The organism is Enterobacter sp. J49 (genome assembly GCF_002148625.1).
Classification (GTDB): Bacteria; Pseudomonadota; Gammaproteobacteria; order Enterobacterales; family Enterobacteriaceae; genus Enterobacter; species Enterobacter ludwigii.
In genome coordinates this window covers 563,219-620,889 of record NZ_MWPY01000033.1, presented here as the reverse complement: position 1 = coordinate 620,889, position 57,671 = coordinate 563,219, and the positions used below count along the sequence as shown (strand labels likewise).

Genomic DNA, 57,671 nt, shown 5'->3' with positions numbered 1-57,671 from the left:
GGCGTGAGGTGGTTGATATGGCACCCCGGGAAACAGACCACATCCGCAATCAGTCTGTGCTCGTTATGCAATGCCAGATAGGTCTCCTGGTCGACCGTCGCATGACGATGCCAGCGGAAGGTTTCTAACGCCTCCTGTACAAACGCCTGCGCCTGCGCATCCGTAAAGTGCCCTTCTGCCTCATGCTGCGCGATAAGCTCCAGACAACGCGGGGTAAAGATATTGCGGTGTGACAGGATCTCCGCGGCACGCTCACGCAGGACGACGTTGTCAATCAATTCGAGGCGCAGCAGCGAGGTAAAGATACGAAACGGATTTCGGCACAGCGCCGCATCATCGACCGGGCGGAACGCCGTGGAGTGGACGGGCACCCCCGCCTGAGAGAGGTCGTAATAGCTGACCGGGTACATCCCCATAATGGCAAACATACGACGCAAGGTCGAAAGCTCTTGCGCGGTGCCCACGCGGATCGCCCCGTGACGCTCCACATTCAGGCGCGCCAGTTCATCCGCGTTCGCCAGTTGTTCATGTAATAGTGGGTTATTTTCCAGAACCGCCAGGTTTACGTCCGCAACCAGGTCGAGCAAGGTGCCGTACTGCGGAACTTCCTGCTGGTACATCGCCGACATAGCCTGCGAAAAGTGTTCCCGAATATCATCAGCCGTGATGGTGTTCGCCATGATGTCATGCCTCCAGTGAATATTACCTGGAGTGTAGAGAAACCCGTTCCCTCTGGGGGGAAGAATTTCCGATTTGTGATCTTAAGACAGGAGTGGTTAAAGCGTGTGCTGGCCTGCCCTGACACCCATATGACCTGGCAGATTCACCTTCTCTAAATGTAGATTCACCTTCTCTAAATAAAGCGTTTTCTGATCAAACTGTATTATTAATAACCTCATCGCTTAACCATTAAGAGGTAATAAATAGCATTATCTTAAGAGGTAATATCTCATTAAAAACAAATATTAGTGGCATATATCTTATTTCGTTAACGCAACAAGCGGATTTTCAATATTTCTCCTTAAGATTAATCTGTAATTTTTAGACTGCCGCACGCGCTTCAGGCATAAACAATGCAAGAAAAACAGTTATCCCCTGCGGCTCGCGGATTAACCCCATGAAGACAGACAGTTAACCGCAAGCCATCCAGGATATATTCATATTAAACGAAGCGTTAACCATCAGAAATATCTCAGCAACGAAGCGATGGTTTACAAAACATATTTGACGAATATGAAACACCGACTAAAGTTATTATTCGAACGACGAGTGATACGGAATATTTTCGTATCTTAACTGACATAACCAATATATGAGGTTTAATATGGCAGAGCATCGTGGTGGTTCCGGTAATTTCGCACAAGACCGTGAAAAAGCATCAGAAGCTGGACGTAAAGGTGGCCAGCACAGCGGCGGTAATTTTAAAAACGATCCGCAACGCGCATCTGAAGCAGGTAAGAAAGGAGGAGAAAACAGCCACGGTGGTGGCCGTAAAAACTCCTGATCTGATGTAAATCTCTTTTATTTAAAACAGAGAGCATGCTGCGGGCCTCCAGGCTCGCAGTACCCCTTCTTTATTTATTTTACCGGAGCGTAATGATGAATATGAAAAGTGTCGAAGATGTGTTTATTCACCTCCTGTCCGATACCTACAGCGCTGAGAAGCAGCTGACCCGCGCGCTCGGCAAACTGGCTCGTGCTGCCTCCAGTGAAAAACTGAGCGCAGCCTTTAGTGCACACCTTGAAGAGACGCAGGGACAGATTGAGCGTATCGACCAGATTATCGAGCAAGAATCTGGCCTTAAGCTCAAGCGTATGAAGTGCGTAGCAATGGAAGGCCTGATTGAAGAGGCCAATGAGGTCATCGAGAGCACCGAGAAAAATGAGGTGCGTGACGCCGCATTAATTGCCGCAGCACAAAAAGTGGAGCATTACGAAATTGCCAGTTACGGTACCCTCGCCACATTAGCAGAACAACTGGGCTATAAAAAAGCCGTTAAACTTCTGGCCGAAACGCTGGAAGAAGAGAAAGAAACCGATCTTAAACTTACCGACCTGGCCGTAGGCAATATTAACCAAAAAGCGCAAAAATGACGCTATAGCAAAGGTTAAATAAAATGAGCATCAGTCCCAGGACTATTAAACGGTGCCATTTAACGGCAGCAATAATATGGTTCATACTCGCTATCCCTTCCGTTTTATGGTGGAAGAGCAGCGTGCTATGGGTCATTATCATCAGTATCTACGCCAATATTGTCGGCCATTTATCTGGCTACAGTGCTGCGCGTGCCGATCAGGCTGCTTAGAGTGAGACCAAATAAGCGACACCATAATGAGGACATTATAATGAATCACGTAGAACACTACCATGACTGGCTACGCGATGCCCATGCGATGGAAAAGCAAGCCGAATCTATGCTGGAATCCATGGCCAGCCGTATCGATAATTATCCCGATGTTCGCGCCAGAATTGAGCAGCATATTAGTGAAACAAAGCGACAAATTACCTTACTGGAAGAGATCCTCGACCGTAATGATATTTCTCGTTCGGTTTTAAAAGATTCGATGAGTAAAATGGCGGCGCTCGGACAATCCATTGGCGGGATGTTCCCCTCTGATGAGATCGTCAAAGGGTCTATCAGCGGCTATGTTTTCGAACAGTTTGAAATAGCCTGCTACACCTCCCTGCTGGCCGCGGCCAAAAAAGCGGGCGACATGGCTTCCGTGCCCGCCATCGAAAGTATCCTGGCGGAAGAGCGCGAGATGGCCGACTGGCTGATTCGCCACATTCCACAGACCACCGAACAGTTCCTGCTGCGTTCAGACGCATCCGGTGTCGAAGCAAAAAAATAACCTCAGGAGAGAAGACATGTTTCGACACGTCAAACAATTACAATATACGGTTCGGGTTGCCGAACCGAATCCCGGCCTTGCCAATTTATTACTGGAACAATTCGGCGGTCCTCAGGGCGGGCGGGCCGCCGCCTGCCGTTACTTTACTCAGGGGTTGAGTGATGACGACCCGGGTCGTAAAGATATGCTGATGGATATCGCGACCGAAGAGTTAAGCCACCTTGAAATTATCGGTACCCTGGTGGGTATGCTTAATAAAGGGGCTAAAGGCGCACTGGCGGAGGGCGTGGAAAATGAAGCCGAGCTGTATCGGTCCATGACCGAAAACGGTAACGACAGCCATATTACCTCCCTGCTTTACGGTGGCGGTACTCCGTTGACCAACTCCGCCGGGGTGCCGTGGACGGCGGCTTATGTCGACACCATTGGCGAGCCGACCGCCGATCTGCGCTCAAATGTGGCTGCCGAGGCCCGAGCGAAGATCATCTATGAACGGCTGATTAACGTCACGGACGATCCGGGCGTGAAGGATGCGCTGGCGTTTCTGATGACGCGTGAGGCGGCGCATCAGCTCTCCTTTGAGAAGGCGCTTCAGTCCATTCGTAATAATTTCCCTCCGGGAAAACTGCCCCCAATCGAGGAATACACCAACAAGTACTACAATATGTCTGAAGGTGGAGAGGTTCGCGGAAGCTGGAACAGCGATAAACATTTCGACTACGTTGAATCCCCCCAACCTGCCGTTGACGGCGGAGACGGGAGTGCAAGCGTAACGCTGACGACCGAACAGGCCACGCTGGTCAAAGCGATGTCGGCCCGCACGAAGTCCGATCCACATTCCGACCCGCTGACCGGCGCCGAACTGGGTGCCGGGAAGAAAAAACCGTAACCGATTTTGCCAGGCAGCCCCGGACTGCCTGGCAATCCTCGTGCGCAACAGTTCCAGAGGTACGGACCATGTTCGAACTCGACGCATTTCACCTCGCCAGAATCCAGTTCGCTTTTACCGTCTCGTTCCATATTCTCTTCCCGGCGATCACCATCGGTCTTGCCAGCTATCTGGTGGTGCTCGAAGGGATGTGGCTTCGCACCAAAAATGAGGTGTGGCGCTCACTGTACCATTTCTGGCTAAAGATATTTGCCGTTAACTTCGGTATGGGGGTCGTTTCCGGTCTGGTCATGGCCTATCAGTTCGGCACAAACTGGAGCGGATTCTCACAGTTTGCCGGCAGTATCACCGGCCCCCTCCTGACCTATGAAGTCTTAACCGCCTTCTTCCTCGAAGCCGGTTTTCTTGGCGTGATGCTGTTCGGCTGGAACAAGGTCGGCCCGGGCCTGCACTTCTTCTCGACCTGTATGGTCGCGCTGGGTACGCTGATGTCCACCTTCTGGATCCTCGCCTCCAACAGCTGGATGCACACGCCCCAGGGGTTCAGTATTCAGAACGGTCAGGTCATTCCGGAGGACTGGGTGGCCATCATTTTTAACCCCTCCTTCCCTTACCGTCTCATTCACATGGCTATCGCCGCGTTCCTGAGCAGCGCGCTGTTTGTGGGGGCGTCGGGCGCATGGCATCTGCTGCGCGGCAACGACACGCCCGCGATACGCACCATGTTTTCCATGGCGATGTGGATGGCCCTGCTGGTCGCGCCCATTCAGGCCATCGTCGGTGATATGCATGGCCTGAATACCCTCGAACATCAGCCGGCCAAAATTGCCGCCATCGAAGGTCACTGGGAGAACCCACCAGGCGAAGCGACACCGCTGCTGCTGTTTGGCCTGCCGGATATGGAGCAGGAGCGCACCCGCTACGCGCTGGAAATTCCTGCCCTTGGCAGTCTGATTCTAACCCACAGCCTGGATAAACAGGTCCCGGCACTGAAAGATTTCCCGAAAGAAGATCGCCCGAACTCACCGATTGTTTTCTGGTCATTCCGCATTATGGTCGGCATGGGTCTGCTGATGATCACGCTGGGTCTGGTCAGCGTCTGGCTACGCTATCGCCATCGACTCTACCAGTCGCGGCCCTTCCACTGGTTCGCGCTCTGCATGGGACCAGCGGGCCTACTGGCGCTGCTGGCCGGCTGGGTCACCACCGAAGTGGGTCGTCAGCCGTGGGTGGTGTATGGCTATCTGCGCACGATCGACGCGGTCTCGCTGCACAGCACGCTGCAGATGAGCATCAGCCTGCTGGCCTTCTTTGTGGTCTATTCGTCGGTGTTTGGCGTGGGCTACGTCTACCTGATTCGGCTTATCAAGAAAGGTCCGCAGCCCGTTGATACCTTGACGTCAAATACCTCGGGCACCCCTGCCCGTCCGCTGTCTGCCGCTGAGTCTGTTCCGGAACAGGAGAGAAACTGATGGGCGTCGATATCTCAGTTATCTGGTTTGCCATCATCGTGTTCGCCACGCTGATGTATATCATCATGGATGGCTTTGATTTGGGCATCGGGCTGCTTTTTAACTTCGTGGGCGATGCCAGAGAGCGTGACGTAATGGTCAACAGCGTGGCGCCGGTGTGGGACGGCAACGAGACCTGGCTGGTGCTCGGCGGTGCGGGGTTGTTCGGCGCGTTTCCGCTGGCCTATGCGGTGATTATCGATGCGCTGACCATCCCTCTTACCGCCATGTTAATTGGCCTTATCTTTCGCGGCGTGGCCTTTGAGTTCCGCTTTAAGGCAACGCCTTCGCACCGCAAATTCTGGGACTACGCCTTCGCCGGCGGCTCTTTGCTTGCCACCTTCAGCCAGGGGGTGGTGGTGGGAGCAGTGATTAACGGCTTTGACGTTGAGGGCCGGCGTTTTGTCGGCTCCGCCCTTGACTGGTTAACGCCCTTCAATCTTTTCTGCGGCATCGGGCTGGTTGTGGCCTACACCCTGCTCGGTACCACGTGGCTTATCATGAAAAGTGAAGGTGCGTTGCAAAACCGCATGCGTGAACTGACCCGGCACGTGCTGCTGGCGCTGGTGGTGGTGATCGCGGTGGTGAGTATCTGGACGCCGCTCGGCTGGCAGTACGTTGCCGACCGCTGGTTTACCTTCCCCAACTTCATCTGGTTCCTGCCGGTTCCCCTGCTGGTAGGCGTGTTTAGCCTGTGGATCTGGCGACTAACACGCAACCCGGCCAGCCACTCGCGTCCCTTCCTGCTGACCCTTGGGCTGATCTTCCTCGGATTTAGCGGTCTGGGAATTAGCCTGTGGCCTAACATTATTCCGCCGCGCATTACCCTGTGGGAGGCTGCGGCACCACCGGCCAGCCAGCTATTTATGCTGGTCGGAACGTTACTGATTATTCCGGTGATTCTGGTGTACACCGCCTGGAGCTACTACGTTTTCCGGGGCAAAGTTTCCGATACGGAAGGTTATCACTGAGGTGAACTATGGCAGACTGGCATACCCGAGCCATTATTTATCAGATTGATACTGCACTCTTTTATGATTTAAACGGCGATGGCTGCGGGGACATCGCCGGGATTGGCGCAAAGTTGCGCTACATTCGCCGCATGGGGGCGACGGTTATCTGGATCACCCCTTTCTACCTCACCCCGTTTCTGGATGAAGGCTACGACGTCAGCGACCATCTGCAGGTTGATCCTCGCTTCGGAAAGCTGGCCGACATTATCGCCTTTATTGAACAGGCCCGGGAACTGGGTATGCAGGTCATTATTGAGCTGTTGATTCAGCACACCTCGGACGCCCATCCCTGGTTTCAGCAGGCTCGCCGCAACCCAACTTCACCTTTTCGTGACTACTATATCTGGTCGGATAATAACGAGGACGATACCTCTCCGATGTTTCCCGGCGTGGAAGAGAGCGTCTGGACATGGGATGACGAGGCCGGGCAATACTACCGACATATGTTCTATCACCACGAGCCCGACCTGAATCTGACCTGCCCCGCGCTGCTCAACGAGATCGAAAATATTATCCTCTTCTGGCTCAAGCTCGGGGTGTCGGGATTTCGCCTCGATGCCGCAACGCACCTGACCGCGCAGGCAGGCGGCGGTGACGAGAAAAAGGGGTTATGGATCCTGGAGCATATGCGCCGCCTTATTGAAGCACGTAATCCGGAAGCGATCCTGCTCGGTGAGGTGGACGTCGACGTGGAGGCGTATAAAGACTATTTCGGCGAAAATAACCGTCTGAATCTGGTGCTGAATTTCTGGCTCAATAAGTATTTCTACGTCAGCCTTGCCAGGAAAAGCGCCCGACCGCTGCGCAATGCCATAAAGAAGATGATTGTCCCGCCTGACTCGTGCTGCTTTGCCAACTGGCTGCGCAACCACGATGAGTTGGATCTGGAAGGGATCGGTAAAAAAGAGAAACAGATTGTGGTCGACACCTTCGCCCCCGACGAAGAGATGAACGTCTACCAGCGCGGGATACGACGCCGTCTGGCACCGATGTTAAAGGGCGATCAAAAACGGCTGGCGTTCTGCCACGCGGTGCTCTTCTCACTCCCGGGCGTGCCGGTCATGCGCTACGGCGATGAGATTGGCATGGGTGATGATCTGACGCTGGAAGAGCGCTATGCCGTGCGTACGCCAATGCAGTGGGCGGGGTCAGAAGGCGGTGGCTTTTCAGCAGCGGATCCTGAGCGGTTTATCGCCCCAATCATCGATCGCGGTCCCTGGCGTTATCAGAAAATCAACGTGGCCGATTCCCTGCTGCACCGCAATTCCCTGCTGCACCGGATCATCGACATGGCCAATACGCGCTCTGAATTTCCGGAGATTGCTGTCGCACCGTTTCGTCTCATCAATATTGATGATGACGCGGTGCTGGGCATTTATTACGAGGCCGAAGCGCGCAGTATCCTAACCTTCGTTAACTTTAGCGACAAGCCGGTCCAGTTTACCGCCCGCGGGATCCGTCACGCCACCTGGACCGCCTGCCTGGCGGATAAACGCTATGACGACGCGCGGATCTGTGGCAAAACCGTCCAGCTTACCCTCAGCGGCTACGGCTATCGCTGGTTCTGGACTAACCGTAGCGCGCTGCGCTGATTACCTTTTACGCCGGGTCATCAGCCGCGTCAGCACAACGCCCGCCACCGCGAGGGAGCCTAACAGGACTTTCCCGGGCACACCTGACGTGATCGCCGTGGCGCGGTTTTTCGCTTCCGGGGTAAAACGCCCATGGATTTTGTGCAGGTCATTGACCGGCTGGTCGAGATAATCCTGGCGATCCCGGTCATTCAGATCGTCAGTCATCTGACCTTCCCAGGCCTTCTTCACCATTAGCCGGTCCAGGAAACCTGGGAAGAGGAATTGTCCGACGATCGACTGAATGGTACTGCTGCCCACCCACAGTTCGCGCACCGGTTTTTGCGCGACCTTAAAAATCGCGCTCGCGGCAACTTCAGGCTCAAACACTGGCGGAACCGGACGCATAGCCCAGGCGAATTTGTTTCTTGCCCAGTCAAACTGCGGTGTATTCAGCCCCGGCATCTGCACCATTGAAAGCTGCACCCGGCTGTTCTCATGCATCAGTTCCGTGCGCACCGCATCGGTGAATCCCCGAATCGCCGCTTTGGCGCCGCAGTAGGCCGATTGCAACGGGATCGAGCGGTAGGCCAGCGCGGACCCGACCTGAATAATCACGCCGCGATCGCGTGGCACCATCAATTCCAGCGCGGCGCGGGTTCCGTTTACGAAGCCAAGATAGGTCACGTCAGTGACGCGGCGAAATTCATCTGGCGTCAGGGTACGAAACGGTGCCAGCACCGCACCCATCGCATTGTTAACCCACACATCAATCGCACCGAGGCGATATTCAATCTCGTTTGCCGCGTCCACCACCGCCTGGCTGTCGGCGACATCCGCCTGTACCGCACAGGCTTTGACGCCAAATCGCGTTAACTCCTCCTGGGTCGAGTGCAGGCTTGTCTCATCGCGGGCAATAATGCCCACATCGTAGCCTGCCTTTGCGAAGTGCAGTGCCGTTGCCTTTCCCACACCCGCCGTACCGCCGGTAATGACAATCACAGCCATAGAACCTCCGCGTAAATTTACTCGTTATCCCAGCCTGATAATCTGGTCACTAATTCAGACAATGAATACTGCACCGCCTTCTCAACCACATCCTGACAGTCGCCGGAAAACAGGACGGTACGGGTTTCCGTGTGTCCGCGAAGGTTCCAGGCGAAGCAAACGGTCCCTGCCGCCGTGCCATCGTCGCCCCCTTCTGGCCCGGCATAACCGCTGATGGCAATACTGACATCCGCCTGGGCAATCTCCAGGATCCGGGCGGCCATTTCGGTCACCGTCTGTTCACTCACGGCCGTATACCGTTCAAGGGTCTCAGGACGCACGCCCAGAATGCGCTCTTTTGCGCCGTCACTGAACACGACCAGGCCGACATCATAAAATTCGGCCGTGTTCTCTTCAGCACAAAGGGCGACGGAGAGTTTTCCGCCGGTGCAGGATTCTGCCGTGGTTAAGCGAAGCCCTAAGTCTGTCAATTTGCTCGCCACTTTTTTGGTCAGTTCGGCGACGGTATAATTGTTATCATGGTGAAGGTTGCTCATTTCGTGGCCTCTTACTTCTCAAAAGGAATGATTGAAATATGGCCATTGCGCTCAAGAATGGCATATTTAATTTCACTCAACTGCGTAACACCATTATTCTGGCGTGCCGATACCAGAATATCATCACAGGAAACGTCGACTTTTTTGAGTTTATCTGCCAACGGCACGCCGTTCTCAACCAATATCACCGGAGTGCCATCAAGAATATTTTCTACCGGTGAGAAATATTTTTTCATTATCCCAAAGATAATATCCACTACCACCAGCGTGGTAATGGTAATCATTGCGCCGGTGACCGAAAAATCTTCCCCGAGCAGCGCCTGTTGCGTCGCCTCACTGATAATTAACAGGAGAATCAGATCAAAGCTGGTCATCTGCAGCAAAGCGCGCCGTCCGGCAACTTTAAATACCACGACGAGGAACAGGTAAATAGCCAGCGCACGAAAGACCATATCCATATCAGCCTCCTACGGGTAAATAAATTGCCAGAAAGGGATTTCCGGCTCGTTGTTTATGCGAACGACATTGTTCCATTTACCTGCGCGTGCAGGGGTCGTGAAAAGTAAGACAGAGAAGTTGTCGGACATTTTCAGGTTGTTATAAACAAAAAAGAGCGTATTCCCGCGACTGAACATGCTGTCCGGTTGCGGCCAAACGCTTCCTGGCTCGTAAACATCGTTGCTCTCGCTGGTCACACTCAGGGTGTATTTCCCTTCTGTTCTGACCGGGAATGAAAGGTGGATCTTCGACTCCGTCTGGCGTCGGCCAAAGCGCTCGTAGTTGATGGTCAGCGACTTTGCCGAGTTTGTTCTTTGCGTATCACTCACCACTCCGCTTGAAAAGAAGCCCGCTATCGCCGCAACGATAATGGCCAGCAGGACAATAAAACCCACCTGACGAAATCCATATTCAAACGTCAGCAATCGGTAATTCTCATCTATCCTAGGTAGCTTATCACTTTGACGCTTCATGGCGGCTATCACCGTTTCGCTTATTAACCGATATTTTTGATTTCAAAAGCGAATGTTTTTAAGACTTATCACATTTGCCACATAAAGGAATAGCAACAATACTTAATAAGTCAAGACACACAAAATGAAGGATATCAGATGAAATTATCGCTTATTTCCGCTTTTTTGATATTTCTGGTACCGGCCGCATGGGCAGATAATAACGGCGGGTTACAAAAAGGTGAAGCACCGCCACCGCCGCACGCACTGGATAGCGGTTATCGTGGTACCGATGACGCACGAATTATGACCATCGATCATGCAAAAGAAATGCATGATGGTGCGACTATTTCATTACGCGGGAACCTTATTGACGGTAGCGGCGATAAGTTTGTATTCCAGGATAAAACCGGAAAAATAGACGTTATTATTCCCCAGGCAGTATTCGACGGCAGAACAGTAAAACCCGATCAGATGATCAGTATCAACGGATCGCTTGATAAGAAATCATCGCCGCCTGTCGTGCGCGTCGATCATTTGCAGAAATAATTCAGCGAAGCGTTAACGCTGCAACTATCCATCAAATCTCACCCCTTGGCTTAAGGAGTCAGCTATGAGTGATACTACACAACGTCAGAACGCTTACCCGCAACCCCCTTTCCCGGAGCAACCGCAAACGCCGCCGGGACTGGCATCAGAAATGCAACCCGTACCCGACCACGGGGAAACGAGCTATAAAGGGCATGGCCGCCTTGCCGGCAAGAAAGCATTGATCACCGGAGGCGACTCCGGTATTGGTCGCGCAGTCGCGATCGCTTACGCCCGTGAAGGGGCTGACGTCGCAATTAACTATCTGCCTGAAGAAGAGAAAGACGCGGTTGACGTCATTGAGCTTATCAAAGCGGAAGGACGCATTGCCGTCACGCTGCCGGGTGACATACGTGATGAGACGTTCTGCCAGAATCTGGTAGAAGAGGCGGTGGCCAAACTGGGGGGACTGGACATTCTGGTGAATAACGCCGGTCGTCAGCAATACCGGGAATCCCTTGAAGAGCTCACCACGGAAGATTTTGACGCAACCTTCAAAACCAATGTCTATGCGCCTTTCTGGATAACAAAAGCGGCGCTGCGCCATCTGAAACCGTCGGCCTCTATCATTAATACTTCCTCGGTCCAGGCGGTTAAGCCCAGCCCTGTGCTGCTGGATTATGCCCAGACAAAAGCCTGTCTGGCGGTGTTCACCAAATCCTTAGCGAAACAGCTTGGTCCAAAAGGAATACGCGTCAACGCGGTTGCCCCGGGTCCTTACTGGACGGTGCTGCAATCCAGTGGCGGCCAGCCGATGGAAAAAGTGAAAGAGTTTGGTGGCGATACCCCGCTGGGGCGTCCGGGTCAACCTGTTGAAATCGCACCGCTCTATGTCACGCTGGCCTCGGATGAATGTTCATTTACCTCCGGTCAGGTATGGTGCTCTGACGGCGGTGATGGCGTGATTTAACCCGGCTATACACTGACGTAACGCTCTCAATGTGCACGAAAAGAACAAGGACGTTCTTCCTCTCCCCCCTGCCAAAAAACATGTTGTAACTCAAACAGATCAAATGTTAAAAATATTTTGCTATCAAGTTATCAAAATTAAACAACTTAGCTTGTCACCCGCATCGCTCTGTTTTTAACATCGCCTATGGAAAAAAATGGTCTGTTCAGTCAGCGCATACGCTTGCGCCATTTGCATACATTTGTGGCCGTCGCTCAACAGGGAACGCTGGGGCGAGCGGCTGAAACTCTCAACCTAAGCCAGCCTGCGCTCTCCAAAACGCTGAACGAGCTGGAACAACTCACCGGAACCCGTCTCTTTGACCGCGGTCGGCTGGGGGCACAACTCACCCTCGTAGGTGAACAATTCCTAACGCACGCCGTCAAGGTTCTCGATGCGCTGAATACTGCCGGACAGTCGCTCAACCGCAAAGAGGAGCACGCCACGGAGATTGTGCGCGTGGGTGCCCTGCCAACGGCGGCACTCGGCATTCTGCCTCCGGTCATTGGGCAGTTCCACAAACATCAGCGGCATACCACTATTCAGGTTGCCACCATGAATAACACCATGCTGCTCGCCGGGCTAAAATCCGGCGAACTGGATCTCGGTATCGGGCGCATGTCCGACCCCGAGCTTATGGGCGGGCTTAACTACGAGCTGTTATTCCTGGAATCCCTGAAGCTGGTCGTGCGTCCCGGTCACCCCCTGCTGCAGGATACGGTGACGTTAAGCCGCGTAATGGAGTGGCCGGTGGTAGTATCCCCAAAAGGCACCGTTCCGCGTCAGAACGCCGAGACACTGCTGCAGATGCAGGGCTGCTCACTGCCTTCAGGTTGCATCGAAACGCTGTCGGCCTCGCTTTCGCGCCAGCTTACGGTGGATTATGACTACGTCTGGTTCGTTCCCTCCGGCGCGGTGAAAGATGATCTCCGCCAGGGCACGCTTACCGCACTGCCGGTGACGTCGCCAGGTGCGGGCGAACCTATCGGTATATTAACCCGCGTGGATACCCCGCTCTCCCCGGGTGCGCAGACGCTGCTCAGCGCCATCCGCAAATCCATGCCTGCCTGAGACGCCTTTACAACCTCAACCACTAACCCGTCCTGTCGACGGGTTTTTTGTTTCTGTGGTCAAAAAATGCGAAATCATCCATTAACAATTGCGTAAAACAATTTAACAGTTTTATCATAGCCGCGAATTCACCAAATGGTTCGCATGCTATTTGTTAAACAGGAATTCAACCGCACATGATGCGGATAAACCGTATAAAACCTCATCCCCCTCCGCGATTATTACCCAATTGGTACATATTCGGCACCGTTCCGCAACGCGGGGGATTTAAAGGAGACAGAAATGGCATTTGGCAGCGCGCCACGTGGGATACCCCGTATCCTGCAGTGGCTCCTTGCCGGACTGATGACGCTCATCGGTCTGGCTGTTGGCGGCTTAGGTTTAAAGCTTGTTACCGTAGGCGGAAGTGGGTACTTCCTGATCATGGGCGTGGCGATGGTGATTGCCGCCGTCCTGATTTTCATCAACCGCGCCAGCGGGATCGTCCTCTATGGCATCGCGTTTATCGCCTCGCTGTTCTGGGCCGTCAGCGATGCCGGATGGGATTTCTGGCCGCTCTTCTCGCGCCTCTTTACGTTTGCCGTGCTGGCCTTCCTCTGTGCCATCGTCTGGCCGTTTATGCGCGCAGCAAACCACAACGCCCCGAACAAAGCACCGGCGTTTGGCGTCGCGGCCGTTCTGGCGGTCGTGATGCTGGTGAGCCTCGGCTGGATGTTCAAGCCGCAAACGCTGGTGGCGGCGAATGAGCCGGTACCGGTAAAACTGGTCGCACCGGGTCAGGAGCAGAAAAACTGGGCGCACTGGGGCAATACCACCCACGGTGACCGCTTCGCCGCCCTCGATCAAATTAACAAACAAAACGTGAACGATCTGAAGGTGGCCTGGGTTGCCCACACGGGGGATATTCCTCAGAGCAACGGCTCCGGTGCGGAAGATCAGAACACACCATTGCAAATTGGCGACACGCTGTATGTCTGTACGCCGTACAGTAAAGTCCTGGCGCTGGACGTCGACTCCGGTAAAGAAAAATGGCGTTACGACGCGAAAGCCTCGGCACCGAACTGGCAGCGTTGCCGCGGTCTGGGCTATTTTGAAGATCACAGCAGCGTGACAACGTCACAGGCAGATGCACAGCCTGCGGCATGCCCTCGTCGTCTGTTCCTGCCGACCACCGATGCGCGACTGATAGCCATCAATGCAGATAACGGCAAGGTCTGTGAAGACTTTGGCGATCGTGGCACCGTTGACCTGAGCATCGGGATGGGGGAAATCAAACCGGGTTACTATCAGCAGACCTCCACGCCACTGGTCGCGGGGAATGTGGTGGTGGTCGGCGGTCGTATCGCGGATAACTTCTCCACTGGCGAACCGCCGGGCGTCGTGCGTGCATATGACGTTCATACCGGTAAGCTGGCATGGGCATGGGATCCGGGTAATCCGCAACTGACCGGCCTTCCACCGGAAGGACAGACCTATACACGCGGCACGCCGAACGTCTGGTCTGCCATGTCTTACGATGCAAAACTGAACCTGATCTATCTGCCAACCGGCAACGCCACGCCAGATTTCTGGGCGGGTGAGCGTACGGCGCTGGATGACAAGTACAGCTCCTCCATCGTGGCGGTGGACGCCGCCACCGGTCAGGTGCGCTGGCATTTCCAGACCACCCACCACGACCTGTGGGACTTTGATCTCCCTTCCCAGCCGCTGCTGTACGATTTACCCGACGGTAAAGGTGGCACCACGCCGGTGCTGGTGCAGACCAGCAAGCAGGGCATGATCTTTATGCTCAACCGCGAAACCGGCAAGCCCGTGGCGAAAGTGGAAGAGCGCCCGGTACCGGCCGGTAACGTTGAAGGTGAACGTTACTCCCCGACCCAACCGTACTCTGTTGGCATGCCGATGATTGGCAACCAGACGCTGACCGAATCGGATATGTGGGGGGCGACACCAGTCGACCTGCTGCTGTGCCGCATTCAGTTTAAAGAGATGCGTCACCAGGGCGTCTTCACCCCACCGGGTCTCGACCGTTCCCTGCAGTTCCCGGGCTCCCTCGGCGGGATGAACTGGGGCAGCGTCTCAATCGACCCGAACAACAGCCTGATGTTCGTTAACGATATGCGCCTGGGACTGGCAAACTACATGGTACCGCGTGCCAACGTGGCGAAAAACGCCAGCGGCATCGAGATGGGTATTGTGCCTATGGACGGTACGCCGTTCGGGGCTATGCGTGAACGCTTCCTGTCGCCGTTGGGCATTCCGTGTCAGAAGCCACCGTTTGGCACCATGTCAGCCGTTGACCTGAAATCAGGCAAGCTGGTGTGGCAGGTTCCGGTCGGTACGGTGGAAGATACTGGCCCGCTTGGCATTCGCATGCATATGCCGATCCCAATCGGTATGCCGACTCTGGGCGCGTCACTCGCTACCCAGTCCGGTTTGCTGTTCTTTGCCGGCACTCAGGATTTCTACCTGCGCGCATTTGATACCGCCACCGGGAAAGAGATCTGGAAAGACCGTCTGCCGGTCGGTAGTCAGTCCGGACCGATGACTTATGTTTCACCGAAAACCGGTAAACAGTACATCATCATCAACGCGGGGGGTGCCCGTCAGTCGCCGGATCGCGGTGATTACGTGATTGCCTACGCGCTGCCGGATAAGCAGTAACGCCATAAAAAAGGGACCTGACGGTCCCTTTTTTTTCACCCGTTTACCCCGGACGACTCAGAACGTTTCCCAGTTATCACCCGACACTGCAGGCGCAGGACGTAAAGGTGCGTTTTTCACCGCTGGCGCAGACGAGACTGAACGGCCAGGCTTTGCGCCACTCAGACGAAATGCCCCGACTGCCTCGGTCAGACGCGCGCCCTGTTCTTCCAGGGAGGCCGCAGCCGCAGAGGCTTCTTCCACCAGCGAGGCGTTCTGCTGCGTCACTTTGTCCATCTCCGAAATCGCCTGGCTGACCTGCTCGATACCGCGGCTCTGTTCGTCGGAGGCGGCGGCAATTTCCAGCATAATATCGGTGACGCGTTTCACCGCATCGACGATGTCGTTCATGGTGTTGCCTGCGGCGACCACTTCACCGGAACCCTGATCGATCAGGGAAACCGACTCGTTGATCAGGCTTTCAATCTCTTTCGCGGCATTTGCACTTCGGCTCGCCAGGGTACGCACTTCGCTCGCCACCACCGCAAAGCCGCGTCCTTGTTCACCCGCACGCGCTGCTTCTACTGCCGCATTGAGCGCCAGGATATTGGTCTGGAACGCAATGCTGTTAATTACGGCAGTAATCTCAGAGATCTTCTTCGAACTGGTGGAGATATTGCTCATCGTTTTCACCACGCCGGAGACCATCTGGCCGCCACGGCTGGCTTTACCGGAGGCATCTTCCGCCAGCTTGCTGGCATGGTGCGCGTTATCGGCATTTTGTTTCACCGTCGCGGTCAGCTGTTCCATACTTGCGGCAGTCTGCTCAATGGCGGCCGCCTGCTGTTCGGTACGGGATGAGAGATCGGTGTTGCCAGCCGAGATTTCACTGGTTCCGCGATAGATCTCTTCCGCCCCCTGGCGTACGGTGCCAACCGTGGTCTCCAGCGAGTGCTGCATGGTTTGCAGGTCGCGCGTCAGCCGGCCAATTTCGCTGCGCCCGGCGACATCATCCGGCATCGTCAGGTCGCCTTTCGCAATGTTCTCGATTCGCGTGGCAGCACGCTGAAGCGGATTGATGACCGTGCGGCGCAGCACGATAAAGGTCAGCGCGGTCAACACCAGCGCCAGGGCAAACGCCCCGACCATAAACATCAGGCCCAGCTGCGTGCGGCTGTGCGCCTGCGCCGTCAGGGCATTGGCCCGGTCGGTACGGATCTTAATCGCCTTCAGCAGGACGGCGTTATAGGCGTCATCCAGCGGGCGCGCGGATTCGTTTTCATGGTTAATGATCGCTTCAAACATGCCGTTTTTGGCAAATTTAACCATCGGCTGAAGGCCCGCGATATAGGCGTCAAAGCGTGTTTTCAGTTCGGCATCCAGCGCTTCATCCTCCGCCGTACGAACGGGGCGGTTCATGTACGCATTAAAGCCATCCTGAGACTGCTTAATACGTTTTTCCGCCTCGCTGATGTTCTGCTTCATTGCATCCATCTCGGCGATACGGCTGGCCGCGCCAGCGTGGATCATATTGATACGCGCGGTGCGAAGATGGTTAGAACTGTTCGACAGCCCCATACGCACCTGAATTTCTGATGTGACATCCTGCTGATCGGCGTCTGCCTGCAGCAGGAAATAGCCCGCCAGACCTGAGCTCAAGGCGAACAGCAAAATAATGCCACCGAGAATGGAGGAAAACAGCGGAACCAGCCTGATATGATGCAAAAAGCTCAGCGTGCGCTGCGCCTGCATCGTTGTTGTGTTGTCCATGACCGTCGACTCTCTTGTAGGTAAGATGCGTAAAAACACGCCTGTAAAATAGTCATCGGCACGGCTGGAGATTAGCTTACGGCTAAAAGCGCAAGGCAGGTCACACTTTAGAGAAGATTATGCAGGAAACGCCAGCGGCAAAAAAACCGCTGGCAGAAGAGTTACTTGTCGCCGAAGTGAATCACGGTACGGATGGACTTACCTTCGTGCATCAAATCGAACGCATCGTTGATTTGCTCCAGCGGCAGGCGATGGGTAATGAACGGGTCGAGCTGAATTTTCCCGACCATTGCATCTTCCACCATGCCCGGAAGCTGGGTGCGCCCTTTCACGCCGCCAAACGCTGAACCACGCCACACACGGCCGGTCACCAGCTGGAATGGACGGGTTTTGATCTCCTGGCCCGCACCGGCAACGCCAATGATGATGCTCTCACCCCAGCCTTTGTGGCAGCATTCAAGCGCGGAACGCATCACGTTAACGTTACCGATACATTCGAAGCTGAAGTCAACGCCGCCATCGGTCATCTCAACGATCACATCCTGAACCGGCTTATCGTAGTCTTTCGGGTTCACGAAATCAGTGGCACCCATTTCGCCTGCCAGTGTGAATTTCTCCGGGTTAGTATCGACAGCGATAATACGACCCGCCTTCGCCTGCACCGCCCCCTGGATAACCGCCAGACCGATACCGCCGAGACCGAACACCGCAACGGTGTCGCCCTCTTTCACTTTTGCGGTGTTATGCACCGCGCCAATCCCGGTGGTTACGCCGCAGCCCAGCAGGCAAACTTTATCCAGCGGCGCCTGTGGGTTCACTTTCGCCAGCGAAATTTCCGCGCACACGGTGTATTCGCTGAAGGTACTGGTGCCCATGTAGTGATAGATCGGCTCACCGTTATAGGAGAAGCGAGTGGTACCGTCTGGCATCAGACCTTTACCCTGAGTAGCGCGAACCGCCTGGCAGAGGTTAGTTTTGCCGGATTTACAGAACTTACACTCACCACATTCTGCCGTGTACAGCGGGATCACATGGTCACCCGGCTTCAGGCTGGTCACACCCTCGCCGACTTCCACCACAATCCCGCCGCCTTCGTGGCCGAGTACCGCCGGGAACACGCCTTCAGGATCGTCACCCGAAAGGGTAAACGCATCGGTATGGCACACGCCGGTATGGGTAATTTTGATCAGGACTTCGCCTTTCTTCGGCGGAGCCACGTCGATTTCAACGATTTTGAGCGGCTGGCCGGGGCCAAATGCGACAGCAGCGCGAGATTTCATAATGTCTCTTCCCTTATTGTGAGGTCTGTGGGTTTATTTTAGATAAGAGCGCAGCAAATGGCCGACTTCTGCCATGCGAACGGCCCGCTGGTCCGGCGTTGTCTCCCCGGTCACCAGCTCATCTTTGAGGTGAATTTCAACCATTTCGCCCATCAGCCCATTCGCAGCACCGCGCACGGCGGCAATTTGCTGCAGGATGGCCAGACAGGGGTCGCCCGATTCCAGTGCACGCTCAAGAGCATCAACCTGCCCTCGAATGCGGCGGACGCGCGTCAGAATACGTTTTTTATCTGCGGGTGAATGCGGCATACGCCCTCCTGATACTATAGGGGGGTATTGTATATTTTAAAACAGGTTTATGTAAACATTAGCTTTTACGTGGTTATCGTGAAGTTAGCTGAGAGGGTCATCAGCCAGAATTGCTGCTCAGGGTTAATTCATCTCCTGCGATTTGCTCATAACCATGACCAAAAATTGTATGGCTAAACTTCCCTTTCTGCCCGTATCTGGGTTCACCAGGTTAATATATCTGTCGCCACGTTTCCTCCGGACGTAAAAAAACCCGCCTAAGCGGGTCATTTTTTTAGCTAAAAATCACGGGTATTTTTTCTTCAGTTCATCAAGCTTGTTACCGTCTTCCTCTGTAAACATTGTTGCATCAAACAACGCCCGCTTATCAGTACCGTCTACTCTCATGACTGTCACAGTGAAAACAGCGTCGCTTGGGGCATAAAGTTGACCCCATTCAGAATTTTTAGGCGGAGCCAGAGCCCATGTAGCTTCTTCATTCGGTTTAAGCCCGTCAGGAATATCGTAAAAGAACTTACTTTCCAACCAGGGATCTGAGTGTCCGCTGCTTGCTATCACTCCATGCAGGTAGGCTCTGGAAATAACGTTTTCACTCTTGTTTTTTACAACCAGTCTAATTACGGGTTGTGGCTCACCGTCTGCCTCAGGCTCCCTGGTAAATCTGGCTGATAAAACCTGGATTTTCTTCAGCTCCTCTTTAGCCATATCTGAGTCAGCTTTTTTCTTTTCTAGCGTTTTAATTTCCTGAATTGCCTGTTCTTTCTGCTTAAGCTCTCGCTCTGCTGTTACTTTCTGAGCATAAGAAATGACTTCCTCAGCAGTCTTTCCCGACAGGGGTTCACGCATCTTTTTGCTGAGGTCTTCTTTGTCATTGTCTGATGAAGCATGCATGAGATCAGCCATGTTGATGTTACTGAATGCCACAACTTGCAGAGCGCTATCAAACTCCTCCCGCTTATTCTCCGGAAGTGACTCTCTGACTTTAGCTATAGACGATTTCATTGCATCATCAGTTGATGAGTCAATTTTAGGTTTATCGCAACCGGCAAGTAAGCAGGAAAGTAATATCACGCCAACAATTTTTTTCATGTCCCTATTCCATCAGTAAAAATTAGGAACAATCTTATCAGGAATTGGTGCATTGATAAAATAAGCATATAGAACATTAACTTGATTCAGTTGCATTCCACACGTCTGGTGATTATCAACGCCAGGCGCAGGGTCGTTTTCACCATGCCTTCTGCGTTTTGGCTGCGGCCATCACATCCCGCTCATTCATCACAATAAAAAAGGCCACCGAATGGCAGCCCTGGTCGTTAGGTATTTATCAATATCGTTTCATGGTGCCGACTGGCGTCCTTTCTGACCAATCAGGCCTCTCGCCAGCCATGATCGCACGCTGTTGGGATGGCGTCACAGACTGGGTTATCTCTGGCATAGCCTTGTATTCAGGTTTTTGAGGTGGGCTGAGAACCAGATCGGAACTACAACCTGTCAGCAAAAAAATCGCAAGAAGAGAGGAATTAAACTTGTGCACTCTATACCCTTCCAATGGGATAAAAAATTAAAGAAAGAATCGTGGTGTCGGGTGCATTCCAGTGACTCTTCCCAGATAAGCAAAGACGCGAGCATACCTGCGGACAGCAGTAGTCCGAAACGCCCTCTCTTGAGAGAGGATTCACCACAGAAATAAATTATGTCGAATTTATTCCTTCGGTCAATGCATGATTGCTGCGAGTCGTCGCAGGATCAGGGGAATACGAGGTGACGTGATCGGAGCCATAGATAAGAAACGTGGATGTTTATGTTCGCCGGGGTTTGCCCTGAACGTTCACTTTCTTCGATTACGGGACTACAATTCAATAAATTTCACTCACATAGAGTTGATACGATGAGTACAACCCCCTTTATCCGCCCTCAACTTACCCTGCCAGACGGTGCCGACAAACTGCTGCTGCACTCCTGCTGCGCCCCCTGCTCGGGAGAAGTGATGGAGGCCATCCAGGCGTCGGGAATTGATTACACCATATTTTTCTATAACCCAAATATTCATCCACAAAAGGAATACCTCATCCGTAAGGAGGAGAATATTCGCTTTGCGGAAAAACACGGCGTGCCGTTTGTCGATGTCGATTACGACACCGATAACTGGTTTGAACGCGCTAAGGGCATGGAATGGGAACCCGAGCGCGGCATCCGCTGCACCATGTGCTTCGATATGCGTTTCGAACGCACGGCGTTGTATGCGGCAGAAAATGGTTTTCGCGTCATCAGTAGTTCATTAGGGATCTCCCGCTGGAAGAATATGCAGCAGATAAATGACTGCGGCCAGCGTGCGGCAGCGCGCTATCCGGGGATGGTCTACTGGGACTACAACTGGCGCAAACAGGGCGGTTCCTCACGCATGATTGAGATAAGCAAGCGAGAACAGTTTTACCAGCAGGAATATTGCGGGTGCGTGTATTCGCTCAGGGACAGTAACCTGCACCGCAAATCTCAGGGCCGCCCGCTTATCCGGATTGGGAAACTGTATTACGGTCAGGATGAGAATGAGAAATAAAGGGTTTGTGGCATAGAGATATATCCGAAAACAGGAGGATTTTGTGCCAAATTCCGCCCTGCGTCCCTTAAAACGCAAAAGAGAGGCTATCCTTATACTATCAACACAAGGAGGCAAAAATGACTGATTTCAATACTGATAAAAATACACAGTTTGCAGAAGACAAAGCGAAAAATAAACTCGATGAACTGGCAGGCTCAGCCCAGCAGCAGTTTGGCGATTTCGTTGACTCCCCTAAGCATCAGGTTAAAGGTGCTGCCAAGAAATATGCCGCACAGGCCAGCGACGCCGTTTCCGATGTCACTGAAGCGGTGAGAAACAATCCCCTGACGGGTTTAATTGCTGCGGGGGCGGTAGGTATTGTTCTCGGCCTGTTACTGGGTCGAAAATAAATAAAGGCCCTTCGGGGCTTTATTTTTGCGCTTTAGCTAAACAATCTGACCATGCGATCTAATTCGTCTTCTTTTACCGCCCGCGAAAGATAATAGCCCTGAAAACTTTTAACCCCAAGGGCGACTAACTTCTCAAACTTCTCTTCGCTATCCACCCCTTCAGCAATACAATCCGTGCCGGTCATATCGCTGTATATCTGTATCGCTTTAATAAGATTATAATCGTTGTCATTCGCCACAAAATGCTCGACGATATCCCGGTCAAGCTTTAATCCATCAAAATGCACCTGCCTTACCGGGAACATGGTTTGATGGTTGGAAAAGCAGTCATCGAGAAACAGCCGGCACCCGGTATTGCGTAAACGCCGCATGGTTTCTGGGATCGTCCTATCCTTGGTCACATCAATATCTTCCGCAAATTCAAAGACCAGTTTGTCGGCCCACTGTGGATTGAGCAGCATCGCCACAGCCTTTTTGGCCATGTCCGGAAGTGCATTACCCGAGGCAAGTCGCGGGGGGATATTGACGGAAAAATAATATTTACCGTTATATTTATTAATGCCTGACACCGCAGCATGTATCACTAGCGCAGTAATTTTTAGCCATATCTCCTGGCTTGAAATATCAGTAAGAAAATTAACTGGCTTGATAATTTTACCATTATTATTCCAGCGAATGAGTATCTCAAACCCCACACCCTTCTTATAACGATCGGTTATAATCTGATACGCAGGGAATATCTCTCTTTTTAGCAATGCATTATAAACCGCCGTCTCTTTGGCAGAGAGGCTTTCTTTTTGCGTTAACCGTTCCGTGCTTCCTTCCATTCTTAAGGCATGCGGATCTTTCAGCCAGCGTCGGATCTGGTGTAATTTTTTCACCCCTTCCTTACGATGGGTATAAACCGTTTTATTAGACAGCCCCATTTTTTCACACTGTTCTTTTACTGACATTCCGCGATAAAAATTTAATAAAACGCTTACCTCTCTTTCGGTTAAACCTTTTACGTTTTCCTGATAAGACACCCCCCAGTTTTGGTCACGCAATGAACGTGAGTTATCCTTAAATACGTCATTATGCATACGAAAACAGGTCATCACATCAGACACGCTGGCTATACGAATCAATGAAAGCTGGAAAGTATTATTTAACAGATTCCCCAGCGTTCGATACAGCCAGCCATCCGGCATTTCCCCGTACAGGGTTACCTTTCGAATAACAGGAAGTTTATTTAGCACGCAAGCGAGTCGCTTCAGGCTCTCCAGCAGAGAGACCACACCTTTTCCGAGAAACACCGAGATTTGAGCGTTTTGACTGCTAAGGATATTTTCCAGATCCTGCCGGGAAGGTTCATCCCCCTCAAAACGAACGTGCGAAGCGTCTATACCGTACTGTTTGAGTAACAGACTGTACCCCTGAAATGTGAAATGGCAGGTTGAGATGACAAATTTTTGCTCATAAAAAGCAGCATTTCTGAAAGAAATATTTTGGGTCATAACCTGCTCCTGGGCACAAAAACACATATCCCATTTGTGAATGTAACAAAATATAAAAAACCCTGTTGTTGATAATAATTTTACAGTACACCATCAGGTTAAGAAACCGTTATCAACGTGACTAACGAGAACATCTTTGTGTTAATCACCGCCTGTATCCATATGCAGTATAAATATAAAATTCGCATCAAATAATAACGGTAAATATGTCAATCTCAAGGTATAATGAAAAATCCGAAAGAAGACTGGATACTTCATCTATCGGCTCATTCATATAAGAGACAAACGCTATGGATAATCATATCTCATCCAGGGCCTTGCTACATCGAAGGGATGTCATTAAAAACAATCCGCGATTCAGTGAGGCAATAACAGAGCACTACACCATTAATGACGCCATCTACAAAAAACAACCTTTGTTCTACAAAACGATGCTTCAGGAATCACGGTTCAACATTATTCTTTCCATGTGTTGTTTTATCTTTGGAAATCAGGCTGAGTCAGTATCAGAAATTAAAGAATTATGCTCCCGTTATAAAATTGCCAGCCCCAACAGTGTGATTGCGATCATCACCTTGCTCAGAACCACCGGGCGCATCAAGACCTGGCGCTGCAGTGAAGACAGACGCAAAACGAGAATCGCACCGACTGAAAAGGGACTTAATGAACTTAAACGCTACATGTCCGGCGCATTTTTGCCGGTAAGTATTCTTTTCCCAAAGTTTAATATCAACGTTAATCTGCTGGATAACGACATCCTGCGAAATAACTTTTTCCGTCGCGCAGCGGAATACCTTTTCAGGGGATTAACGTTCAGGAAGGTTTTGCCTGAAGTGGGATTGTTTATTGATAAAGACGGAGGGCGGATGATAATGTTATATCTTTACCTGCAGGCCATAAAAAATAAAACCGCACATGGTGCAGTAATACCTTATTCAGCCAACTTACTGGCTAAAGAATTTTTTGTTTCACGGATCCACGTCAACCGTATTATTAAATCGGCGCAAGAGGCGGGTTATCTTAAAGATCAGGGTGATGGCCAGATGTCGATTTACCCGGCGTTTATAGAACTGGTCGAAAACTATGCCGGATTATACTTCGCCTATGTGACTCACTATATCAACGTCGTTCCTAAAGAACGACGCCACGTTGTTAACGTAACGTCGACGGTATAATGTTTCTGGCGTTCGGTTTCCCGAACGCCCTTTGCTTACCGTTCCCGCAGTGCCTCTTTCGCCTTATTAAGCGGTTTCAACAGATAATCCAGAATCGTTTTACTGCCTGTTTTAATATCAACGGTCGCAATCATCCCCGGAAACACCGGGAAGGCTTTGCCTTGTCTATTGGTCAGATGGTTACTGTCAGTGCGGATATAGACCCGATAGTAATACACATCCCTTTTCACCTCATCCTGAAGCGTATCCGGCGAAATCATGGTCACCTCGCCCTCCAGCCCACCGTAAATGGAGTAGTCATAGGCGGTCACTTTCACCAGCGCTTTTTGTCCCGGATGAATAAAGGCGACATCGCGCGGCGAGATTTTCGCTTCAATCACCATCTGGTCATCAAGCGGAACCAGGCTCATCAGTTTGCCGTTTGGCGGAATCACCCCTCCCACGGTTGTCACGTCGATATCCTTAACGATCCCGCGCACCGGCGCATTGAAGGTCAGTCTCGTCAGCGAATCTTCACGCCCTTTCATCACCGAACGTTGCGCTTCAATCTCCGCATTCGCTTTCGCCAGCTCTTCACGGGCGCGAACGTAATACTGGTTTTTCATCTCGGTGATTTTGTTCTCAAGCTCATTTTTTTGACGCTCAAGACGTAACACCTCCACCTTACTGGCTGCCCCCTGCGTCACCAGCGGACGGGTCAGCGACAGCTCACGCTGCACCAGTTCGGCCCCCTGCCGTAACCCTGCCAGCCCTTTCTCAAGACTTTCGCGACGAGACTGATACAGCGCCGTTTCCTGTTTGACCAGTTCAACGTCATCATCCAACTCTGCCGGAAAAGCCAGTGCCGTGTCGTTCACTTCGGCCTTCAGACGCGAGGCGGTTGCCAGCGCGGCATTCAGGCGCGATTCACTCTCCAGCACGCTTGATTCGGTTTTCGTCCGGTCAAGCTGTGCCAGCTGCTGACCACGCTCAACGATGTCGCCTTCACGCACCAGCAAACTGTGAATAATGCCCCCCTCAAGGGACTGGATCACCTGCTCGTGCGAAGAGGGGATCACCTTGCCGCTACCGGTGGTGACCTCATCAAGGCTGAACAGGCTTGCCCAGGTGATAAATACCGCCAGCAGGGCGAACAGCGACCAGGCGACCCAGGTTGACCGCGGCAAGCGTGGCTCCTTCAGGCGGCTGTTGACGCGAGAGAAATCAGTCATGCTACGCCCTCCTCTGCTACTGGTGTCGGTTTCATGGTCACGGTACGCTGTGAGGCTTTTTGCGGCGCCATACCGTGCTGGCGAAGAATGGCGTCGCGCGGGCCATCCATGATCACCTTACCGTTTTCCAGCACGATGATACGGTCAACCAGTTCCAGAATAGGCAGACGATGGGTCGCGACCACCAGCGTCCGGCGCTTGCCCAACCACGGTTTAAGGTGCTGGATAAACTGCTTCTCACTCATCTCGTCAAGCCAGGCGGTAGGTTCATCCAGCAACAAAATGTTCGGAGAGGTGATCAGGGCGCGAGCCAGTAATAACGCCTGACGCTGCCCGCCGGACAGGCCCGCGCCGCCTTCGTTGATAATGTAGTTGAGCCCCATTTTCTGTTTGCGGACAAACTCCAGCGCACCACTGTTCACCAGCGCCTGATGGATCTCATCGTCGGTGGCCAGCGGGTTGCCCATCAGAATGTTGTCCCGCACGGAGCCAAAGAACAGCCGCGCCTGCTGGCTCAGCAGCTGCATGTCACGGCGCACGTCAGCCGGGTCCAGATGGTTCAACGCGATATCATCCAGCAGAATGCTGCCCTGCTGAGGCTCCTGCATCCCTGCCAGCAGCTGCAGCAGCGTGCTTTTGCCGGAGCCATTGCGTCCGAGCACCGCCACCCGCTCACCGGCGCGAATCTGCAGTTTGCTGATGTTCAGAACGGTGAGTTTTTCTTCATCGTCGTACCAGAACCCCACCTCTTCCAGCGCATAATCCCCCCGCAGATGGGCTTTGTGCACCTTCTTGCCCTGCTGAGGATCGTCAATCGGGCGCTGCATCAGATCGTCGAGTCCTTTACGCGCCACTTTCGCCGACTGCCAGCGGGAGAGCACGCCTGAAATTTGCGACAGCGGCGCGATGGTCCGGGACGCGAGAATAGAGGTCCCCACCAGCGCACCGGTGGTCATGTCCCCGCTGATAACCAGATAACACCCCACCAGCAGCACCACGGCATACACAATCGACTGCACCTCCTGCGTCCAGGTCAGCAACAGCCCGGTCAGCCAGCGCTGCTTCATGCCGACGTTAGCGGCAACATCATTGGTGTTATTCCACTGATTCTGGAAGCGCTGTTCAGCGCGCATCAGCTTGATGTCTTCAATGCCCTGAACCGCTTCCACCAGCGTGGCGTTACGAATGGCGGACTCGCGCATCCCTTCGCTGGACAGTTTGCCCAGCGGGCGCTGGACCAGCAGGCCCGGGATAAGCAGCAGCGGCACGGCAAGCAGGACAACCAGTACCAGCGGTCCGCCAATCATCCACAAAATGAACACAAACAGCAGGAAGAACGGCAGATCGGAGATGGCCGCAATGGTGGTGGACGTGATCAGTTCACGAACCGACTCCAGCTCGCGGATCTGGGCAATAAACGACCCGGTTGACTTAGAGCGGGCCCCGTTTTTAATCCGCAGCGCGTGTGCAAAAACGCGTTCAGAAATACGCAGGTCGGCGCGTTTACCCACCACATCCGAAATGTGCACGCGCAGCATGCGCATAATGAATTCGAAAACAATGGCGATCATTACGCCGCCAAACAGGACCCACAGCGTGGCTTCCGATTGCGAGGGCACTACCCTGTCATACACCTGCATGGAAAAGACCATGCCGGAAAGGGCCAGGACGTTAGCGACCAGCGCCACCAGCATAATATCGCTGTAGCGTCGCCAGTCCTTCAGGGCCAGCTGCCAGAACCAGTTTTTCTCATACGGTTTGATGTAATCATCCACCCGGGCATCCGGCGTGGACTCGAGCGGGCGCAGTACCAGCAGCCCTGTCAACCGTGAGCACAGCGCCTCACGCGTCAGCGTCGTCTCCAGGCCGCCGTCACCGCTGAACTGCAGGCTCACGTTGCCCTCGCTGTCCATGCGGTTAATGACCGCGATTTGCCCGCCGGTAAATTCCGCAAGCAGAGGTAAACGCCACGGGTCGAGGGAGACCGCGTCGGCCGCCACCATACGCATCCCTAACCCAAGCTGGCGTGCCATCTCTTCCAGCACCAGCTGGCGTGGAGACTGGCTTTCATGGTTAATCGTGACCCGAACATGCTCTGCCGAGAAGTCCAGCCGATAGTGCTTCGCGATGATGAGCATGCCCTGCAACCAGGGTTCGTACTGTGGATGTGTCTTCATAATGTTGTGAAATCTTTTATCGCTCTTCGTTGTAGCCACGCAAAAGGCCGCGAGGATCGCTCCTCGCGGCATAGTTTTACGCAATTAACAGTTGATGATTTGCCAGCAGCGTAGCCAGATCGGTCTGCACGCCGTTCAGCGTGACCAGCGTTGTGGGTGAGAACTGGCCGCCGCTACCGTCCAGGTCAACCTGGATTTCGGTATTGCTGCCGTTTTGCACCACGCGGATGTAATCGGTGATATTCCCCGCACTGCCGTCCAGCGTGGCGACCCCGTTCACATAGCTCGCTGAGCCCGTACCGGTGTAGCCGCTGCCTGAAAGCAGGTCGCGCAGGTCAATACGGTCCGTATCCGCCGTGCCTTCCCAGGTGCCTACCGTAAAGCCGTTCACCACATCACTGCCGTTACCGCCTGTGGCATTGGAGGCGTTGATCAACGTGTAGAGCAGCGTATCGTGACCGCCGCTGCCAATATTGAACGTGTCGTTACCGCCACGGCCTTCGAACTGGTTGTTACCACTGTTGCCGGTAATGACATCGTCAAAGTCCGAGCCGTTAATGCCCTCAATGTTCAGCAGGCGTGAGGTACCAAACCCGGTGTCCTGCGCGGTAGAAAGACGCAGGTCGACGGTCACGCCGGACGTCGCATTGCGGTAGTCCACCACGTCCATACCCCCGGTGTTGCTCCAGGTGTCGTGATCCGAGTGGGTCGTCCAGCCGCCGGAACCGTTATAGGTATACGTGCCGTCCTCGGCGATAAAGGTATCATTATACCCAGTACCGGTAAGTGTCCCGCTGTGCCCTCCGGTTGCTGCTTCGGCAGTGAGGACGTAGCCCTCTTTGCCGTTGCCGGCTTCCAGACCGCTCCAGGTGACGTTATCCGACACGCCATTGGTGATTTTCAGGATCTCGGCCGAGTAAGTTTCATTCGGATCCAGACCGTAGAAACTCACCAGTGCAGAGGTATCGTTCGAACCGATACCGGACTGGGCGTTGATGATCTGCGAGGCCACCAGTACGCCCGCCGCGTTATACAGATTGACCGTATTACCGTAGTAGGCGTTGATACCCTCACTGTCGACAATGTGCAGATGCATCGCCGTGCCGTCGGCAACGGTCTTGCTGTTTTGCACCAGCACCACTTTGCCGTTCTGCTGCGACACCAGCAGATCCTGCGCGCCGTCCCAGTTGTAATCCACGGCGGCCACACCGGTGACGTTCGCCAGTCCGGAAGCCAGCTGACTTGATGTCCAGCTTGAACCGTAACCGTTGTTGGTAAACAGGGTTGCGGTCTGCGATCCGCTGTAGGTACTGAGCTTGATGACGTCCATCTGGCCGTCAGCGTTCCAGTCCACCGCCACCGACAGATACCCTGCTGACGCGTTAGACGCCTCAACCGCGCTCTTGGTGGTGGACAGTTTCCCGGTACCGTCGTTGTAGTAGATCCCCCCGCCGTTGTTGTTGTAGCTGCTGCCCAGGTACAGATCCATGTAGCCATCGCCGTTGAAATCCGCCCACGTCATCGACGCCGCTGTGGTGGTATTCGCCACGTTTGCCACAAACACGTTAGTCAGGTTCTGACCGAGGGATAACGTCCCGTTACCGTTGTTGTTAATCACGGTAAGCGAGTACGCGCCGCTGCGGTTGGTGTGCTGAACCACATCCACGGTGCCGTCGTTATTCAGGTCGACGCCGGAGATTTCACGCATGGTGGTGAATTGTCCCCAGAACCCGGCGCCGCCATAGTTCCCATCCGGCGTGAGTACCCCCTTGTTGTTAATAAGGTAGGTAATGGAGTCCGCACCGGCATCGCCATACGCAAGGTCCAGATACCCGTCACCGGTTTTATCGTAGGCAATGACACCGCCGTACCAGATAGTGGTTCCCATACCCAGTTGGCTGGCGTTGTAAGTGCTGCCATCGTAGGTCCACATCACCTGTGTAGACCCGCCGTAGGTGGTTTCAGTCGCAAAGATGTCCTGCGTGCCGTTACGGTCGAAATCGGCGGCGGTCTGGCTTACGGCAGGGAAGCCACGCGTATTGGTTAGCGCGTTCGCCGCGTAGGTTGAATCATCACTGCTGGAATAGGACTGTCCGTTAGCAATGATATTCCACAGGCCGCTGCTGTTCATGCCGACGGTCATGGTCGAGTTTTCGCTGTTACCCGCCGTGGTGGCCCAGCTGGTATTCACCGTGGTGGTGTCAATCACCAGGCTGCCGCTCGCCGTCCCGGTGGTATTGCCGTTACCCGCGCTGCTCTTCACCTGTGCCGTTACGTTATAGCTGGCAACGCTCAGTGCATCGCTGTCCGGGATCTGCAGATACCAGGTGTTGTGATCCGGATCGACCACCACCGCGCCGCCCGTCTGCGAGGTGTAGGTTTTACCGTTCACATTCACCACCAGGTACTCGCCGTTCACCAGATCCGCGGAGACCGTTCCGCTGACAATCGGCGTGGTATCCGATGTTGTCTGCGCGGTAATTGCCGCCGTGGTGGTCGGGATACTGGTATCGACGTTCAGTACAAACCCGTCCGATTCCGTATAGTTACCGGCTTTATCGGTTACCCGCAGGATATACGTATGATTGCCATCGCTCAGGCCGTTATCCTGGAAGGACCAGCTTGCGCTACCGTTCATCGTGACCTTGCCCAGCAGGATCCCGTCACGATAAAGCTGCACAATCTCACCGTCATCCGGCGCGCGGTTCAGCGTTCCGTTGATCAGCGGCGAGCTGTCATCCGTCGCCATCGCGCTGCCAAAGGAGCCCAGACGCTCACCTTCGCCATCGGTATAGCTCACCACGGTTCCCACGGTGGTTGGCGGCGTGGTATCCACCGTCACCACCTGCGATGAGGTTGAGCCCACGTTGCCCGCCTGGTCGATAATCCGCACCTGATAGGTGTAATCACCGTCAGCCAGATCGCGGGTATCGGTGTAGCTCCAGCGCTGGTTGGTTACCGTTGCATCTGTCCAGGTATTCCCGCCGTCCAGGCTAATCTGCACGCGTTCATCATTGGCCAGCGCGCTGCCAAGCGAGCCGTTGAGCGTAAGCGTAGTGTCCATGGTGATGAAATCAGTGCCGGACTGCCCGGTATCTTCACTGATGCTGTCAATGGTGATGCCGTACTGAGGCGCATGGGTATCAACCGTGACCGTCTGCGACGTGGTAGCCCCGACGTTTCCGGCCAGATCGACCACCCGCACCTGATAGTTGTAGCTACCGTCGGCCAGGGTACGCGTGTCGTTATAGCTCCACTGTGTGCCATTCACCGTCGCGTTAACCCAGGTGGTGCCGCCATCCATACTGACCTGAACATACTCACCCGCACCGGGTTGCGCCCCCAGCGTCCCGTTCAGGGTGTATGACGTTGAACTGGTCAGGAAGTCGTTGTTGTCAAAGCCGGTATCCACGGTGATGTTATCCACGGTCACCGTAATCGCCGCATCCGGGGCGACCGTATCGACAGTCACCTGCTGATGGGCACTGGATCCCACGTTACCTGCGGCATCCACCACGCGCACATAATAGTCATAAGTGGCATTACCCAACGTACGGCCGTCCACGTAGTACCAGCTGTTGCCGGTGACAATCACGTTCTGCCAGGTCACGCCACCGTCGATGCTGATTTGCGCATATTCGCCGTCAGCCAGCGTCGCCCCGAGCGAGCCATGCAGCGTCAGCGAGGTATCATGGGTGATAAAGTCGCTGCTGCTCAGGCCAGTGTCATCGCTGATGCTGTCAATGGCGATGGTTTTACTGGCATCGGGTGCCACGGTATCAATGGTGACCACCTGGCTGGTGGTGGCGCTGATATTGCCCGCATCGTCAATCACGCGAAGCTGATAGTTATAATCGCCGTCCGCCAGCGTGCGGGTATCAACCCAGGTCCAGCTCAGTCCGCTGACGCTGACATCCGTCCAGGTTACGCCGCCGTCGAGGCTGATCTGCGCGTGATCGCCACTCCCCAGCGCCGCACCGAGCGTCCCTTTCAGGCTGATCTGGTTATCGCTGGTGATAAAGTCGCTGCCAGACAAACCGGTATCCTGACTGACGGAATCGACCGTAATGGTCGTCGCCGCAGGCGCGGTGAGATCCACCACCACGTTCTGGCTGTCCGTTGCCCCTACGTTACCCGCGTTATCAATCACGCGGACCTGGTACTGATACGTACCGTCCGTCAGGGTGCGGCCATCGGTGTAGCGCCAGGTGGTGCCCGTGACGGCCAGGTCAATCCAGCTCGCCCCGCCGTCCACGCTGATCTGCGCTTTCTCGTTATTGCCGAGCTGCGCGGTCAATGAACCGTTAACAATAATCTGGCTGTCGTTGGTGATGAAATCACTCGCGCTCAGCCCGGTATCGTTTTGCAGGGCGTCGATACTGATCCCCATTGACGGCGCGGTCAGATCCACGGTCACGGTGTGATCGTCGCTGGCAGTGTTACCGATGGTGTTACTCACCTGGGCATGGATCACATACGATCCTCCGTCTGCCAGCGCGGTCACGTCTGCACTGCCTACGGTGTAGTTCCAGCTACCGTCAGCCTGCACGGTTGTGGTGTAGGTTTTGCCGTTCAGGGTGATGGTCACCGTCTGGCCCGCAGGCGCGTCGGTGGTACCACTGACCACCAGAGGGGTACCATGTTCAGCGGCGCTGACGATATCGTCCTGCGCAAAGGTGTGGATAGTTATGGTCGGGACATCACCGTTCAGCGTCACGTCGTGCGTCGCGCTGCCCGGGTTACCGGCCTTGTCGTTCACCGTCGCCGTTAGGGTGTAATTCCCGTCGCTCAGGCCGAGGAAGTCATGTCCCGGCACAAAGACCGACCACGAGCCGTCCGCCCCCACGGTCGCCTGATAGTTGTGATCGTTGAAGGAAACCGTCACCGTCTGGCCCTCTTCCGCCGTGGTGGTGCCGCTGATGGTCTGGCCTGCCAGCTGCTCAGCGTTATTGACAATATCGTCATCCGCCACAGTGCCGATCGTTACGGTTGGCGCCACGGTATCCACCGTCAGGGTGTGAGTGGTCTGTCCGCTGTTACCCGCTTTATCGTTGACTGAAGCGGTCAGCGTCAGCGCCCCTTCATTCAGGGCCGCCAGGTCGGCGGCTGGCACATCCAGCGTCCACGTACCATCGTTCGCCACCGTTGCGCTGTAGGTTTTACCCCCCAGCGTTACGGTAACGGTCTGCCCGGCTTCCGCGCTGGTAGAACCGTGCACGGTCAGCGGCTGCTGTGCTTCTGCTGCATTTAACACGTCGTCGCCAGAGAGCGTATTCACGCCGATCACCGGCGCGGTGGTATCCACGCTGATGCTGTGCGTTGCCGACGCGCTGTTGCCCGCGCTGTCCTGGGCAGCAACGGAGACAGGATAATGTCCGCCATCGGTCAGTGCGCCCACATCAGCAGCCGGCACGGTAGTCGTCCAGGAGCCGTCGCTCTGAATGGTGGCGGTGTAGCTTTTACCGTTCAGGGTTACCGTGACCTGCGTCCCGCTGGCAAACTGTGCGCTCGAGCCGTTAATCACCAGCGAGGTTCCAGCTTCTGCCGCGTTGATCACGTCGTCGCCGGCAATGGTATTCACGGTCAGCGCCACCGAGGCCGTGTTGACCACCACATCATGGGTCTTCGTGCTGCTGTTGCCCGCACTGTCGGTAATGGTTGCGCTGAGGGTCGCAGTGCCGTCAGCCAGCGAGGAAATTACGCTGGCCGGTACGCCCACACTCCAGTTGCCGCTCGCATCCACCGTTGTCGTGTACTGATGAGACCCGACGGTAATCACCAGCCTGTCGCCGACGTTTGCACCGGTTGCACTACCGCTGACGATCTGCGCCTGCGCATGCTCCACGCTGTTGATCACATCATCAACGGCGACCGCGTTAAAGCTGATCACCGGTGGTGTGGTGTCAAGGGTAATGGCTTTATCCGCACTGCCTGGGTTACCGGCCGCATCGCTCACGCTAACCTGTACGGTGTAGCCGTTGTCGGCCATCGCAGTCAGGTCGGCCCCGGGCACATTCACACTCCACGTACCGCCTGCCTGAACCTGCGCGGTGTACTGCCTATCACCGAGCGTTACGGTGACCGTCTGACCCGCTTCTGCCGTGGTGGTGCCGGTGATGGCCACACCTGCAGACGCTTCGCTGGCGTTGATCACGTTGTCGCCGGCAACCGTATCAATCGTCACGCCAGGCGCGGTCGCATCGACGCTGTATTCGCGCCCTGCTGAGGCGCTGTTGCCGTTCACGTTGGTGACGCTCACCTGTACGCTGGCATCGCCGTCTTTCAGACCGGCCAGGTCAGCAGACGGTACCGTCGCCGTCCAGTTACCGCTGGCATCAACGGTGGCCGTGTAGTGCTTGCCGCCAAAGGTGATGCTGACGGTCTGGTTGGCTTCCACGTTGCTGGTGGTGCCGGAAAGCAGCAGATCTGCCCCTTTCTCCGCCGCGTTAATCACATCGTCAACGGCAATGGTATCAATGCTGATGGCGACGGCCGCCAGATCAACAGTGACGTCATGGCTGATGGTCACCAGGTTGCCCGTGGTGCTTTGGCCTGCAACGGTAACGGTTACCGTTCCTGCCGGCAGCGCGCTTACATCCGTCGCCGGAATAGCCGCGTTCCAGGTCCCGTCCGCCAGTACGGACGCCGCATAGGTTTTGCCGTTCACCGTTACCGTAAGCATGGTCCCCGCTGCCAGCCCATCGCTGGAGCCGCTGACAATCAGGTTCTGACCATGCTCAATGCTGTTGATCACATCGTCGCCTGCCACGGTATCGACTCGCAGGCCCGGCAGGCTGGCATCGATGGAGATATCACGCTCGCCGGAACCGGTATTGCCGTGTCCGTTGGTAACCGTTGCGGTGATGGTCAGGTCGCCATTACCCAGCGCGGTCAGCACGGACTGCGGGACATCAACGGACCAGCTCAGATCGCTCTGTACCGTTGTGGTGTAGGTATTGCCACCGACAGAGACCGTCACGGTATTACCCGCTTCGGCGTTCACCACTTTCCCGCCGATCGTCTGGCCTGCTGCCACTTCCGCCGCATTGATGACGTTGTCACCGGCCACGGTGTTGATGATGACGGTCGGCAGCGCGGTGTCGACCTGCAGGTTCGCCGTATTGCTGACGCTGTTTCCCACGGTGTTCGTCGCGGTTGCGCTCAGGGTGTAGTTCGCCTCACCCAGCGCGGCCAGATCCGCTGCCGGTATCGTCAGGCTCCAGCCGCCGTCCGCCGCGGTTGTTGCCGTGTACTGTTTACCGTTCAGGGTCACGGTGACCAGGGTACCTTCCGCAAGGTTGGCGCTGTTACCGCTGACGCTCAGATCCTGACCTGTCTCCACCGCGTTCAGCACGTTGTCGCCGCTGAGGGTATCGAAGCCCACGGAAGGCAGCCCGGTATCGACGGTCACGTTATGGGTGCCGGATCCGGTATTGCCTGCGGCATCGGTGACGCTGACGCTGACCGTCACGGTGCCATCCGGCTGCGGCCGGAAATCACGTTCGCCGGAACGCCGACGCTCCAGTTGCCCGCGGCGTCCAGCACGGTGGTGTAGGTCTGGCTGCCAAGGGTCACGGTGACTTTATCGCCCGCCGCCGCGCCGGTGGCGGAGCCGCTGACGATCTGCGCCTGCGCATGCTCAGCCACGTTAATCACGTCGTCGCCCGCCACGGTGTTGATGGTCACGACCGGCACCGTCACGTCAACAGCCAGGTTATGATCCACCGAGGCCGGGTTACCCGCCTTGTCACTGACGGCGGCCGTCACGGTCACGCTGCCGTCCGTAAGCGCCGCCAGGTCGGCTGCCGGAACGTCCAGCGTCCAGTTGCCGTCTGCGCCCACGGTGGTGGTGTAGTTCTTCCCGTTCAGGCTCACGGTGACCGTCTGGCCCGCTTCGGCGGTGCTGGTACCGGACACCGTCAGGTCAGCTTTCGCTTCGGTCGCATTCAGGATGTCGTCAGCCGCCAGGGTGTTAATCGTTACGGACGGCGCGGTGGTGTCCACGCTGTACTCGCGGCCCGCAGACGCGCTGTTGCCGTTGACGTTGGTGACGCTCACCTGCACGCTGGCATCGCCCTCTTTCAGACCGGCCAGGTCAGCAGACGGTACCGTCGCCGTCCAGTTACCGCTGGCATCGACAGTGGTGGTATAGATTTTACCGCCCATGGCGAGGGAGACGGTCTGTCCGGCTTCCACGTTGGTGGTCGCACCTGACAGCACCAGATCGGTCCCTTTTTCCGCCGCGTTAATCACGTCATCGGTAGCGATGGCGTTAATGCTGATCGCCACGGTCGCCAGATCCACCGTCACGTCGTGGCTGATGGTCATCGGGTTGCCCGTCGGGCTATCGCCGGTAACGGTAATTTTCACGGTGCCTTCCGGCCACGCGCTGACGTCTGCGGCCGGCACGGCTGTGTTCCAGGTCCCGTCCGCCAGTACGGACGCCGCATAGGTTTTGCCGTTCACGGTGACGGTCAGTGCCGTGCCCGCTGCCAGCCCATCGCTGGAGCCGCTGACAATCAGGTTCTGGCCATGCTCGATGCTGTTAATCACATCGTCGCCTGCCACGGTATCGACACGCAGGCCCGGCAGGCTGGCGTCAATGGTGATATCGCGTTCGCCGGAACCGGTATTGCCGTGTCCGTTGGTGACGGTGGCCGTCACGCTCAGTCCGCCGTTACCCAGCGCCGTCAGCACCTCTGAAGGCACGTTGACGGACCAGGTCAGGTCATCCTGCACCGTCGCCGTCCAGCTGTTACCGCCCATCGTAACGGTGACGGTATTGCCCGCTTCGGCGTGGGCAACGGTACCGCTCAGGGTTTGACCGGCAGCCACTTCCGCCGCATTGATCACGTTGTCACCGGCCACGGTGTTGATGATGACGGTTGGCAGCGCGGTGTCGACCTGCAGGTTCGCCGTATTGCTGACGCTGTTCCCCACGGTGTTCGTCGCGGTTGCGCTCAGGGTGTAGTTCGCCTCACCCAGCGCGGCCAGATCCGCTGCCGGTATCGTCAGGCTCCAGCCGCCGTCCGCCGCGGTTGTTGCCGTGTACTGTTTACCGTTCAGGGTCACGGTGACCAGGGTGCCTTCCGCAAGGTTGGCGCTGGTACCGCTGACGCTCAGATCCTGACCTTTCTCCACCGCGTTCAGCACATTGTCGCCACTCAGGGTATCGAAGCCCACGGAAGGCAGCCCGGTATCGACGGTCACGTTATGGGTGCCAGATCCGGTATTGCCCGCGGCATCGGTGACGCTGACGCTGACCGTCACGGTGCCGTCGCTGAGGCCTGAAATCACGTTCGCCGGAACGCCTACGCTCCAGTTACCCGCGGCGTCCAGCACGGTGGTGGAGGTCTGGCTGCCAAGGGTCACGGTGACTTTATCGCCCGGCGCCGCGCCGGTGGCGGAGCCGCTGACGATCTGCGCCTGCGCATGCTCAGCCACGTTAATCACGTCGTCGCCCGCCACGGTGTTGATGGTCACGACCGGTACCGTCACGTCAACAGCCAGGTTGTGAGCCACCGAGGCCGGGTTACACGCCTTGTCACTGACGGCGGCCGTCACGGTCACGCTGCCGTCCGTAAGCGCCGCCAGGTCGGCTGCCGGAACGTCCAGCGTCCAGTTGCCGTCTGCCCCCACGGTAGTGGTGTAGTCCTTCCCGTTCAGGCTTACAGTGACCGTCTGGCCCGCTTCGGCGGTGCTGGTACCGGACACCGTCAGGTCAGCTTTCGCTTCGGTCGCATTCAGGATGTCGTCAGCCGCCAGGGTGTTAATCGTTACGGACGGCGCGGTGGTGTCCACGCTGTACTCGCGGCCCGCAGACGCGCTGTTGCCGTTGACGTTGGTGACGCTCACCTGCACGCTGGCATCGCCCTCTTTCAGACCGGTCAGGTCAGCAGACGGCACCGTCGCCGTCCATTTGCCGTCGGCATCCACCGACGCCGTATAGGTTTTACCGCCGAAGAGGATGCTGACGGTCTGATTCTCCTCCACGTTGGAGGTGGTGCCAGAGAGCACCAGGTCCGCACCCTTCTCAGCCGCGTTAATCACATCATCCGTGGCAATGGCGTCAATCCCGATGGCGACCGCCGCAAGGTCCACCGTCACATTGTGGCTAATAGACACCGGCGTACCGGCGCTGTTCTGCCCCTCAACGGTGACAGCTACCGTGCCTGCCGCCAGCGCGCCAACATCGGCCGCCGGAAGAGCCGCACTCCAGGTGCCGTCAGCCAGCACGGTGGCCGGATAGGTTTTATTATTTACCGTTACGGTCAGTGCGGTCCCTGCCGCCAGTCCTTCGCTGGTGCCGGTCACGATCAGGTTCTGACCATGCTCGATGCTGTTGATCACATCGTCACCCGCTACGGTATCCACGCGCAGGCCCGGCAGGCTGGCATCGATGGTGATATCGCGCTCGCCGGTGCCGCTGTTGCCCACGCCGTTAGTCACGCTGGCGGTGACGGTCAGTTCGCCGTTACCCAGTGCGGTTAACACGGACTGCGGGACGTTGACGGACCAGGTCAGGTCATCCTGCACCGTTGCGGTCAGGGTGTTACCGCCGAGGGTCACGGTGACGGTGTTGCCCGCCTCGGCGTTCACCACGGTACCGCTGAGAGTCTGGCCGGTCGCCAGCTCCGCGGTATTGATAATATCGTCGCCAGCCACGGTGTTGATGGTGACACCCGGCAGGACAGACTCCACGTTCACGGTGTGAGTCACGCTGGTACTGTTGCCAACAGCATCGGTAGCAGACGCGGTGAGGGTGTAGATCGCTTCACCCAGTGCGCCGACCTGATCCGCCGGAACGGTAGCCGTCCACAGCCCGTTATCATCAACCGTCGCGCTGTAGGCTTTGCCGTTCAGCATCACGGTGACGAGCGCGCCCGCCGCCAGACCTGACGCGGTGCCGGTGAGGGTGAGATCCTGCGTTTTCTCGGTGCTATTGATGACATCGTCGTCTGAAACGGTGTCAATGGTCAGCACCGGAGCGGTAAGGTTGACGGCCACGTCGTGCGTCGCACTGTTGCTGTTGCCCGCTTTATCGGTCAGGGTCGCGGTGATGCTGTGATCCCCGGCGGCCAGAGCATTGACGTCGGCCGCAGGCACTCCCACGCTCCAGTTGCCCGCGGCATCCAGCGTGGCGGTGTAAGATTTATTATTGATGGCGACGGTGACCACATCACCCGCTGCCGCGCCGGTGACAGACCCGGTGACAATCAACGCCTGCGCGTGCTCAACGCTGTTGATGACGTCGTCATCCGAAACGGTGTGAATGGTCAACTGTGGCACCGTGATATCCACCAGCACGTCACGATCCACCGAGGCCGGGTTACCCGCTTTGTCGGATACCGCCGCGGTGATGGTGTAGTTTCCGTCGGTAATGCCGCTCAGGTCGGTTGACGGTACGCTCAGGCTCCAGCTGCCATCCGCCTGCACGGTGGTGGTGTAATCCTTGCCGTTCAGCGTCACGGTCACGGTCTGTCCCGCTTCCGCGTTTGTGATGCCGTTAACCACCAAATCCTGCTGCGCTTCAGACGCATTAATGATGTTGTTGTCGCTGACAATGTCGATAGAGACCGTCGGCGCGGTCGTATCCACGCTGTATTCACGGCCCGCTGACGCGCTGTTGCCGTTCACGTTGGTAACGCTAACCTGCACGCTGGCATCGCCCTCCTTCAGGCTGCCTAAATCAGCAGAAGGCACGGTAGCGGTCCAGTTACCGCTGGCATCCACGGTCGCGGTGTAAGACTTGCCGCCGAAGGTGATATACACGGTCTGGTTGGCTTCGACGTTGGTGGTGGTACCCGACAGGACCAGGTCCGTGCCTTTTTCCGCCGCGTTGATCACGTCGTCGGTGGCAATCGCATTGACGCTGATCGCCACCGCGGCCAGATCGACCGTGACGTCATGCGCGATCGTCACCGGGTTTCCTGCGGTGCTCTGACCCTCAACGGTTACCGTCACCTTGCCTGCGTTCAGCGCGCTGACGTCGGCGGCCGGGATCGCTGCCGCCCAGGTTCCGTCGGCCAGAACCGTCGCGGCATAGGTTTTACCATTGACGGTCACCGTCAACGCGGAGCCGGTTTTCAGCCCATCACTGGAGCCGCTAATAATCAGGTTTTGACCATGCTCGATGCTGTTAATCACATCGTCGCCCGCCACGGTATCGACCCGCAGACCCGGCAGGTTGGCATCAATGGTGATGTCGCGGCTGCCGGAGCCGGTATTGCCGTGACCGTTAGTGACGCTTGCCGTCACGGTCAAATCGCCGTTGCCAATGGCCTTTAAGACTTCAGGCGGCACATTGACCGACCAGCTCAGATCATCCTCAACGGTGGCGGTCCAGGTGTTGCCCCCCATTGAAATCGTGACAGTGTCACCACTTGCGGCACCGCTGACTTTTCCGCTCAGGGTCTGTCCCGCAGTCACTTCCGCCGCATTGATGACATCATCAATGGCGACAGCGTTAATGGTCACCACCGGTAGCGCACTGTCGACAAGTGCCTGATGGCTGGTGCTCGCGCTGTTGCCTGCTGTATCGGTCACGCTCGCGGTGACCGTGTAGTTCGCTTCGCCCAGCGCCGAGACGTTTGCTGCCGGTACCGTCACGCTCCAGTTGCCGCTGGCGTCAGTCGTGGCCGTGTAGTTAATGCCATTCAGGGTCACGACGATCGTGGTGCCGTCCGGCTGGTTGCTGGTGCCGGAAAGTTGCAGATCTTCGCCTTTCTCGATGGCATTGATCACATCATCGCCCGCAACGGTATTGATAGCGATAACCGGAGCGGTCAGGGAAACCGCAATCTCATGCGTCTGCGTGGTGCTGTTGCCCGCTTTGTCGGTGAGGGTCGCAGACATCGTATGGTCGCCATTGCCCAGCGCGCCCGCGTCAGCCGCCGGAATACCCATACTCCAGTTGCCGGACGCGTCCAGCATTGCGCTGTAATTTTTACCGTTCAGCGTCACGGTGATCACGTCGCCTGCCTGTGCCCCGGTGACTGTGCCAGAAACGATCAGCGCCTGACCGTGTTCAGCAATATTCAGAATGTCATCACCGGCAACGGTGTTGAAGGTGATCTGCGGCACGGTAGTGTCCACCAGCACAGACGCATCCGTGCTGGCCGGGTTACCGGCTTTATCCGACACGGCCGCCGTAACGACGGCAGTGCCGTCGGTGATACCGGCCAGATCGGCTGCCGGCACGTCAAGCGTCCAGCTGCCGTCAGCCTGTACCTGTGCGGTGTATTGATTGCCATTAAAGGTCACCGTGACCGTCTGCCCCGCTTCGGCAGTCGAGGTGCCGCTCAGGGTGAGATCCTGTGCCGCCTCTGCCGCATTGAGCATGTTGTCGTGACTGACCGTATTGATGGTGACCGTCGGCGCAGTGGTATCGACGCTGAATTCGTGTGACGAAGAGGCCGGGTTGCCATTCACGTTGCTCACGCTCACCTGAACGCGGGCATCGCCCTCTTTCAGGCCGCTTACATCCGCAGCCGGAACGGTGTAAGCCCAGTTGCCATTCGCATCCACGGTGGTGGTGTAGCTTTTGCCACCAAAGGTGACCGTCACCGTCTGACCGGCTTCGACCCCAGACGTGGTGCCGGAGAGCGCCAGATCGTGTCCCTTCTCTGCCGCATTCAGCACGTTATCAGGGGTCACGCTGTTAACGCTTATCGCGACCGGGGCGAGATCGACATCCACGACGGTCCCGATATTCACCGGGTTGGCGGAAGCATCCTGTGCGCGGGCTGTAATGTCGAGAGGACCGTCCGCCCACTGGCTGACATCCGCCGCAGGCACAGCCGCTTTCCAGGTTCCGTCGGCCAGGACCGTGGCGACGTACTCAATGTTGTTAATGGTCACGGTAACGCTGCTGCCCGCCGCCAGATCGGTGCTGGTACCGGAAACAATCAGGTTCTGCCCATGCTCGATGATATTGATAACATCGTCGCCCGCCACGGTATCAATACGCAGACCAGGCAACTGGGCGTCGATGGTGAAGTCCAGCGCGGCAGAACCGGTGTTTCCGTGCGCATTCGTCACGCTGGCCGTAACCGTCAACTCTCCGTTACCGAGCGCGGTTAACTGGCTCTGGGTTAACGGCAGGCTCCAGGTAAGATCGTCCTGCACCGCAACGGTATACGTCTGGCCGCCCAGGGTAAGGGTGACAATGTCGCCTGCCGCCGCGTTGGCGACTTTCCCCGTCAGGGTCTGGCCTGCCGCCAGTTCCGCCGCGTTGATGATGTTATCGCCCGCCAGCGTGTTGAGCGTGACCACCGGCAGCGAGCTGTCTACCAGCACATCGTGCGTGGCCGACGCGCTGTTACCCACACTGTCCGTGACGCTCGCCGTCACCGTGTAGTGCGCCTCGCCCAGCGCGCTTACTGCGGAGGCCGGTACGGTAACACGCCAGTTACCGCTGGCATCCGTAATGGCGGTGTAGTGAATGCCATTCAGGGCCACGGTGATCGGGGTGCCTTCTGGCTGGTTGCTGGTTCCGGAAAGCAGCAGGTTTTCGCCTTTTTCCGTGGCGTTAATCACGTCGTCCGCCGCCAGAGTGTGAATACCTATCTGCGGCGTCACGGTATTAACCACCACCTCCAGCGTACTGCTGCCGGTGTTGCCAGATTGATCGGTCACAGAGACCGTAATCGTCCAGGTTCCGTCCGCCAGGCCCTGTACCACAGACGCAGGCAGGCCGAGGCTCCAGTTGCCCGCCGCATCCACCACAGTGGTGTAATCCACGTTATTGATGGTCACCGTGACCCAATCACCCGCTGCCGCTCCGGTCACGGAGCCGCTGAGGACCTGCGCCTGGGTATGGGCAAGCTGGTTTATGGTATTGGTATCGGTGACAAAATCGTTAATGGTCACCTGCGGTACGGTGGCATCCACCAGCCCGACGCGATCCGTGCTGCTGCTGTTACCTGCCACATCGCTCACGGTTGCCGTTACCGTGACGGTGCCATCGGCCAGTGCGCCGACGTCCGCGGCAGGTACTGTCAGTTGCCAGCTACCGTCATGTTGAACGGTGGTCTGGTAGGTTTTACCGTCCAGCGCGACGGTGACCGTCTGGCCCGCTTCCGCCGTGCTGCTACCGCTTAACACGATATCCTGCTGCGCTTCGGCAGCACTGATGATGTTGTCATCGGTCAGATTATTGATCGTGATGTCCGGAGGCAGCGTATCGACCGTCACCACGCGCGACGCATCGGCGCTGTTGCCGTTAACGTTCGTCACGCTGACGCTCACCTGCGCGCGGCCGTCAATCAACGTTTCCATGGCGCTGGCCGGTACGGTCAGGCTCCAGGAGCCGTCCTGCTGCACCTGCGCGGTATAGGTCCGTTCGGCGAATTTCACCACCACAGTCTGCCCGGCTTCCACGCCCTGCGTCTGGCCAGAGAGCGTGAGATCGCTGCCTTTTTCCGCCGCGTTCAGCCGGTCATCACCGGAGATGACATCAACAGTAACCGCCACGGCGTTCAGGTCGAGTTCGATCGGATGTTCAGCGGTAACGGCATTGCCCCACGCATCTTCTGCACTGACGTGCACCGCGATATGGCCCGGCGTCCAGGACTGGAGGTCGCTCGCCGGGACACCAATCTGCCAGCCACCGGTGGCGTTGACCACGGTGACATAGTCGACGTTATTGATGGTGACGGTGATCTGCGTGCCTGCGGCCAGATGGCTGCTGGAGCCGGTCACGGTAAGATCCTGATGCTGCTCAATGGCATTGATCACGTCATCACCGGAAAGGGTGTTAACGCGCAGACCCGGCAGCGCCGCGTTGATATTGATATCGCGCTCGCCGCTGCCCGTATTGCCGTGGCTGTTGGTGACTGACGCGGTAATGGTCAGGTCGCCGTCGCCGAATGCCCTGAGATCCGCAGACGGGATAGTGAGGTTCCAGGTCAGATCGCTACCCACGGTGGCGCTGTAATGCTTGCCGCCAACGGAAACAGAGACCGTATCCCCTGCCGCTGCACCCGTGACACGACCGCTGATCGTTTGATCGGCGGCCACTTCGGCGTTATTCACCCGGTTGTCGCCGGCAAAGGTATTGATGACCACCTGTGGCAACACGGTATCAACCAGCAGTGTGGCCTCCGCTGAGCCGCTGTTGCCCACGCTGTCGGTACCGCTGACGCTGATGGTGTACAGCGTGTTCGCCAGTTGCAGGACGTCGGAAACCGGTACCTGAACTGACCAGCTCCCGTTCTCGACAACGGTTTGATAATTGACGTTGTTCAGCGTCACGGTGATGGCGCTGCCGTCTGGCAGCGTGCTGGTGCCGGTCAGGCTCAGCGGCTGCATAGCCTCCTGAGCATTGAGAACGTTATCCTGGCTGATGGCATGAACGGTAAATTCCGGTGGGTTACCGCTCAGCGTAATGCCGTGTGTGGCGCTGCCGGTATTGCCCGCGGCATCGGTAACGGAAACCGTAATGTTGTGGTTGCCTTCTCCCAGTAAGCCCAGCACGGACGCAGGCACACCCACGCTCCAGCTGCCGTCCGCCTGCACCACACCGGTGAAGGTCTGACCGCCAACGGTTACGCTCACGACATCCCCTGCTGCGGCACCGCTCGCCGTACCGGAAATAATCTGCGCCTGGCCCTGCTCGCTGGTATTGAGGATATTGTCTTCAGCAACGGTGTTAATCGTCACGACCGGGGCGGTGGTGTCCACGGTGAAATCGACGGTCGTGGAAGATCCGTTCCCCGCTTTATCGCTGACGTTCACCGTTAGCGTATGGTCGCCATTCGCCAGCGATTGCACCTCGCTGGCGGGCAGCGTAACGGACCACGTGCCATTGCTCCCCACCGTGGCGGTATGATTTTTCCCGTTGAGCGTTACCGTCACAATCTGGCCGGCTTCCGCATCGGTTTTACCGGTGAGCGTCAGCGTCTGGTTGTGCTCAGCCGCGTTGATGATGTTGTCCTGCGCAATCGTATCAACAGAAAGCGCTGGCGCGTTGGTATCCACACCTATCGTCTGGCTGCCGCTCACGGTATTGCCCGCGGCGTCTTTACCGCTGACGTTCACCGTCCAGGTGCCGTCACCCAGCGCCTGTGCATCCGCGGCAGGCACGTTCACACTCCATGCGCCGCCGGCCCCCACTTCCGCCGTGTAGGTTTTGCCGTTCAGCGTGACGGTAAGCCCGGTTCCCTGCGCCAGATTTTTGCTGGTGCCGGAAAGCGTAAAGCCAGCGGAGTGTTCGCTGGCATTGATCACGTTGTCACCGGCCGTTGTCCCCAGCGTGATGCTGGCGTCAGCGGTAGAGATTGTGACGGTAATGCTGCCCGCCTGCGTCGTTTTGCTCCCGTCGATTTGCACGACAGACCAGGTATGTTCGCCGTCAGCCTGAGTCGGGAGTTTTACGGTCCAGGTACCCTCTTTCCCGACCATAGTGCTGGCAATGGTGCTTCCGCTGCTGTCTTTAACCTGAATGGTCGCGCCCGGCTGCCCGGTACCGCTAAAGGTTGGGGTGTTGTCGTCCGTGATCGCTTTGCCACTCAGCACACCCTGCTTATCACCCGCGTTGTCCGTCAGCAAAAAGGTCGGCGTCGCGCTTTCAACATCTTTGGTGTTGTCGATGACTTTGGTTTTGGTTTCGCCGTCACCCCCGTGCGCCAGCAGTGCGCCAATGGCACCGCCGCCCAACGCAGCGCCTGCAATCCATCCCCATGGCGCGTCATTGAGAACGCTTCCCTGCTCAAGGAAAGGCTCAATGCTGGCAACCGGCGTAGCCTGCGCGGTTAACTCGGTAACAGCAACGCCAGACGCTTCCCCGGCATCGGCAAAAGAAATATGCGTCAGTTCCTGCTGATCGTTGAAGACCAGTTCTGATTGATTATGGGTCTGCGGATCTTCAACAAAATAGTTATTGCAGCGAATAACGCTGCCGTCTTTCATATAAATAAGCAGGTCTTTACCCTGGCGAACATAACGCACAACATCCTGAGCAGAACCCTGAATTTCAATCACACTTGGCGAAGAAATAGAAACCGACAAATTACCCTCTCCGGTTAATTTCGTTTTCTCGGCCGTTTTGCGAATGATGACATCAACAATTTTTACGTTACTCATTTTCCTCTCCTTGCAGGTGTCCGGATTCCTGTGGATATGTCCACCAAATGGATGTAGCTATCCCTGGGAAAAAGCACCCATTATTTTCTTACTTATTTCGCACAAAAAAGACGCGTGTTTTTTAACTCAAATCAGGTAATTTTGCGGCAGCGTTTTTCTCTATGCCGATCAGCGGCATCAAATTATCAACGGCAGATGCGTAATTAATCGCCGAACTCCAGCCATCATATTCAGCCATTATTTTGGCTGAGGTGGCTTGCCAGACATCCTGTTCAACGCTGAGCAAATCGTTAATGCTCCGCTTGCTCAGGGTATATTCATTTCTGTAAACATCCCGGGCGCGTAACGCGCTTTCCAGCTGCAGCTTCCCCGCCTGCATTCTCCCCTGCGCGCCGGTCCAGTCAGCCTGCGCAACAGAGGCTTTTTGCAGGACATCGAACCGCGCCTGGTCAACCTGAGATGATGCCATGGCCCTTGCCCCTTCGGCCTGGCGAACGCGGGCTGAAACGGCACCCCCCTGGTATAGCGGTGCGTCAATATTGAGCTGAATCTGGTCATCCCAGTAAGAACGGTTGTCGGACTCGTAGCGGGTGCGGCCTCCTTTCAGGCTTAACGTCGGCCAGTGCTGAGACTTTGCCGTTGCCACGCCATACTGAGCTGAACGCTCCATATTCTGTGCGGCCATGACCGTGGGAATGGCCGAGTAATCAATGCGATTAAGCGAGTCTTGCTCAACGGCAAGCTTCGCCGGTACAGGTGAATAGCGCTCGGCCTCCATGCCAGTCAACACCGCAAGCCGTGCGCGGGCGCTGTTTAACGCCGCGTTATACTGCTCGACCGTGGCCTGCATACCGGCAATGCGCGTGCGTGTCTGAAGCTCGTCAGAGGTTGAGCTGACGCCTGCGTCGGCGCGGAGTTTGGCCAGTTGTTCAACGTTTTTGAGCGCCTGAACGTTCTCTTTGGCGGCCTGTAACAGGTCGGAATAGCGTTTGACTTCTACGTAGCTGAGCGCCGTTTTTTCCGCCACCGCAGACAAGGTGCTCATCAACTGGTAACGATAGCTATCGCGCTGCGCCGTGGACTGGTCGATGCTGTTGTTGGTCTTGCCAAAATCGTATACCAGCTGCGTCAGACTCAATCCCCAGGCCGCAGAATTGCGCAGCGAGCCGCTGGAATCGGTGGTCTGGCTATGGCCGGTGCTACCGTTTAACGATATTTGTGGCATCCAGCCGCTGCGTGCTTCATCTATTTGTGCCTGACCTATTCCCAGTTGCGCGGCCTGCTGGCTAATCGACGGATCGCGATCGATGGCAAAAAGAATACTCTCTTTTAATGTTGTCGCGGCAATCGGAGCAATCCCCACCTGGCGGCTATTCGCAGAGGCCGTATTAAAGGCTAGCGAAATTAATGCCAGGGCGACTGGAAATCTCAGCAACATATTATTTCGCATGATAGTCATTTTTATCTCCCTGACTCTGAATGACGCTTAAATATTTACCCCTAAAGGGGTATAAATAATTCGACAAATATCTTACCTGGGTCCGAATAAATATTGGACAAACGCTCCCCAACCCCATATCCATTGGAGATGAGAGCTGACCATATTCTTATGACAATAAGAATTTACTTATTTCTTTAACTGGTTTGCAGCATAACAAAATGCGCTATAGGCAACTACACCCACAATGTTAATGTGGTGTTACAGATAAGAAAAAAGATGGGGTTTCTGGACAAAACCTTAAAAAGGGGCTTTCAAATGAAACAAATAAAGTCTTTGTTATTTAAGTAAAATTTTAGAATCGCCGGATGCACATTTTTGCGTTAATTTCAGCATGCGTCAGACACAAAGATTTTCAAAGAAATGTCAATTTAAGTAACCATAATGCCATATACAACATTAATATCTATTAATATAAAAATACACAGAATTAATTGCTATTTATTAATTTCATTAAAGCATTAATGGTTGCATATTGGTATCACAATGGTTATATCCGCCAGTATGTTTAATAAAACACAACAGTAACATTGCTGTTAACATTTGGAATGAATCACTCACACCGTATTAATAACATTTTAATAATAACCAATGTGAACAATACCGGACATTGATACTTACTGTCGATCAACACCCTTCCCTCTGCGGTAAAATGCTGTAATATGCAACTTATTGCGACATTTTGCGGGATTTACCCATGCACAAAACGGCCAGACAAAAATATGTGCTTGATATCATTAGTGAGCACGGGCAGGCCAGCATTACGGAACTGGCGGACAAACTGCAGGTCTCAGCGGACACCATCCGCCGGGATCTGACCGATCTCGAGAAACAGGGGCTGGCGCAAAAGAACCACGGCGGGGCAATTGCCCTGAATCTGTCGGCCATGAATCGTCAGGGGCGCAATACCCTGCTGCCGGAAACCAAACAACGTCTTGGTCAACAGGTGGCGCAGGCTGTTCCGCCAGGTTCGACGCTGTTTCTGGATGCGGGGAGCACGGTAATGGCTGTCGCCTCGTTCCTGAAGGGACCGCTGACAATCATCACCACCTCGCTGGATATCGCGTGGCACTTCAGCGACCGTGACGATATCGAACTGATCCTGCTCGGCGGAAAATGGGATCACAAGCAGCGACTGTTTGCCGGCAGCGCCACCCTCTCCCTGCTGTCACGCTACCGCGCGGATATCGCCATTCTGGGAGCCTGTGCTATCCATGCTGAACTCGGTCTGAGCGCCGGAAAAGAGGCCGATGCCGAGGTCAAACGGGCGATGCTCGCGGCCAGTCATGAGCGCTGGATTGTCGCCGACCATCTGAAACTAAACCGCTGTGAACCGTATCTGGTCAGCGGATTATCCAACATCCAACACCTCTTTTTAGATCGTCCCTGGCCTGAGCTTGGGGACCCTGGCGCAATGCACATTACGGTTTGCGCGAAATAACGTGGAGAAGGTCATGAGTAAAGAGAAGACAATCAACATTGCGCTGATCGGGTATGGATTTGTAGGCAAGACCTTCCATGCCCCGCTGATCCAGTCCGTGGACGGCCTTAAGCTGGCGGTGGTTTCGTCTCGTGATGAAGAGAAGGTTAAACGCGATCTTCCTGATGTTCAGGTGGTGGCAACCCCGGAAGAGGCAATTCAGCATCCCGATGTCGATCTGGTGGTGATTGCCTCCCCTAACGCCACCCACGCGCCGCTGGCAACGCTTGCCCTGAATTCAGGCAAACATGTGGTCGTGGATAAACCGTTCACGCTCGACATGCAGGAAGCCCGCGACCTGATTGCCCTGGCGCAAGAGAAGCAACGGCTGCTCTCCGTCTTCCATAACCGCCGCTGGGACAGCGACTTCCTCGGCATTAAGCAGATTATTGAGCAAGGAACCCTTGGCAAGGTCAAACACCTTGAGTCGCACATTGACCGTTTCCGCCCGGAAGTGCGCGTGCGCTGGAGAGAGCAAAACGTGCCCGGTAGTGGTCTGTGGTTTGATCTGGGGCCGCACCTGATTGACCAGACGCTGCAGCTTTTTGGACTGCCACTGTCGGTACAGGGCAATATCGCCACGCTGCGTGACGGCGCGGAAATTAACGACTGGGCACACGTGGTCTTAGATTATCCGCAACATAAAGTGATTCTGCACTGCAGCATGCTGGTGGCTGGCGGAACGGCACGTTTTACCGTTCACGGCGATAAAGGCAGCGTGGTGAAAGCCCGAATCGACCAACAGGAAGCGCAGCTGCTGGCGGGCGTGATCCCCGGCAGTGAGGCCTGGGGCGAGGACAGTGACAGCATGGTGTTCTTTGGTGCAAACGGTGAGCCGCAGACCGTTACCACGCCGAAAGGCGATCAGCGTCAGTACTACATCAACGTGCGTGATGCGCTACTCGGAAAAATCACCAATCCGGTTCATCCGATCGAGGCGCTGGCGGTGATGGCGGTACTGGAAGCGGCCGTGAAATCCTCAGAGACGGGCACCACTCAGGCGCTGGAGTTAACCCCGGAAGAACGCGCTCAACTGCAATAAAACGCAAAAAAAAAGCCCTGCAGACTGCTGCAGGGCTCGCGGTTATGGATTACTGGCGTTTTTTTGGCATCATGCGCAGGAGGGTGTTGTCTTTCCAGAAATAGTGATGCATCAGCGCCGCCATCGCGTGCAGACCAATCACAACGTACCCCACATTGGCCAGCGTCTCGTGCCACTCTTTCAGAACGTCGACCAGATCAAAATTCGATTCTGCCGCGTGCGGCATCACCAGACCAAAGGCTAACCAGTCAGTACCGCGGTTATACATCATGACAATACCAATCAGCGGCAACGCGATGAACAGCAGATACACCACCAGATGACCAAGATGGGACAGCCCGGTCACCATCGGTTTTGGCTTTGGTTCAATCGGCGGTGCGCGGAATTTAAGGCGAACCACTAAACGCGTCACCATCAACACCAGCACAGAGATGCCGCACGAAACGTGGATCATGTTGATTACCGGCCGGGCGGTGCGTGGGAAGAAGCCTTTGAATTCCATCGCGCAGTAGGCGACGATGATTAACAAAAACACCAGCCAGTGGATAGCAATTTGCAGGCTTGTATATTTAGTACGCATGAGATTTCCTGATAAATAACCGATATCGCGCCAACATAATCCCCTTTCCTTAAAAATTCATTAATTTTTCTGTATGGTTTTTCAAATACTTCCCCTCGCATGAAGCTTCTTCAATTGCCGCCCTGTCCGTGATGGTCTAAGCCTGGATGAGTTCAAACTGTCGCAAAGACGCGTTCACAGGAGTACACCATGAGTAAAATTGGCATTAACGGATTTGGACGCATAGGACGCCTTGTCCTGCGTCGCCTTCTTGAAACCCAGGACAGCAACACCGTCGTCGCCATCAACGATCTCACCTCTCCCAAAGTACTGGCTTATCTGCTCAGGCATGATTCCAACTACGGTGGCTTCCCGTGGAGCGTAGATTTCACCGAAGACGCCCTGATTGTTGACGGAAAAACTATCGCCGTGTACGCCGAAAAAGAGGCAAAACATATCCCGTGGAAAGCCGCGGGCGTCGATATCGTCGTGGAATGCACCGGCTTCTACACGTCGGCAGAAAAATCACAGGCCCACCTTGAGGCCGGTGCCAAAAAAGTGCTGATCTCTGCCCCTGCCGGTGAGATGAAAACCATCGTGTATAACGTGAATGACGATACTATTGACGCCAGTGATACGATTATCTCCGTTGCTTCCTGTACCACCAACTGCCTCGCCCCACTGGCAAAAGCCCTGCACGATGCGTTTGAAATAAAAGTGGGCACCATGACAACCATTCACGCCTATACCGGCACGCAGGCGCTGGTGGATGGCCCGCGCGGGAAAGATCTTCGCGCCTCACGCGCCGCGGCGGAGAATATCATTCCGCACACCACCGGGGCGGCCAAAGCCATCGGTCTGGTGATTCCGGCCCTCAGCGGCAAGCTGAAAGGCCACGCCCAGCGCGTACCGGTGAAAACCGGTTCAGTAACCGAGTTGGTCTCGATTCTGGGTAAAAAGGTCACCGTTGAGGAGATCAACGCCGCGCTGAAAAAAGCGACACAGGGGAATAAATCTTTTGGTTATACCGATGAAGAGATTGTTTCGTCTGATGTGATTGGCTCTCACTTTGGTTCTGTCTTTGACGCCACACAGACCGAGGTATCAGAGGCTGGCGATCTGCAACTGGTGAAAACCGTCGCCTGGTATGACAACGAATACGGTTTCGTCACCCAGCTGGTGCGCACGCTGGACAAATTCGCCTCGCTGTAATGCCTGTCCCCTCTCCGCGGAGAGGGGAATACCGCAAACGGCCTCTGCTCAGAGAAGCGACCGGTGGTTCAGGGCATCCGTAAGCACAGGATCCTGCTTTAACCGTGCCCACGCTGCAGTCACCTCGTCGGGGAATTCAACGTGTGCAATAAAATCACGCCCGGCCGGGCCATAGCCGTTCATGTCATCACAGAGTCGCGGAAGCTCGCCTAAAATGAGCGAGAGATAACGCTCTACCGGCCAGAGACCAGCACTCTCCCCGCTGAACACCAGCCCGTTTTCGCCATTTTTCAGCACCGGTGTATAGCCCGGGTGGCTGACCCACTGCGGCGAAGCAGACTCGTCACGGCACACGCGAGCAAAGGTTGCCATCGTGCGGCGTTGCATGGTCGGATCCTGCACGACCAGCACGCGCCCGGACGTCTGTTGATGCTGTTTGAGCATGTTCCAGCTAAAACGCGCGTTTTCTCCGCAGTTGGTTGATTGATCGTCAACCCACACGTGCGCATCAGGGATCTGCCAGAACTGGCGGGCAATATCGGCCAGAATGCTTGCTTCCGCTCGCCCCGTTACCGGGACAGTGTGATAACGCGGATGCTGAGCGATGGCCGCATACAAAAACGCGGTCGAATGGCCAATCCCTCCGCTAATCAGTAACGGAACGTCGTGTTCAGCGGCAATACGGCAGGCAGCGTCGATGGTCGGCATCACCGCGTTTCCGGCCAGAATAACCCTGTCAACAGCCGCCACGTCGCGGGTATCGCCCAAATCATCCTGTGCCAGCCACTGGCCGACCGTGTTGATTGCCGCCAGGGTTGACTCCGGCAGAAGGGGAAAATGCGTCTGAACCATGGTGATGTCCTCAGTTGCTCAGGTTCAGATTAACGACTTCAGATCGACAAAACAACGGCCTTCCGGGCCGCTCTTTTTCCTTAACCTGTTCTTCAACATTTGATTAACCTGCGAAAATCATATTCACTTGAATTATCATTTGCGGCAAACGTAGAATCGTTAGCCCACTCATTATTCAATTTTTTCTAAGGTAAAAGACGTTATGCGCCTGCCCGAACGCGACCCTTATGCTCCTCGCGAGTGGCAGCCTCATGAGAAACCCGCCCTGTTGGGTTCGCCCTCCACGCCAGAACACAGCACGCCAAAACGGATTGCCTACGGGGTTGTCGGTCTGCTGGTGTGCCTGACGGGGGCGCTGGGTAATGCGGTGGTTACCGCCAATCTGCAAAATCTGCAGGGAACCTTCGGGGCCTGGTCGACAGAAATCGCCTGGCTCCCGGCGGTGTATGTGATGACCAACATCTCCATCAACCTGCTGCTGGTGAAATTCCGCCAGCAGTATGGTTTGCGCGCCTTCACGGAAGGTTTTCTGGTGCTGTATGTGCTGGTCACCTTTTTCCACCTGTTTGTAAACGATCTCAGCTCCGCGCTGATGGTGCGTGCCGCACACGGGATGGTGGCCGCCGCGCTCAGCTCCCTCGGTATTTACTACCAGATACAGGCCTGGCCCGCGAAACACCGTCTGAAGGCGCTGACCATCGGGATTACCGGGTCATCGCTCGCCATCCCCCTCGCCCGCCTCTTTTCGACCGAGCTACTGCAGCTTGACGAGTGGCGCGGGCTTTACTTCTTTGAGCTCGGGCTGGCGCTCATTTCACTGGCCTGCGTGATAGCGTTGAAACTGCCTCCTGGCGACCGGCGCAAGGTCTTCGAGAAAAAAGACTTCATCACCTTCTTTTTACTGGCCCCGGGGATGGCGCTGCTCTGCGCGGTGCTCTCCTTAGGCCGTCTTTACTGGTGGTTTGAAGCGCCGTGGATCGGCTGGTCGCTGGCATTAGCGCTGGTATTAATCGTGTCTGCGATCGTGTTTGAACATAACCGTTCTAACCCGTTGCTGAATACCCGCTGGCTGTCGAGCGGCAGCATCGTGCGTCTCGGGCTCATTATGCTGCTGATCCGCATCGTGCTGGCGGAGCAAAACACCGGCGTTATCGGCTGGCTGCAGTATGTCGGCCTGCAGAATGAGCAGATGACCCACCTGGCGTGGTCTATTTTTGCCGGTATTGTCTGCGGGATTGTGACCAGCTGTTTGACCATCAAGCCCACAAAACTGGCGTGGCCGATCATTACCTCGCTGGCGCTCATGATTGTTGCCTCCCTGCTGGACAGCCAGTCGAACAACCTGACCCGCCCGGACCAGCTGATGCTCAGCCAGTTCCTGCTGGGCTTCGGCAGCGCATTCTTCCTCGCGCCCGCCATGCTGGCCGCCATTGGCGGGGTAATCGCCGATCCACGTAACCTGGTGAGCTTCTCGGTGATGTTTGGCATGAGCCAGAACCTCGGCGGCCTGCTCGGCTCTGCCATCCTGGGGACCTTCCAGACCTGGCGCGAGAAATACCACTCCAGCATGCTGGCCGATCAGCTCACAACCCTGAACCCGCTGGTGAATGACCGTATTCAGGCTTACACCGGGCTGTACCGGAGCCTGATTGGCGACAGCTCGCTGCTGGGCACCCAGGCCATCACCCAGCTGCAAACGGTTTCAACGCTTGAGGCAAATATTCTGGCTTATAACGATACTTATTTACTGACGGCGAGCATTGCCGCCGCCACCCTGGTCTGGATTTTATGGCGCTTGCTGCGCCTGCGCCTGACTGCCCGTATGGCCCTGAAGAAGGCAACAGGCAACAAGTAATGAATATGAAGATGATTTCTCTGGAGATGTTATGAGTCAGCAGGATGCCGCTAAAGAGCAGGCCAACACCCGTAAAAATGTCCGTATCGTTTCGGTTTTCACCGCGGCGGCAATCGGTATTGTCGGCGTACTGGTGATCCTCTACGCCTGGCAGCTACCCCCGTTCACCCGCCACTCGCAGTTTACTGATAATGCCTACGTGCGCGGACAGACGACCTTTATCAGCCCGCAGGTTAACGGCTATATCACTGAGGTGAAGGTGCAGGATTTCGACCGGGTTAAAAAGGGCGAGCTGCTGCTGCAGATTGATGACCGTATCTACCGCCAGCGGGTGCATCAGGCCGAGGCACAGCTGGCGATGAAGATTGCCGCCCTGAACAACAACCTGCAACAGCGCAAAAGCGCCGAAGCGGTGATCGCCAAAAACGAAGCGGCTCTGAAAAATGCCCGCGCCCAGAGTCTGAAATCCCAGGCGGATTTGAAACGCGTAAAGGACCTGACGGCGGATGGTTCACTGTCTATCCGTGAGCGCGACGCCGCGCTGGCAAGCGCAGCCCAGGGCAGCGCCGACATTGACCAGGCGAAAGCCACGCTGGAAATGTCGCGCCAGGATCTGCAAACGGTGATCGTCAATCGCGGCGCGCTGGAGGCGGATGTAGAAAACGCCAAAGCGGCGCTGGAGCTGGCGCAAATTGACCTGCAAAACACGCGCATTGTGGCGCCACGCGACGGCCAGCTTGGTCAGATCGCCGTTCGTCTGGGCGCTTACGTTACCGCCGGAACCCACCTCACCACCCTCGTGCCGCCTCAGCACTGGGTGATCGCCAATATTAAAGAGACGCAGCTGGCGGAGCTTCGGGTGGGTCAGCCGGTGAAATTCACCGTCGATGCGTTAAATGATAAGGCCTATCAGGGCCGCGTGGAGAGCATCTCTCCGGCAACCGGCGTTGAGTTCAGCGCCATCACGCCGGATAACGCCACGGGTAACTTTGTCAAAATTGCCCAGCGTATTCCGGTGCGAATTGAAGTATTGGGTGACCAGGAAGCCTATCAGCTTCTGCGTCCGGGCATGTCGGTGCAGGTGACCATTGATACGCGGGAGGCGAAGCAATGACCCTTCGCCCGATAGCCGTTCTGATGATGATGACCGTGCTGGCCGGTTGCCAGTCGGTCGACGTGAAACCGGCGCAGCCGTCGCTGCACATCCCCACGCAATGGCGAGCAACAGCAGGCCCGGCAACCCCTGCAGAACAGCTCTGGTGGCGTAATTTCCACGACAATAATCTGAACCGCTATGTGGACCTGGCGCTTAAGAACAACAGCGACGTGCTGATTGCCCGCGAACGGATTAACGAGTATCAGGCGCGGGTCTACGCGGCCGACGGCAGCCTGTTTCCGTCGCTGGATGCTGGCGTCACGGGCACCCGCGCGCGGACACAATCTGCGGCCACCGGTCTGCCGATCTACAGCAGCCTGTATAAAGGCAGCCTCACCGCCAGCTATGATGTCGATATCTGGGGCGTAAACCGCAGCACCGCGAATGCGGCTGAAGCCTCGCTGGACGCGCAGAAAGCCGCGGCGGCGGCAGCAGATCTTACCGTGGCGTCCTCGGTTGCCTCCGGCTATATCACCCTGCTGTCCCTCGATGAACAGCTTCGCGTCACCCGCTCCACGCTGAAGTCCCGGGAAGAGGCATTCACTCTCGCTAAACGCCAGTTTGAAACGGGCTACAGTTCACGCCTGGAGCTGATGCAGTCCGACTCCGAACTGCGCTCCACGCGGGCGCAGGTTCCCCTGCTGCAGCATCAGATTGCACAGCAGGAGAACGCCCTGAGCCTGCTGCTGGGGAACAACCCGGGCGAGGTCGCGCGCAGTGAAAGCTTTGCGGCCCTGACGCCCCTGACATTGCCCTCGCAACTGCCCTCCTCGCTGCTTAATCGCCGTCCGGATATTGTGCAGGCTGAAAAGCAACTGGTTGCGGCTGATGCCTCGCTGGCTGCCTCACGCGCCAGCCTGCTGCCGTCGATCAACCTGACCGCAACCGGATCGATACAGGATCGCACGCTTTCCGGCTTACTCGACAACCCGCTGCAGCTCTGGAGCGTCGGCGGCAGCATTCTTGCTCCGCTGCTCAACCGCCAGGCGCTGAACGCACAGGTGGATATTTCGCAGTCCCAGCGCAACCAGGCGCTTTACAGTTATGAAAAAACCGTCCGTAACGCCTTTGCCGAGGTCAATAACAGTCTTGATGCCATCACGCGCTATCAGGAACAACTGACGGAGCTGCTTGCCCAACAAGATGTGGCGCAAGAGACGCTGCGCATAGCGCAAAACCGCTATCGCAACGGCTATTCGTCGTACCTGGATGTGCTGGATGCCCAGCGCACGCTGTTCTCGGTACAAACCAGCGTCGTGCAGGTCAAAAATAACCTGCTGCTGGCGCAGGTTGATTTGTACAGAGCACTGGGCGGAGGCTGGAGCAACGCGTGACCTGATACCCCACAGGCCCTCTCCGGCATGGAGGGGGCGAAAACCGGAGCGCAGCGCAACCCGGTGTTTGCCACTCAGGAGTCAATCTATGCAACAACAGTGGTCTGCAGTTGATAATTACATGATCTCTTCACTCATTCCCGAGGATGATATCCTCCAGCGGGTGCTGGAAAACAACCAGCGTGCCGGTTTACCCGAACACGATGTCGCGCCAAATCAAGGGCAGTTGCTGGCGCTTTTTGTCCGCATGACGCAGGCACGGCGGATCCTTGAAATCGGCACGCTGGGCGCCTACAGCACTATCTGGATGGCACGTGCACTGCCACCTGACGGGAAGTTGATCACCCTCGAAGCGGACCCCATCCATGCCCGCGTTGCACGTCAGAATATCCAGCTGGCGGGGCTCAGCGATCGGATTGAGCTCATTGAAGGCCCTGCGCTGCGCTCTCTTGAACACGTCGGTGATGTTCCACCGTTCGACCTGATCTTTATCGATGCCGATAAGCCAAACAATCCGGGGTATCTGGAGTGGGCACTGTTCTACTCACGCCCGGGAACGCTGATCGTCGGGGATAATGTGGTTCGTGACGGCGAAGTGATTAACGCGCAAAGTGACGATGCCCGCGTACAGGGCGTCAGACGATTTA

The 57,671-nt window shown here is 55.9% G+C and carries 37 protein-coding genes and 1 pseudogene (2 of these 38 running past the window's edge); 22 read left to right on the top strand and 16 right to left on the bottom strand.

Features of this window, described 5'->3' with window-relative positions:
• Positions 1-680 carry the 5' portion of a VOC family protein gene (locus tag BJP35_RS15875; protein WP_086463416.1) on the bottom strand. The gene continues 664 nt to the left of window position 1, outside the view, so only the first 680 of its 1,344 coding nucleotides appear in the window; the start codon lies at positions 678-680; its stop codon lies off the left edge, out of view.
• Positions 681-1,324: 644 nt separating this feature from the next.
• On the opposite strand from BJP35_RS15875, the gene BJP35_RS15870 reads away from it, so the two are divergent.
• The 8 genes from BJP35_RS15870 (at position 1,325) to BJP35_RS15835 (ending at position 7,858) form a co-directional block, all read left to right on the top strand.
• Positions 1,325-1,504, top strand: coding sequence for a general stress protein (locus tag BJP35_RS15870; RefSeq protein WP_020884187.1), 180 nt, complete (start codon positions 1,325-1,327; stop codon positions 1,502-1,504).
• A gap of 95 nt (positions 1,505-1,599) precedes the next feature.
• Positions 1,600-2,094, top strand: a complete 495-nt coding sequence (locus tag BJP35_RS15865) for a ferritin-like domain-containing protein (protein WP_020884188.1) — start codon at positions 1,600-1,602, stop codon at positions 2,092-2,094.
• Positions 2,095-2,117: 23 nt separating this feature from the next.
• Positions 2,118-2,306 (top strand): hypothetical protein, encoded by a 189-nt coding sequence (locus BJP35_RS15860; protein WP_086463415.1) that lies wholly within the window; start codon positions 2,118-2,120, stop codon positions 2,304-2,306.
• Between the two features lie 40 nt (positions 2,307-2,346).
• Positions 2,347-2,853 carry a ferritin-like domain-containing protein gene (locus tag BJP35_RS15855; protein WP_014170004.1) on the top strand — a complete coding sequence of 169 codons (507 nt, stop codon included), beginning with the start codon at positions 2,347-2,349 and terminating at the stop codon, positions 2,851-2,853.
• 16 nt (positions 2,854-2,869) lie between these two features.
• Positions 2,870-3,742: a manganese catalase family protein gene (locus BJP35_RS15850; RefSeq protein WP_086463414.1), complete on the top strand. Its 873-nt coding sequence runs from the start codon at positions 2,870-2,872 to the stop codon at positions 3,740-3,742.
• A gap of 68 nt (positions 3,743-3,810) precedes the next feature.
• Positions 3,811-5,214, top strand: a complete 1,404-nt coding sequence (locus tag BJP35_RS15845; RefSeq protein WP_086463413.1) for a cytochrome ubiquinol oxidase subunit I — start codon at positions 3,811-3,813, stop codon at positions 5,212-5,214.
• On the top strand, positions 5,214-6,224 hold the full coding sequence (gene cydB / locus BJP35_RS15840; protein ID WP_047955589.1) for a cytochrome d ubiquinol oxidase subunit II: 1,011 nt from the start codon (positions 5,214-5,216) through the stop codon (positions 6,222-6,224). Before BJP35_RS15845 ends, cydB begins: the two co-directional genes overlap by 1 nt.
• A gap of 8 nt (positions 6,225-6,232) precedes the next feature.
• On the top strand, positions 6,233-7,858 hold the full coding sequence (locus BJP35_RS15835) for an alpha-amylase family protein (protein ID WP_047744628.1): 1,626 nt from the start codon (positions 6,233-6,235) through the stop codon (positions 7,856-7,858).
• Here BJP35_RS15835 and BJP35_RS15830 read toward each other — a convergent pair whose 3' ends face one another.
• Genes BJP35_RS15830 through BJP35_RS15815 form a run of 4 tightly spaced genes read right to left on the bottom strand, consistent with a single transcriptional unit; the run spans position 7,859 to position 10,352 of the window.
• On the bottom strand, positions 7,859-8,845 hold the full coding sequence (locus tag BJP35_RS15830; RefSeq protein ID WP_025204235.1) for an SDR family oxidoreductase: 987 nt from the start codon (positions 8,843-8,845) through the stop codon (positions 7,859-7,861).
• Between the two features lie 17 nt (positions 8,846-8,862).
• Complete coding sequence (locus tag BJP35_RS15825) at positions 8,863-9,381, bottom strand: 2-oxo-tetronate isomerase (RefSeq protein WP_014169998.1); 519 nt, start codon at positions 9,379-9,381, stop codon at positions 8,863-8,865.
• 11 nt (positions 9,382-9,392) lie between these two features.
• A complete protein-coding gene (locus tag BJP35_RS15820) occupies positions 9,393-9,839 on the bottom strand; it encodes a DUF421 domain-containing protein (protein WP_020884195.1) in 447 nt (148 codons plus the stop codon).
• 9 nt (positions 9,840-9,848) lie between these two features.
• Entirely contained in the window at positions 9,849-10,352 is a 504-nt protein-coding gene (locus tag BJP35_RS15815; protein ID WP_086463412.1) for a hypothetical protein, read from the bottom strand.
• 138 nt (positions 10,353-10,490) lie between these two features.
• Between BJP35_RS15815 and BJP35_RS15810 the strand changes: the two genes are divergently transcribed.
• The 4 genes from BJP35_RS15810 to BJP35_RS15795 all read left to right on the top strand — a co-directional run bounded on the left by BJP35_RS15810 (position 10,491) and on the right by BJP35_RS15795 (position 15,603).
• The gene (locus BJP35_RS15810) at positions 10,491-10,880 is read left to right on the top strand and encodes a YdeI family stress tolerance OB fold protein (protein ID WP_020884197.1); all 390 of its coding nucleotides are present in this window, start codon (positions 10,491-10,493) and stop codon (positions 10,878-10,880) included.
• Between the two features lie 64 nt (positions 10,881-10,944).
• Positions 10,945-11,829, top strand: a complete 885-nt coding sequence (locus BJP35_RS15805) for an SDR family oxidoreductase (RefSeq protein ID WP_086463411.1) — start codon at positions 10,945-10,947, stop codon at positions 11,827-11,829.
• A 186-nt stretch (positions 11,830-12,015) separates the two neighbouring features.
• Positions 12,016-12,939, top strand: coding sequence for a LysR substrate-binding domain-containing protein (locus BJP35_RS15800; RefSeq protein ID WP_014169993.1), 924 nt, complete (start codon positions 12,016-12,018; stop codon positions 12,937-12,939).
• A 282-nt stretch (positions 12,940-13,221) separates the two neighbouring features.
• Positions 13,222-15,603, top strand: coding sequence for a glucose/quinate/shikimate family membrane-bound PQQ-dependent dehydrogenase (locus tag BJP35_RS15795; RefSeq protein ID WP_047744627.1), 2,382 nt, complete (start codon positions 13,222-13,224; stop codon positions 15,601-15,603).
• Between the two features lie 57 nt (positions 15,604-15,660).
• On the opposite strand, the gene BJP35_RS15790 is transcribed toward BJP35_RS15795, so the two are convergent.
• From BJP35_RS15790 to BJP35_RS15775, 4 genes are all read right to left on the bottom strand, one after another.
• Complete coding sequence (locus BJP35_RS15790; protein ID WP_025204238.1) at positions 15,661-17,352, bottom strand: methyl-accepting chemotaxis protein; 1,692 nt, start codon at positions 17,350-17,352, stop codon at positions 15,661-15,663.
• A gap of 161 nt (positions 17,353-17,513) precedes the next feature.
• Entirely contained in the window at positions 17,514-18,632 is a 1,119-nt protein-coding gene (locus BJP35_RS15785; RefSeq protein WP_014169990.1) for an S-(hydroxymethyl)glutathione dehydrogenase/class III alcohol dehydrogenase, read from the bottom strand.
• 33 nt (positions 18,633-18,665) lie between these two features.
• Entirely contained in the window at positions 18,666-18,941 is a 276-nt protein-coding gene (locus BJP35_RS15780; RefSeq protein WP_014169989.1) for a metal/formaldehyde-sensitive transcriptional repressor, read from the bottom strand.
• 285 nt (positions 18,942-19,226) lie between these two features.
• Positions 19,227-20,030: a DUF6694 family lipoprotein gene (locus BJP35_RS15775; RefSeq protein WP_020884201.1), complete on the bottom strand. Its 804-nt coding sequence runs from the start codon at positions 20,028-20,030 to the stop codon at positions 19,227-19,229.
• An 802-nt stretch (positions 20,031-20,832) separates the two neighbouring features.
• Between BJP35_RS15775 and BJP35_RS15770 the strand changes: the two genes are divergently transcribed.
• Together BJP35_RS15770 and BJP35_RS15765 are read left to right on the top strand one after the other, a co-directional pair.
• The gene (locus BJP35_RS15770) at positions 20,833-21,501 is read left to right on the top strand and encodes an epoxyqueuosine reductase QueH (protein WP_047744626.1); all 669 of its coding nucleotides are present in this window, start codon (positions 20,833-20,835) and stop codon (positions 21,499-21,501) included.
• Positions 21,502-21,620: 119 nt separating this feature from the next.
• Complete coding sequence (locus BJP35_RS15765) at positions 21,621-21,893, top strand: YqjD family protein (protein WP_014169987.1); 273 nt, start codon at positions 21,621-21,623, stop codon at positions 21,891-21,893.
• A gap of 32 nt (positions 21,894-21,925) precedes the next feature.
• Here BJP35_RS15765 and BJP35_RS15760 read toward each other — a convergent pair whose 3' ends face one another.
• The gene (locus BJP35_RS15760; protein WP_047744625.1) at positions 21,926-23,389 is read right to left on the bottom strand and encodes an EAL domain-containing protein; all 1,464 of its coding nucleotides are present in this window, start codon (positions 23,387-23,389) and stop codon (positions 21,926-21,928) included.
• Between the two features lie 290 nt (positions 23,390-23,679).
• On the opposite strand from BJP35_RS15760, the gene BJP35_RS15755 reads away from it, so the two are divergent.
• Positions 23,680-24,564, top strand: coding sequence for a MarR family transcriptional regulator (locus BJP35_RS15755; protein WP_014169985.1), 885 nt, complete (start codon positions 23,680-23,682; stop codon positions 24,562-24,564).
• A gap of 35 nt (positions 24,565-24,599) precedes the next feature.
• On the opposite strand, the gene BJP35_RS15750 is transcribed toward BJP35_RS15755, so the two are convergent.
• The 4 genes and pseudogenes from BJP35_RS15750 to BJP35_RS15735 all read right to left on the bottom strand — a co-directional run bounded on the left by BJP35_RS15750 (position 24,600) and on the right by BJP35_RS15735 (position 47,495).
• Positions 24,600-25,775 (bottom strand): HlyD family type I secretion periplasmic adaptor subunit, encoded by a 1,176-nt coding sequence (locus tag BJP35_RS15750; protein WP_014169984.1) that lies wholly within the window; start codon positions 25,773-25,775, stop codon positions 24,600-24,602.
• Positions 25,772-27,952: a type I secretion system permease/ATPase gene (locus tag BJP35_RS15745; protein WP_020884205.1), complete on the bottom strand. Its 2,181-nt coding sequence runs from the start codon at positions 27,950-27,952 to the stop codon at positions 25,772-25,774. The genes BJP35_RS15750 and BJP35_RS15745 overlap by 4 nt, the downstream gene beginning before the upstream one ends.
• 76 nt (positions 27,953-28,028) lie before the next feature.
• A pseudogene (locus BJP35_RS15740) lies at positions 28,029-46,036 on the bottom strand (Ig-like domain-containing protein).
• Positions 46,037-46,157: 121 nt separating this feature from the next.
• Entirely contained in the window at positions 46,158-47,495 is a 1,338-nt protein-coding gene (locus BJP35_RS15735) for a TolC family outer membrane protein (protein ID WP_063215356.1), read from the bottom strand.
• 736 nt (positions 47,496-48,231) lie between these two features.
• Here BJP35_RS15735 and BJP35_RS15730 point away from each other — a divergent pair.
• Together BJP35_RS15730 and BJP35_RS15725 are read left to right on the top strand one after the other, a co-directional pair.
• A complete protein-coding gene (locus tag BJP35_RS15730) occupies positions 48,232-48,975 on the top strand; it encodes a DeoR/GlpR family DNA-binding transcription regulator (RefSeq protein WP_032681059.1) in 744 nt (247 codons plus the stop codon).
• Positions 48,976-48,988: 13 nt separating this feature from the next.
• A complete protein-coding gene (locus BJP35_RS15725; protein WP_086463410.1) occupies positions 48,989-50,056 on the top strand; it encodes an oxidoreductase in 1,068 nt (355 codons plus the stop codon).
• Positions 50,057-50,105: 49 nt separating this feature from the next.
• Here BJP35_RS15725 and cybB read toward each other — a convergent pair whose 3' ends face one another.
• Positions 50,106-50,636 (bottom strand): cytochrome b561, encoded by a 531-nt coding sequence (cybB, locus tag BJP35_RS15720; RefSeq protein ID WP_025204247.1) that lies wholly within the window; start codon positions 50,634-50,636, stop codon positions 50,106-50,108.
• Between the two features lie 189 nt (positions 50,637-50,825).
• Here cybB and gap point away from each other — a divergent pair, with 189 nt between their 5' ends.
• Positions 50,826-51,827: a type I glyceraldehyde-3-phosphate dehydrogenase gene (gene gap, locus BJP35_RS15715; protein WP_020884211.1), complete on the top strand. Its 1,002-nt coding sequence runs from the start codon at positions 50,826-50,828 to the stop codon at positions 51,825-51,827.
• A gap of 48 nt (positions 51,828-51,875) precedes the next feature.
• Here gap and BJP35_RS15710 read toward each other — a convergent pair whose 3' ends face one another.
• A complete protein-coding gene (locus BJP35_RS15710; RefSeq protein ID WP_086463409.1) occupies positions 51,876-52,679 on the bottom strand; it encodes a YdcF family protein in 804 nt (267 codons plus the stop codon).
• A gap of 202 nt (positions 52,680-52,881) precedes the next feature.
• Between BJP35_RS15710 and BJP35_RS15705 the strand changes: the two genes are divergently transcribed.
• The 4 genes from BJP35_RS15705 to BJP35_RS15690 all read left to right on the top strand — a co-directional run.
• Positions 52,882-54,534, top strand: coding sequence for an MFS transporter (locus tag BJP35_RS15705; RefSeq protein WP_014169975.1), 1,653 nt, complete (start codon positions 52,882-52,884; stop codon positions 54,532-54,534).
• A 31-nt stretch (positions 54,535-54,565) separates the two neighbouring features.
• Positions 54,566-55,648, top strand: coding sequence for an HlyD family secretion protein (locus BJP35_RS15700; protein ID WP_014169974.1), 1,083 nt, complete (start codon positions 54,566-54,568; stop codon positions 55,646-55,648).
• Positions 55,645-57,024 (top strand): efflux transporter outer membrane subunit, encoded by a 1,380-nt coding sequence (locus BJP35_RS15695; RefSeq protein WP_086463408.1) that lies wholly within the window; start codon positions 55,645-55,647, stop codon positions 57,022-57,024. The genes BJP35_RS15700 and BJP35_RS15695 overlap by 4 nt, the downstream gene beginning before the upstream one ends.
• 88 nt (positions 57,025-57,112) lie before the next feature.
• Positions 57,113-57,671, top strand: partial view of an O-methyltransferase gene (locus BJP35_RS15690; RefSeq protein ID WP_086463407.1) — the 5' portion only. It continues 101 nt past the right edge of the window; only the first 559 of its 660 coding nucleotides appear in the window; its start codon is at positions 57,113-57,115; its stop codon lies beyond the right edge, outside the window.

Bases quoted from the DNA above. Each gene is read 5' to 3' on its own strand.
- BJP35_RS15735 (WP_063215356.1), bottom strand. From the start codon at position 47,495: ATGACTATCATGCGAAATAATATGTTGCTGAGATTTCCAGTCGCCCTG.
- BJP35_RS15770 (WP_047744626.1), top strand. From the start codon at position 20,833: ATGAGTACAACCCCCTTTATCCGCCCTCAACTTACCCTGCCAGACGGT.
- BJP35_RS15780 (WP_014169989.1), bottom strand. From the start codon at position 18,941: ATGCCGCATTCACCCGCAGATAAAAAACGTATTCTGACGCGCGTCCGC.
- BJP35_RS15755 (WP_014169985.1), top strand. From the start codon at position 23,680: ATGGATAATCATATCTCATCCAGGGCCTTGCTACATCGAAGGGATGTC.
- BJP35_RS15815 (WP_086463412.1), bottom strand. From the start codon at position 10,352: ATGAAGCGTCAAAGTGATAAGCTACCTAGGATAGATGAGAATTACCGA.
- gap (WP_020884211.1), top strand. From the start codon at position 50,826: ATGAGTAAAATTGGCATTAACGGATTTGGACGCATAGGACGCCTTGTC.
- BJP35_RS15765 (WP_014169987.1), top strand. From the start codon at position 21,621: ATGACTGATTTCAATACTGATAAAAATACACAGTTTGCAGAAGACAAA.
- BJP35_RS15725 (WP_086463410.1), top strand. From the start codon at position 48,989: ATGAGTAAAGAGAAGACAATCAACATTGCGCTGATCGGGTATGGATTT.
- BJP35_RS15855 (WP_014170004.1), top strand. From the start codon at position 2,347: ATGAATCACGTAGAACACTACCATGACTGGCTACGCGATGCCCATGCG.
- BJP35_RS15800 (WP_014169993.1), top strand. From the start codon at position 12,016: ATGGAAAAAAATGGTCTGTTCAGTCAGCGCATACGCTTGCGCCATTTG.
- cydB (WP_047955589.1), top strand. From the start codon at position 5,214: ATGGGCGTCGATATCTCAGTTATCTGGTTTGCCATCATCGTGTTCGCC.
- BJP35_RS15705 (WP_014169975.1), top strand. From the start codon at position 52,882: ATGCGCCTGCCCGAACGCGACCCTTATGCTCCTCGCGAGTGGCAGCCT.
- BJP35_RS15710 (WP_086463409.1), bottom strand. From the start codon at position 52,679: ATGGTTCAGACGCATTTTCCCCTTCTGCCGGAGTCAACCCTGGCGGCA.
- BJP35_RS15700 (WP_014169974.1), top strand. From the start codon at position 54,566: ATGAGTCAGCAGGATGCCGCTAAAGAGCAGGCCAACACCCGTAAAAAT.
- BJP35_RS15820 (WP_020884195.1), bottom strand. From the start codon at position 9,839: ATGGATATGGTCTTTCGTGCGCTGGCTATTTACCTGTTCCTCGTCGTG.
- BJP35_RS15745 (WP_020884205.1), bottom strand. From the start codon at position 27,952: ATGAAGACACATCCACAGTACGAACCCTGGTTGCAGGGCATGCTCATC.
- BJP35_RS15790 (WP_025204238.1), bottom strand. From the start codon at position 17,352: ATGGACAACACAACAACGATGCAGGCGCAGCGCACGCTGAGCTTTTTG.
- BJP35_RS15870 (WP_020884187.1), top strand. From the start codon at position 1,325: ATGGCAGAGCATCGTGGTGGTTCCGGTAATTTCGCACAAGACCGTGAA.
- BJP35_RS15750 (WP_014169984.1), bottom strand. From the start codon at position 25,775: ATGACTGATTTCTCTCGCGTCAACAGCCGCCTGAAGGAGCCACGCTTG.
- BJP35_RS15845 (WP_086463413.1), top strand. From the start codon at position 3,811: ATGTTCGAACTCGACGCATTTCACCTCGCCAGAATCCAGTTCGCTTTT.
- BJP35_RS15830 (WP_025204235.1), bottom strand. From the start codon at position 8,845: ATGGCTGTGATTGTCATTACCGGCGGTACGGCGGGTGTGGGAAAGGCA.
- BJP35_RS15695 (WP_086463408.1), top strand. From the start codon at position 55,645: ATGACCCTTCGCCCGATAGCCGTTCTGATGATGATGACCGTGCTGGCC.
- BJP35_RS15775 (WP_020884201.1), bottom strand. From the start codon at position 20,030: ATGAAAAAAATTGTTGGCGTGATATTACTTTCCTGCTTACTTGCCGGT.
- BJP35_RS15860 (WP_086463415.1), top strand. From the start codon at position 2,118: ATGAGCATCAGTCCCAGGACTATTAAACGGTGCCATTTAACGGCAGCA.
- BJP35_RS15730 (WP_032681059.1), top strand. From the start codon at position 48,232: ATGCACAAAACGGCCAGACAAAAATATGTGCTTGATATCATTAGTGAG.
- cybB (WP_025204247.1), bottom strand. From the start codon at position 50,636: ATGCGTACTAAATATACAAGCCTGCAAATTGCTATCCACTGGCTGGTG.
- BJP35_RS15825 (WP_014169998.1), bottom strand. From the start codon at position 9,381: ATGAGCAACCTTCACCATGATAACAATTATACCGTCGCCGAACTGACC.
- BJP35_RS15795 (WP_047744627.1), top strand. From the start codon at position 13,222: ATGGCATTTGGCAGCGCGCCACGTGGGATACCCCGTATCCTGCAGTGG.
- BJP35_RS15865 (WP_020884188.1), top strand. From the start codon at position 1,600: ATGAATATGAAAAGTGTCGAAGATGTGTTTATTCACCTCCTGTCCGAT.
- BJP35_RS15810 (WP_020884197.1), top strand. From the start codon at position 10,491: ATGAAATTATCGCTTATTTCCGCTTTTTTGATATTTCTGGTACCGGCC.
- BJP35_RS15835 (WP_047744628.1), top strand. From the start codon at position 6,233: ATGGCAGACTGGCATACCCGAGCCATTATTTATCAGATTGATACTGCA.
- BJP35_RS15805 (WP_086463411.1), top strand. From the start codon at position 10,945: ATGAGTGATACTACACAACGTCAGAACGCTTACCCGCAACCCCCTTTC.
- BJP35_RS15785 (WP_014169990.1), bottom strand. From the start codon at position 18,632: ATGAAATCTCGCGCTGCTGTCGCATTTGGCCCCGGCCAGCCGCTCAAA.
- BJP35_RS15850 (WP_086463414.1), top strand. From the start codon at position 2,870: ATGTTTCGACACGTCAAACAATTACAATATACGGTTCGGGTTGCCGAA.
- BJP35_RS15760 (WP_047744625.1), bottom strand. From the start codon at position 23,389: ATGACCCAAAATATTTCTTTCAGAAATGCTGCTTTTTATGAGCAAAAA.